At 74.2% G+C, this 56375-nt stretch carries 50 protein-coding genes (2 of these 50 running past the window's edge); 19 read left to right on the top strand and 31 right to left on the bottom strand.

Annotated elements, in window-relative coordinates; genetic code table 11:
* Nucleotides 1-940: the 3' portion of an MFS transporter gene (locus tag ABD080_RS02160; RefSeq protein ID WP_343903468.1), read on the top strand. 575 nt of this gene lie to the left of the window's left edge; 940 of the gene's 1515 nt are visible here — the last part of the coding sequence; its start codon lies beyond the left edge, outside the window; its stop codon occupies nt 938-940.
* Between the two features lie 3 nt (nt 941-943).
* On the opposite strand, the gene ABD080_RS02165 is transcribed toward ABD080_RS02160, so the two are convergent.
* Entirely contained in the window at nt 944-1519 is a 576-nt protein-coding gene (locus tag ABD080_RS02165) for a VOC family protein (protein WP_343903469.1), read from the bottom strand.
* Nucleotides 1520-1599: 80 nt separating this feature from the next.
* On the opposite strand from ABD080_RS02165, the gene ABD080_RS02170 reads away from it, so the two are divergent.
* Together ABD080_RS02170 and ABD080_RS02175 are read left to right on the top strand one after the other, a co-directional pair.
* Entirely contained in the window at nt 1600-2478 is an 879-nt protein-coding gene (locus ABD080_RS02170; RefSeq protein WP_343903470.1) for a maleylpyruvate isomerase N-terminal domain-containing protein, read from the top strand.
* A gap of 7 nt (nt 2479-2485) precedes the next feature.
* The gene (locus ABD080_RS02175; RefSeq protein ID WP_343903471.1) at nt 2486-3208 is read left to right on the top strand and encodes a GNAT family N-acetyltransferase; all 723 of its coding nucleotides are present in this window, start codon (nt 2486-2488) and stop codon (nt 3206-3208) included.
* Here the strand turns inward: ABD080_RS02175 and ABD080_RS02180 are convergent.
* From ABD080_RS02180 to ABD080_RS02195, 4 genes are all read right to left on the bottom strand, one after another.
* Complete coding sequence (locus tag ABD080_RS02180) at nt 3191-3673, bottom strand: DnaJ family domain-containing protein (RefSeq protein WP_343903472.1); 483 nt, start codon at nt 3671-3673, stop codon at nt 3191-3193. The genes ABD080_RS02175 and ABD080_RS02180 overlap by 18 nt on opposite strands.
* Nucleotides 3670-4140 carry a YdcF family protein gene (locus ABD080_RS02185; RefSeq protein WP_343903473.1) on the bottom strand — a complete coding sequence of 157 codons (471 nt, stop codon included), beginning with the start codon at nt 4138-4140 and terminating at the stop codon, nt 3670-3672. The genes ABD080_RS02180 and ABD080_RS02185 overlap by 4 nt, the downstream gene beginning before the upstream one ends.
* 154 nt (nt 4141-4294) lie before the next feature.
* Nucleotides 4295-4762 (bottom strand): SRPBCC family protein, encoded by a 468-nt coding sequence (locus ABD080_RS02190; RefSeq protein WP_343903474.1) that lies wholly within the window; start codon nt 4760-4762, stop codon nt 4295-4297.
* Nucleotides 4763-4766: 4 nt separating this feature from the next.
* Complete coding sequence (locus ABD080_RS02195; RefSeq protein WP_343903475.1) at nt 4767-5807, bottom strand: GNAT family N-acetyltransferase; 1041 nt, start codon at nt 5805-5807, stop codon at nt 4767-4769.
* 149 nt (nt 5808-5956) lie between these two features.
* Here ABD080_RS02195 and ABD080_RS02200 point away from each other — a divergent pair, with 149 nt between their 5' ends.
* Together ABD080_RS02200 and ABD080_RS02205 are read left to right on the top strand one after the other, a co-directional pair.
* Complete coding sequence (locus ABD080_RS02200) at nt 5957-7024, top strand: MerR family transcriptional regulator (protein WP_343903476.1); 1068 nt, start codon at nt 5957-5959, stop codon at nt 7022-7024.
* A 36-nt stretch (nt 7025-7060) separates the two neighbouring features.
* Nucleotides 7061-9175, top strand: a complete 2115-nt coding sequence (locus ABD080_RS02205) for an oxidoreductase (protein WP_343903477.1) — start codon at nt 7061-7063, stop codon at nt 9173-9175.
* Between the two features lie 4 nt (nt 9176-9179).
* Here ABD080_RS02205 and ABD080_RS02210 read toward each other — a convergent pair whose 3' ends face one another.
* Nucleotides 9180-11144, bottom strand: a complete 1965-nt coding sequence (locus ABD080_RS02210; RefSeq protein ID WP_343903479.1) for a penicillin-binding transpeptidase domain-containing protein — start codon at nt 11142-11144, stop codon at nt 9180-9182.
* Nucleotides 11145-11183: 39 nt separating this feature from the next.
* On the opposite strand from ABD080_RS02210, the gene ABD080_RS02215 reads away from it, so the two are divergent.
* From ABD080_RS02215 to ABD080_RS02245, 7 genes are all read left to right on the top strand, one after another.
* Nucleotides 11184-12098 carry a PfkB family carbohydrate kinase gene (locus ABD080_RS02215; protein WP_137768932.1) on the top strand — a complete coding sequence of 305 codons (915 nt, stop codon included), beginning with the start codon at nt 11184-11186 and terminating at the stop codon, nt 12096-12098.
* Nucleotides 12099-12166: 68 nt separating this feature from the next.
* Nucleotides 12167-12703, top strand: a complete 537-nt coding sequence (locus ABD080_RS02220) for a glutathione peroxidase (protein ID WP_137768933.1) — start codon at nt 12167-12169, stop codon at nt 12701-12703.
* A 107-nt stretch (nt 12704-12810) separates the two neighbouring features.
* Nucleotides 12811-13944, top strand: coding sequence for an SPFH domain-containing protein (locus tag ABD080_RS02225; RefSeq protein WP_264451073.1), 1134 nt, complete (start codon nt 12811-12813; stop codon nt 13942-13944).
* Between the two features lie 244 nt (nt 13945-14188).
* Nucleotides 14189-15292, top strand: a complete 1104-nt coding sequence (locus tag ABD080_RS02230; RefSeq protein ID WP_343903480.1) for a hypothetical protein — start codon at nt 14189-14191, stop codon at nt 15290-15292.
* Nucleotides 15293-15365: 73 nt separating this feature from the next.
* Entirely contained in the window at nt 15366-18062 is a 2697-nt protein-coding gene (locus tag ABD080_RS02235) for a RecB family exonuclease (RefSeq protein WP_343903481.1), read from the top strand.
* On the top strand, nt 18059-21310 hold the full coding sequence (locus tag ABD080_RS02240; RefSeq protein WP_343903482.1) for a UvrD-helicase domain-containing protein: 3252 nt from the start codon (nt 18059-18061) through the stop codon (nt 21308-21310). Before ABD080_RS02235 ends, ABD080_RS02240 begins: the two co-directional genes overlap by 4 nt.
* Nucleotides 21303-21959 carry a nucleoside/nucleotide kinase family protein gene (locus tag ABD080_RS02245; RefSeq protein WP_343903483.1) on the top strand — a complete coding sequence of 219 codons (657 nt, stop codon included), beginning with the start codon at nt 21303-21305 and terminating at the stop codon, nt 21957-21959. The genes ABD080_RS02240 and ABD080_RS02245 overlap by 8 nt, the downstream gene beginning before the upstream one ends.
* Nucleotides 21960-21965: 6 nt before the next feature.
* Here ABD080_RS02245 and ABD080_RS02250 read toward each other — a convergent pair whose 3' ends face one another.
* From ABD080_RS02250 to ABD080_RS02320, 15 genes are all read right to left on the bottom strand, one after another.
* Nucleotides 21966-23456, bottom strand: a complete 1491-nt coding sequence (locus ABD080_RS02250; RefSeq protein ID WP_343903484.1) for an HNH endonuclease signature motif containing protein — start codon at nt 23454-23456, stop codon at nt 21966-21968.
* 726 nt (nt 23457-24182) lie between these two features.
* Nucleotides 24183-24680 carry an FBP domain-containing protein gene (locus ABD080_RS02255; protein ID WP_137768940.1) on the bottom strand — a complete coding sequence of 166 codons (498 nt, stop codon included), beginning with the start codon at nt 24678-24680 and terminating at the stop codon, nt 24183-24185.
* Between the two features lie 264 nt (nt 24681-24944).
* Entirely contained in the window at nt 24945-25832 is an 888-nt protein-coding gene (locus tag ABD080_RS02260; RefSeq protein ID WP_343903485.1) for an aldo/keto reductase, read from the bottom strand.
* Between the two features lie 63 nt (nt 25833-25895).
* On the bottom strand, nt 25896-26612 hold the full coding sequence (locus ABD080_RS02265) for a class I SAM-dependent methyltransferase (protein ID WP_343903486.1): 717 nt from the start codon (nt 26610-26612) through the stop codon (nt 25896-25898).
* Nucleotides 26609-27400, bottom strand: coding sequence for an ABC transporter ATP-binding protein (locus ABD080_RS02270; protein WP_343903487.1), 792 nt, complete (start codon nt 27398-27400; stop codon nt 26609-26611). The genes ABD080_RS02265 and ABD080_RS02270 overlap by 4 nt, the downstream gene beginning before the upstream one ends.
* Nucleotides 27397-28398 carry an ABC transporter substrate-binding protein gene (locus ABD080_RS02275; RefSeq protein ID WP_343903488.1) on the bottom strand — a complete coding sequence of 334 codons (1002 nt, stop codon included), beginning with the start codon at nt 28396-28398 and terminating at the stop codon, nt 27397-27399. Before ABD080_RS02275 ends, ABD080_RS02270 begins: the two co-directional genes overlap by 4 nt.
* A 23-nt stretch (nt 28399-28421) precedes the next feature.
* Nucleotides 28422-29534, bottom strand: coding sequence for a FecCD family ABC transporter permease (locus tag ABD080_RS02280; protein WP_343903489.1), 1113 nt, complete (start codon nt 29532-29534; stop codon nt 28422-28424).
* A gap of 78 nt (nt 29535-29612) precedes the next feature.
* Nucleotides 29613-30020, bottom strand: a complete 408-nt coding sequence (locus ABD080_RS02285) for an ArsR/SmtB family transcription factor (protein ID WP_343903490.1) — start codon at nt 30018-30020, stop codon at nt 29613-29615.
* Nucleotides 30017-30751 (bottom strand): urease accessory protein UreD, encoded by a 735-nt coding sequence (locus ABD080_RS02290; RefSeq protein ID WP_343903491.1) that lies wholly within the window; start codon nt 30749-30751, stop codon nt 30017-30019. Before ABD080_RS02290 ends, ABD080_RS02285 begins: the two co-directional genes overlap by 4 nt.
* Entirely contained in the window at nt 30751-31491 is a 741-nt protein-coding gene (ureG, locus tag ABD080_RS02295) for an urease accessory protein UreG (protein ID WP_343903492.1), read from the bottom strand. The genes ABD080_RS02290 and ureG overlap by 1 nt, the downstream gene beginning before the upstream one ends.
* A complete protein-coding gene (locus tag ABD080_RS02300) occupies nt 31484-32194 on the bottom strand; it encodes an urease accessory protein UreF (RefSeq protein WP_343903493.1) in 711 nt (236 codons plus the stop codon). The genes ureG and ABD080_RS02300 overlap by 8 nt, the downstream gene beginning before the upstream one ends.
* Nucleotides 32194-33897, bottom strand: a complete 1704-nt coding sequence (locus ABD080_RS02305; protein WP_343903494.1) for an urease subunit alpha — start codon at nt 33895-33897, stop codon at nt 32194-32196. Before ABD080_RS02305 ends, ABD080_RS02300 begins: the two co-directional genes overlap by 1 nt.
* Nucleotides 33894-34253, bottom strand: a complete 360-nt coding sequence (locus tag ABD080_RS02310; protein WP_343903495.1) for an urease subunit beta — start codon at nt 34251-34253, stop codon at nt 33894-33896. The genes ABD080_RS02305 and ABD080_RS02310 overlap by 4 nt, the downstream gene beginning before the upstream one ends.
* Before the next feature lie 8 nt (nt 34254-34261).
* A complete protein-coding gene (locus ABD080_RS02315; protein WP_137768951.1) occupies nt 34262-34564 on the bottom strand; it encodes an urease subunit gamma in 303 nt (100 codons plus the stop codon).
* Between the two features lie 4 nt (nt 34565-34568).
* Nucleotides 34569-36248 (bottom strand): purine-cytosine permease family protein, encoded by a 1680-nt coding sequence (locus ABD080_RS02320; RefSeq protein ID WP_343903496.1) that lies wholly within the window; start codon nt 36246-36248, stop codon nt 34569-34571.
* A 172-nt stretch (nt 36249-36420) separates the two neighbouring features.
* Between ABD080_RS02320 and ABD080_RS02325 the strand changes: the two genes are divergently transcribed.
* Complete coding sequence (locus ABD080_RS02325; RefSeq protein ID WP_343903497.1) at nt 36421-37260, top strand: SUMF1/EgtB/PvdO family nonheme iron enzyme; 840 nt, start codon at nt 36421-36423, stop codon at nt 37258-37260.
* 151 nt (nt 37261-37411) lie between these two features.
* Here ABD080_RS02325 and ABD080_RS02330 read toward each other — a convergent pair whose 3' ends face one another.
* The 7 genes from ABD080_RS02330 to ABD080_RS02360 all read right to left on the bottom strand — a co-directional run bounded on the left by ABD080_RS02330 (nt 37412) and on the right by ABD080_RS02360 (nt 46382).
* Nucleotides 37412-39169 carry a glycoside hydrolase family 3 protein gene (locus tag ABD080_RS02330; RefSeq protein ID WP_343903498.1) on the bottom strand — a complete coding sequence of 586 codons (1758 nt, stop codon included), beginning with the start codon at nt 39167-39169 and terminating at the stop codon, nt 37412-37414.
* A gap of 43 nt (nt 39170-39212) precedes the next feature.
* Entirely contained in the window at nt 39213-40457 is a 1245-nt protein-coding gene (locus ABD080_RS02335) for an exo-beta-N-acetylmuramidase NamZ family protein (protein WP_343903499.1), read from the bottom strand.
* A gap of 316 nt (nt 40458-40773) precedes the next feature.
* Nucleotides 40774-41346, bottom strand: coding sequence for a TetR/AcrR family transcriptional regulator (locus ABD080_RS02340; protein ID WP_240811174.1), 573 nt, complete (start codon nt 41344-41346; stop codon nt 40774-40776).
* Nucleotides 41347-41519: 173 nt separating this feature from the next.
* Nucleotides 41520-42860 carry an MFS transporter gene (locus ABD080_RS02345; RefSeq protein WP_343903500.1) on the bottom strand — a complete coding sequence of 447 codons (1341 nt, stop codon included), beginning with the start codon at nt 42858-42860 and terminating at the stop codon, nt 41520-41522.
* Nucleotides 42861-43125: 265 nt separating this feature from the next.
* A complete protein-coding gene (locus ABD080_RS02350; protein WP_343903501.1) occupies nt 43126-44409 on the bottom strand; it encodes an alpha/beta fold hydrolase in 1284 nt (427 codons plus the stop codon).
* Between the two features lie 21 nt (nt 44410-44430).
* Nucleotides 44431-45525 (bottom strand): LacI family DNA-binding transcriptional regulator, encoded by a 1095-nt coding sequence (locus tag ABD080_RS02355; RefSeq protein ID WP_343903502.1) that lies wholly within the window; start codon nt 45523-45525, stop codon nt 44431-44433.
* Nucleotides 45526-45644: 119 nt separating this feature from the next.
* A complete protein-coding gene (locus tag ABD080_RS02360) occupies nt 45645-46382 on the bottom strand; it encodes a GAP family protein (RefSeq protein ID WP_343903503.1) in 738 nt (245 codons plus the stop codon).
* Between the two features lie 102 nt (nt 46383-46484).
* Here ABD080_RS02360 and ABD080_RS02365 point away from each other — a divergent pair, with 102 nt between their 5' ends.
* Complete coding sequence (locus ABD080_RS02365) at nt 46485-47717, top strand: sensor histidine kinase (RefSeq protein ID WP_343903504.1); 1233 nt, start codon at nt 46485-46487, stop codon at nt 47715-47717.
* Nucleotides 47714-48421 carry a response regulator gene (locus ABD080_RS02370; protein ID WP_343903505.1) on the top strand — a complete coding sequence of 236 codons (708 nt, stop codon included), beginning with the start codon at nt 47714-47716 and terminating at the stop codon, nt 48419-48421. Before ABD080_RS02365 ends, ABD080_RS02370 begins: the two co-directional genes overlap by 4 nt.
* A gap of 15 nt (nt 48422-48436) precedes the next feature.
* Here the strand turns inward: ABD080_RS02370 and ABD080_RS02375 are convergent, their stop codons facing one another.
* Entirely contained in the window at nt 48437-49558 is a 1122-nt protein-coding gene (locus ABD080_RS02375) for a methyltransferase (protein ID WP_343903506.1), read from the bottom strand.
* Between the two features lie 111 nt (nt 49559-49669).
* Here ABD080_RS02375 and ABD080_RS02380 point away from each other — a divergent pair, with 111 nt between their 5' ends.
* Nucleotides 49670-50152 (top strand): P-loop nucleotide/nucleoside kinase family protein, encoded by a 483-nt coding sequence (locus ABD080_RS02380; protein WP_343903507.1) that lies wholly within the window; start codon nt 49670-49672, stop codon nt 50150-50152.
* Nucleotides 50153-50173: 21 nt separating this feature from the next.
* On the opposite strand, the gene ABD080_RS02385 is transcribed toward ABD080_RS02380, so the two are convergent.
* Complete coding sequence (locus ABD080_RS02385) at nt 50174-51163, bottom strand: TerC family protein (protein ID WP_137768962.1); 990 nt, start codon at nt 51161-51163, stop codon at nt 50174-50176.
* Nucleotides 51164-51412: 249 nt separating this feature from the next.
* Nucleotides 51413-52906 carry an FGGY family carbohydrate kinase gene (locus ABD080_RS02390; protein WP_343903508.1) on the bottom strand — a complete coding sequence of 498 codons (1494 nt, stop codon included), beginning with the start codon at nt 52904-52906 and terminating at the stop codon, nt 51413-51415.
* Between the two features lie 175 nt (nt 52907-53081).
* Here ABD080_RS02390 and ABD080_RS02395 point away from each other — a divergent pair, with 175 nt between their 5' ends.
* From ABD080_RS02395 to ABD080_RS02405, 3 genes are all read left to right on the top strand, one after another.
* Nucleotides 53082-53732: a DUF6318 family protein gene (locus ABD080_RS02395; RefSeq protein WP_343903509.1), complete on the top strand. Its 651-nt coding sequence runs from the start codon at nt 53082-53084 to the stop codon at nt 53730-53732.
* Entirely contained in the window at nt 53683-54789 is a 1107-nt protein-coding gene (locus ABD080_RS02400) for a hypothetical protein (RefSeq protein ID WP_343903510.1), read from the top strand. Before ABD080_RS02395 ends, ABD080_RS02400 begins: the two co-directional genes overlap by 50 nt.
* A gap of 121 nt (nt 54790-54910) precedes the next feature.
* A protein-coding gene (locus ABD080_RS02405; RefSeq protein ID WP_343903511.1) for a family 78 glycoside hydrolase catalytic domain crosses the window boundary here: on the top strand, nt 54911-56375 show its 5' portion. Its footprint extends 710 nt past the window's final position; only the first 1465 of its 2175 coding nucleotides appear in the window; it begins with the start codon at nt 54911-54913; its stop codon lies beyond the right edge, outside the window.

Consider the following 56375-nt stretch of genomic DNA (forward strand, 5'->3'; position numbering starts at 1 on the left):
GCTCGTGCCCGAGTCCCGCGACCCGCGACCGGGCCCCGTGGATCCTGCCTCGATCGTGCTGGTCATGGCCACGATGATCCCGCTCGTGTGGGCGATCAAGACGTTCGCCCACGAGGGCGTGACGGTGGGCGTGGTGCTCGCTGCGGGCCTCGGCCTGCTGAGCGGTCTCGCCTTCGTGCGCCGCCAGCTGGTGCGCCGCGACCCGATGCTCGACGTGCGCCTGTTCGCGGTCCCCGCCTTCAGCGCCTCGATCGCCGCGAACCTGCTCAGCGTGTTCTCGCTCGTGGGGTTCCTGTACTTCGTCGCCCAGCACCTGCAGCTGGTCTCCGGCCGCTCCCCGGTGCAGGCCGGCCTGCTGCTCCTGCCCGGGCTCGTGCTCACCGTGCTCATGGGCCTGCTCGTGGTGCGCCTCGTGCAGCGGGTGCGGCCCGCCCACGCCATGGCGGTGGGCCTCGTGCTGAACGCCGTCGGCTACGCGGTGATCCTCACCGGCGGCCGCGCCGGATCCGACGCCGCCCTCGTCGCCGCGTTCATGATCCTCGGCGCGGGCGTGGGCATGGCGGAGACGATCTCCAACGACCTCATCCTCTCCGCGGTCCCCGCGCAGAAGGCCGGCGCGGCCTCGGCGATCTCGGAGACCGCCTACGAGACCGGCGCCGTGCTCGGCACCGCGGTGCTCGGCAGCATCCTCAACGCCGCCTACCGCGCCCACGTCGAGCTGCCGGAGGGCCTCACCGCCGCGCAGTCCGCCGCCGCCGGGGAGACCCTGGGCGGGGCGACCTCCGTCGCCACCCAGCTCCCCGCGGGCGTCGGCGAAGCGCTGCTCGACTCCGCCCGCCACGCCTTCGACTCGGGCGTGACGATCACGGCGAGCGTGGGCCTCGTGCTCATGCTCGCCGCGGCCGGGATCGTGCTGCTCGCGCTCCGCCCCCGGGCCTGAGCCTCAGCTCCCCGGCGCGGGGGCGGGCAGCAGGCACAGCACGTTGCCGGAGGGATCCTCGAAGACCCGCCACGGCAGCGTCGGATCCTCCGTCACCTCGCGGCCGCCGCGGCGCACCAGCTCCGCGGCGGCCGCCTCCGGCTCCTCCCCCGGCGCGAGCCGCATGTCGAGGTGCGCACGGTTCTTGAGCGGCCCCGCGGGCGCGGACTCCGGCACGAGCCGCAGCAGCGGGCCCTCGCCGGAGGGGTGGCGGAGCCCGTCGGCCTCCGGCTCCCAGGCCGAGAGCCAGGTCCAGAAGGCGAGGTCGCGGGGGACGTCCGCGCTCTCGAGGCGGATCTCCTCGAGCCGCTCCCGCCCCTGCTCCCCCGGGCCCAGCACGAGGTGCAGCCGCTCGGGCTCCTCCTCCGCCTCCGGCACGGCGATCATGCACAGGTCCAGGAAGGCCTCCCCGGGCAGGTGGATCCTGGTCTCGACACCCTCGGGCAGCGTGGTGAGCCGCTCGGTGCCCAGCCGCTCCTCCCATGCCGGCCCGGTGACGAGCGGCTCCACGGCGTCGATGACCACGTTCTCCAGATGCATGGCCCCAGTCTCGACGCCCCGCTCCGCCCTGTCGTCCCATTTCGGTTGTGGGGCCCTCCCTGTCGTGCTTGGCTCAGCCCATGACACCCTCACCGTCCCCCGCCGCCCTCCCCGATCCTCTCGCCCTCATCGACGCGGAGGCCGGCCGCTCCTCCTCGGTGCTCGCCGCGACCGACCCCGCCGCCCCCGTCCCCACCTGCCCGGACTGGACCGCCCTGGACCTGCTGTGGCACGTCACCGAGGTCCACGAGTTCTGGGCGTCCGTGCTCGCCACAGAGGCCCGCACCGACGAGGACGCCGAGAAGGCCGACGGCATGAAGGACCCCCGGCCCGAGGGCGAGGACGCCCGCGAGCACCTCGTCGATCGGCGCGCCCGGGCCACCGCCTCGCTGCTCGCCCAGCTCGAGAAGCGTCCCGACGACCAGGCCGCATGGTCGTGGTTCCCCGCCGATCAGAGCGTGGGCTTCACCCGGCGGATGCAGGTGCACGAGGCGACCATGCACCGCGTCGACGCCGAGCTCACGGCCGGCGCCGAGACCCTCTCCCCGATCTCGGAGGAGGTCGCGGCCGACGGTCTCGACCACGCCGTGGCGGTGATGTTCGCGGCGGGCCACGACTGGATCCCCGAGTGGGCGGAGCTCTCCCCGCTCGCCCTGCTGCGCCTGCTGCCCGAGGGTGGGGAGGCGCTGGACGTCGAGATCGCGCACTGGACCGGGACCCGTCCCCGCGACGGGCAGGAGTTCGACCAGCTCGTCGCGCGGCCGCTCCCGGAGGACGCCGACCCCGACGCCCTCCCCTTCGCGCAGGCGGAGGGCACCGCGCTCGCGATCTACCTGTGGCTGTGGGGCCGCTCGCCGGCCCTGGACCGCCTGCCCGGCGGCGCCCAGCAGGTGGACCTCTCCGGGGACGAGGACGCCGTGCCCCACGTCATCGACGTGCTCGCCCAGGGCATGGACTGAGGGGGCGATGTTCTCGCCCCTCGTCCACGCGCAGTGGATCCCGGAGGACTCCCGCGGCGCGGCGTCGGACCCGGTGGCGGTCACCGTCGACCCCACCCTCTCGGAGCGGAGGTCGGTGTCGCTGCTGCATCCCGAGGACGGCCCGTCGCTGCTCTCGCTCTCCCCCGCGCGATCGGACCAGCTCGGCCTCGAGAGCGGCGAGGACGTCGAGCCCCGGGAGCTCCGGACCCGGCTCGAGGGGCACGGGATCACCCTGAACGATCCGGACGTGCTGTTCTTCCTGCCCCTCGCGGAGCAGGCGGCGCTGTGCGCCGAGGGGCCCGATCCCCGCACCCGGGAGCTGACCACCGCGGACGCCCCGCTGTTCGAGGAGTTCACCCGCGCGGCCCCGGAGGACGATCTCGACGAGGCGTTCGTCGAGCTCGATCACTGGCTCGTCGTCGGCACCCTCGTGGAGGGGCGGCTCGCGAGCGCCTCGAGCATGTACCCCTGGGGCGAGACCCGCTTCGCGGACCTCGGCGTCATCACGCTGCCGGAGCAGCGGGGGCAGGGGCTGGGCCGTGCCACGGTGAGGGGCATCAGCGCGGCGGCCCTCGATCGCGGCTACGAGCCGCAGTACCGGTGCCAGCTCGAGAACACGTCCTCGATCGCCCTCGCGGAGTCCGCCGGGTTCCGGCGGCTAGGCACCTGGGAGATCATCGACGCGGAGAAGTCACGCCCCCTCGCCTGAGCTCCCGCCGAGCAGGCGGCGCCACCACGGTCGACGCCGTCCCGTGGGCTCTGCGACCGGCGCCGGATCCACCGGCTCCTCCCGCTCCGCGCGCAGCTCGCGCCAGCGCTCGACGGCGGCGTCGGCCGGCATCTCGGGGGCGAGCATGCGGGCCATCGGGCTCGCGGCGCGATCCTCGCGCACACGCCGCGTGAAGTCGTCCGCGTACTCGCGCACGGACTGCTCGTCGGGCAGCTCGCGGAGGGTCTCGTCCCGCTGCTCGTGCTCGCGGCGCAGCAGGACGACGACGGGCAGGAGCGCGTCGCGGTCGACGTCCTCCTCGTCGAGGCGCTGCTTGATCCACCAGTCCGGGTCGTGCGTGCTCGGCAGCTTCAGCGGCTTGCCGGCGCCGGGGAGGTCGTCGAAGTCGCCGCGGGCGATCGCCTGCTCGATCTCGCCCTGGACCCTGGCCTCCTCGCGGTTCATGCCCTCCAGGATCCCAGCATGCGTGCGCGGCGCAAGCCCTCGATGCCGATCACGGCCTCCGCGGGGCGCAGCCACCAGCCCTCGAGCGGGCGGGAGCGGTCCGCGGGGGCGAGGTGCGCGGCAAGGTCGGGGCGCAGGCGGCGCAGGAACTCCTGAGCGCGCAGCTCGTGCAGCGGGTCCGAGGCGAGGACGATGCGGTCCGCGCCTTCGAGGAAGGGCACGGACAGGCGCACGTTGTCCTCGGTGGAGCGGCTCTCGGTCTCGAGGGCGAGGGCGCCCCGGTAGCCGAGGGGTCCGCGCAGGTGCGCGGCCATGAGCTCGGCCTCGGGGACGGTGGAGCGCACGGCGCCGCCGCTGAGCAGGAGCAGCGAGGAGGCGGCGCGGGGGTGGCGGGAGCGGAGCCCCCGCTGGAGCCGGCGCCGGTTCACGCCGTTGAGCTCTCCGGGCGCGTTGCCGTATCCGAGCACGACGACGACCTCGCGCTGCGGCGCCGCCGGCCCGGGCGGTGCCGCGGCGCGGACGGCGCGGGTCGCCTGCAGGGCCGCGGCGCCGGAGAGCGCGAGCAGCCCCGCGGCGGTCGCGGCGGTGACGAGCAGCGCCCGCCGGAGACCGCTCAGCGGGTCACCGTCCCTCGACGAGGGCGGCGAGGCAGTCCACGGAGGCCTGCAGGTTCGCGCTCGTGGTGGCGCGGGCCTTGACGATCCGCGCCTCGTCCTCGAGCGCCGTCCAGTCGTAGGTGTGGGTGACGCGGGTGCGGCCGTCCCCGAGGTCCACGAGGTCCCAGCGCCACTCGTGGCCCGGGGTGGGCTCGCCCTCCGGGGAGGGCCTCCAGGCGATCGAGCGGCCCTCCTCGAAGACGGTCACGTGGTTCTCGCGCACGGCGCCCTTGGTGAGGGTCATGCGGAACACCTCGCCCGCCGCGCGGACCCGCTGGCCCTCCGCGGCGGAACCGAGGTTGTCGTTGCCGTCCCAGCGGGGCTGCTGGGCGGGATCGGCGATGAGCTCGAAGATCACCGCGGCGGGCGCGGCGACCTCGGCGGAAGCGGTGACGATGCGGGACTGCCCGTCGACGGGCGATGACGAGGTCATGGCCTCATCCTTCCACGCGCCCCTGATACCCGACCTCGCGGAAGGCGACCTCGTAGCCGAGCTGCTCGTTGATCGCGATCATCCACGGGTTCACGTGCGAGTTGAAGGTGATCAGGCGCCGCACGTGCGGGGCGCGCGCGGCGAGCTCGCGGTGCGTGGCGACCTTGAGTGCGAGACCCAGGCGGTGCCCGCGGTGATCGGGCATGACCAGCGTGTTCTCCTGCCAACCGAGCGTCGCCTCCTCCCCCTGCTTGAGGTTGATGACGGAGTTCCCGGCGATGGTGCCGTCCGGCGCGATCGCGACGGACTGGTACTGGAGGATGCCCTGCTCGGCGCGGCGCCGCTCCGACGTGCGGATCCGCTCGGGCGTGTACTCCGGCGCCTCGTACTCGAGGTCCTCGTCGGGGTCGTCGAGGTCGAGCTGGCGCAGCAGCGCCCCGTACGAGGCGAGGTGCTCCTCGGGCACCGGGTCCTCCCAGATCTCGATGCGGTAGCCGCCGAGCTTCTCCTCCGCCTGCGCCCGGAGCTCGTCGAGCATCCCCGCATCCAGCGGCAACGTGAGCGCACGGCACACGCCGATGTTCTTGCGCGACACCCCGAGCCGGGCGGCGATGCGGTTCGCGGGCAGGGACGGCTCGTCCGGGTCGCCGTCGGCCCCGATCTCGCCCCAGGCGTCGACGAGCGGTCGGCCGGACTCGCGGATCGCGGGCAGCAGCGCCTCCTCGACGAGGGCGGTGCCGATCCCCCGGCCGCGGAAGGCGGGGTGCACGGCGCAGCCCACGGAGATCATCTCGAGGTTGTCCTGGAGCGGCTCGAAGGTGGCGGCGCGGCCCACGAGCTGCTCACCGCCCTCGATCGTCTCCGCGATCGCGACCCAGCGGCGCGAGCGGTGGTAGGGGGTGTCCTCGAGGGTGCTGCGGCGCTGCGCGAGCGTGAAGGGCTGCACGCCGCCGAAGGCGTCGAGGTCCAGCGCCTCGTCGAGAGCGTTGAACTGGGCGAGCTCGGTGTCGGAGGCGGGGTCCAGGGGGCGGATCGTCACGTGCATGACGGCAGTCGACCACGGCCTGACCGGCGGCGTCGACGGATTTTCCGCGACCTGCTTGACTCTGCCCCGGGGGCAGTCCCGAGCGTCGTGCGTGCCGGGATCGCCCCGGTGCCCGAGGGATCGGGCGAGGACGACCGACAGGAGACGGCGTGGACCAGGAGCCCCTGCTGAGCATCGGCGAGCTGACCGCCGCGAGCGGGCTGAGCGCGAAGGCGCTGCGGCTGTACGACGAGTCCGGCCTCCTGCCCCCGCGGCGGGTGGACCCCTTCTCGGGGTACCGCTCCTACGGCGCCGACCAGGTGCCGCGGGCCCGCCGCATCGCCGCCCTGCGCGGTGTGGGCATGGGCCTGGCCCGGATCGGGGTGCTGCTGGACCTCGAGCCGGCGGCCGCCGCTTGGGAGCTGCGCTCCTGGTGGCGACAGGAGCAGGCCGACTCCCTCTCCCGCGCCGCCGCCGTCGGCCTCCTCGTCCGCGATCTCGGGGAGCTCCCCGAGGAGACCGCCATGACCGACCACCCCACCCTGATCGCCGCCTCCGCCCTGCACCGCGGGCGCGTGCGGCCCGCCCAGCAGGACGCCGTCCTGCACACCGAGCTCGGCCCCGGCATCCTGCTGCTCGCCGTGGCCGACGGCTTCGGCGCGGAGGACGCGCTCTCCGCCCGGATCCTCGCGGCGCTCGAGGTCGCGGTCGGCGACGCGCTCGCCGCCGGGGCGGATCCGACGTCGGCGCTCGAGGAGGCGTGGACGGCGGCCGAGACGCTCGTCCCCGCGGGCGGCGAGTCCGGCTCGACCCTCACGGCGGCCCTCCTCACGGGCGGCCGCCTGCACGTGGCCCATGTGGGCGACGGACGCGCGCTGCTCGTGCACGGCGACCGGGTCGACCCGGTGACCCAGGATCACACGCAGGTGCGCTCGCTCGTCGCCGCCGGGCGCCTCACCGCGGAGGAGGCCGAGGGCCACCCCCAGCGGGCGGTGCTCAACCGTGCCCTCGCCGCGGGCGCGCCCACCGCGCCCGACCTGCTCATCCGCCGCATCGAGCCCGGGGACCTGGTCGCGCTGCTCTCCGACGGCGTCCACGCGGTGCTCGACCCGGCGCGGCTCGCGAGCCTGCTGACCGGCGCCGATGCGCCGGAGTTCCTCGCCGCACGGATCGTCGAGGAGGCCCTCGGGGCGGGGGCGCCGGACAACCTCGCGCTGGCCCTTGCGCGCGTCGGCTGACACGAGGGGGCGGGCGGGCCTGCGACAATGCTCGGCATGGCCAGCCCGCACCCCTCTGCCGCAGCGTCGCGGTACCGGACCCTGCTCTCCCCGCTCGACCTCGGTCCCCTGACCCTGCGCAACAGGATCGTCATGGGGTCCATGCACACGGGGCTCGAGGATCATCCCGGGGACGCCGGCCGCCTCGCCGCCTTCCTCGGCGAGCGCGCCCGCGGCGGCGCGGGCCTCATCGTCACCGGCGGCTTCTCCCCCAACCGCTCGGGCCGTCTGAGCCTGGACGGCGCGCAGGCGAGCGAGCACCTGCTGCGCCGCCACCCCCGGATCACGCAGGAGGTCCACGAGGCCGACGGCCGCATCGTGCTGCAGCTCCTGCACGCGGGCCGCTACGCCGCCCAGCCGCTCGCGGCCTCCGCGACCGCAGGCCGCTCCCCGCTCTCCCCCTTCCGCTCGCGCCGCCTCACCCGCCGCGGCGTATCCCGCACGATCGAGCAGTTCGCGGCCTCCGCCCGGCGGGCCGTCGAGGCCGGCTACGACGGCGTCGAGATCATGGGCTCCGAGGGCTACCTGCTGAACCAGTTCCTCGCCCCGGCGACGAACCGCCGCCGGGACCGCTGGGGCCGCGGCGCGGAGGGCCGGCGGGCGCTGCCACTCGCGGTCGCCGCCGCGGTGCGCGAGGCGATCGGTCCCGATGCCCTGCTCACCTACCGCCTCTCGCTCGTGGACCTCGTGCCCGGCGGGCAGACCTGGGACGAGACGATCGTGCTGGCCCGCGGCCTGCAGGAGCGCGGCGTGGACGTGCTCTCGAGCGGGATCGGGTGGCACGAGGCGCGCGTGCCCACGATCGTCACCTCCGTGCCGCGCGGCGCCTTCGTGCCGCTCACCGCGCAGCTGCGGCGTGAGGTGGACCTGCCGGTCATCGCCTCGAACCGGCTGCACGACCCGGACCTCGCGGAGTCGGTGGTCGCCCGCGGCGACGCGGACCTCGTGTCGATGGCACGGCCGCTGCTCGCGGATCCGCACCTCCCTCGCAAGCTCGCCGAGGGCCGCTCGGGCCAGATCGTCGCGTGCATCGCGTGCAACCAGTCCTGCCTGGACAAGGTGTTCGACCACCAGCGGGCGAGCTGCCTGGTGAACCCCCGGGCCGCCCACGAGACGGAGCTCGTGCTCACCCCGGTGGTCCAGCGCCGCGCCCGGAGGGTCGCCGTCGTCGGCGCCGGTCCGGCCGGCCTCGAGGCGGCCCTCGCGGCCGCCGAGCGCGGGCACGTCGTCACCCTCTTCGAGGCCTCGCAGGAGATCGGCGGGCAGCTGCGGCTCGCCGCCCGCATCCCCGGCAAGGAGGACTACGCCCTCGCGCTGCGCTCGTGGCGGATGCGGCTCGCGTCGGCCGGGGTGGGGATACGCCTCGGCACCCGGCCCTCCGCGGAGGACCTCCAGGAGTTCCACGACGTCATCGTCGCGACGGGCGTGACGCCGCGGCTCGTGGACCTGCCCGGCTTCGCCCCGCAGGCCGAGGCGCCCGCGGCGGGACCGCAGGTCGTCACCTACCAGGACCTGCTCGAGGAGCGCGCGGTCGCCGGGGAGCGGGTCGCGATCATCGGCGCGGGCGGGATCGGCGTGGACGTCGCCGAGTACCTCACGAGTCCCATCCCCTCGGCGACGCTCGACGCCGCGACCTGGCGCGAGCACTGGGGCGTGCTGGACCCCTCGGCGCACCGCGGCGGGGTCGCCGCGCGTCGGACGCCGCCCGAGGCCCCGGCGGATCCGCCGACGGACGGCCGCCGCGCCCGCGAGGTGCACCTGCTGCAGCGCAAGGAGACGAAGATCGGCGCGGGCCTGGGCCGCACGACCGGCTGGGTGCACCGCGCCGAGCTGCGCCGCGCCGGCGTCGTCCAGCACACGGGCGTCGCCTACGAGCGGATCGACGAGCAGGGCCTGCACCTGCTCGAGGACGGCGAGGAGCGGGTGCTCGACGTGGACACGGTCGTGCTGTGCACGGGCCAGGAGAGCGTCACCGGTCTCGCCGCCGAGCTGCTCGAGGCGCGCAGCGGCCGCCTGCCGCGCGTGCACGTGATCGGCGGGGCCGACGTCGCCGCCGAGCTCGACGCGCAGCGGGCGATCCGTCAGGCCGTCGAGGTCGCCGCGGCGCTCTGAGCGCTCACTCGAGGCCCGCGGACTGCGCGGCCTCGAGCACCTGGCGCACGAGCGGCCCGGCGGTCGTCGCGCCGTAGCCGCCGTCCTCGACGAAGGCGCAGACCACGACGTCGCCCTGGGCGGCGACGACCCACGAGTGGAGCTTCGCCTCTCCGTTCTCGTCGGTCCACTCGGCGGTGCCGGTCTTGCCGATGACCTCGCCGCCCGAGAGGTCCCCGAGCTGGCTCGTGAGCGTGCCGTCGGTGACGGTCCGCGCGAGCATGGTGCTCATGTCGCTCGTCTCCTGCTCGGTGAGCGGGGTGGGGACGTCGGTCGTGGCGTCGTCGTCCATGAGGATGCGCGGGTGGACGGTGCTGCCGGAGCTGATGCTCGCGAGCGCGGTCGCCATGGCGAGCGGGGAGGCGAGCACCTTGCCCTGGCCGATGAGGTCCGCGGTGTGCTCGGAGCCGGTGTCCTCCGGGTCCACGGAGCCCATGAACGCGTCGAGGCCCTCGGGGGCGTCCTGGCCGATGCCGAGGGTGGTCGCGGCGTCGACGAGGGCGTCCTGGGAGACGTTCCCGGACTGCAGCACCATCGCCGTGTTGCACGAGTGGGCGATCGCCTCGGCGAGGCTCATCGAGCCCACCAGGGAGCTCTCGAAGGAGTCCGCGTTCTTGTAGGAGCGGCCGTCGACGCTCGCCGTGGCGGGGCAGTCGACCTGCGTGTCCGGGGTGTCGCCGGTGCGGAGCAGGGCGAGGGCGGTCGCCATCTTGAAGGTCGAGCCGGGGGCGTACTGCCCGACGAGGCCGACGGGGTAGGACTGTCCGCTCGGGCCGAGGCCCGTGGCGAGGACCTGCCCGGTCGAGGCGCTCATGGCGATGACGGCGCTCGGCGAGTCCTGTCCGGCGACGGCCGCGGTCGCCGCCTCCTGGAGGTCCGGATCCAGGGTGATCTGGACATCGGTGCCGTCGGTCGGCTCGCTCTCCTCGACGACCTCGCTCGAGCCGTTGACCCCGCGGGCGATGATCTGCAGCCCCTCGGTCCCGACGATCTGGTCGCGGCGGGCGGCCGTCACCCCACCGGAGGAGATGAGCTCGCCCTCGACGATCTCGCCGCCCGACTCCTCCGCGTCCGTCGCGGTCGCCTCGCGGAAGGTGCCGAGCACCCCGGGGGCATAGCTGCGGTCCGCGGCGAGCGGGAGCGTGCCCTCGACCGCGCTGTAGCCGGGGAGGGCGGCAGCCTTGTCGAGCGGGTACTGGCCCTTCGCGGAGGCACGGATCGTGAGCGCGGGGACGATGCTCGCCGTCTCCCCGGCGTCCTGCGCGTCCTTGACCTTCTGCTCGTAGGAGTCCGCGTCGATGCCGAGCAGGCCCGCGAGCTCCCGCGCGGTCCCGGCGGCGTCCTCGTTCCCGGCGATCCGGGACAGGTCGAGCCCCACGTCGATGACGTCCGTGGGCGCGACCAGGGCGTTCCCCTCCCGGTCGGTGACGGAGCCGGAGGTGCCGCGGGTGATCTCGACGTCGAGGGAGCCGGAGTCGTCGTCGAGCCCCGGGTACACGACGTTCGGGAGCATCGTCGCGGACCACGTGCCGTCGTCGCCGGAGAAGGTCGCCGTGGTCTCGTACGTCCAGGTGCCCATCGGCTTGGGCAGGTCCCAGGTCCAGGTGTACGTCGCGGTGCGGTCGCCGTCCTCCACCTCGCCGGCATCGGTGAGCGCGACGGTGGGCTCGACGCCGGTCGCGGCGACGACGGACGCGGTCACGTGCTCCCGGATCGCGGCCGCCTCCCCGGCGGTGCTCCCGGTGAGCGGGACCCCGGAGAAGTCCCCGCTGTCCAGCGCCTCCGCGAAGGCCTCCGCCTCCGCCCGGCCGCCGTCCGCCCGGGCCCGCCACACAAGCAGCCCGCCCACGACGAGGGCGATCACCGCGAGGGCGGCGACGCCGACGATCCAGGGAGCACGAGGGCGGGAGCGGCGAGCTGAGGTGGCCATGCCTCCATCGTCCACCATCCCCGCCCCTAGACTCGCCCCATGCCCCGCGTGCTCCACACCTCCCAGGCGCTCGTCGACATGGTGGTCGAGGTGCCCTCGCTGCCCGTGCGCGGCGACAACGTCAACGCCCGCTCGGAGGAGCGCTACGCAGGAGGGGCCGCGACGATCCTCGTGGCCGCCGCGCGCACCGGGGCGGAGGCCGTGCACGGCGGCGCCCACGGCACCGGCCCCAACGGCGACCTCATCCGCGAGGTGCTCACCGAGGCGGGGGTGACGCTCGCGGACTCCCCGCGGGGGGACGACGACTCCGGCTACTGCGTGGTGCTCGTCGAGCCCACCGCGGAGCGCTCCTTCGTCACCGTCTACGGGGCGGAGCGGCAGGTCACCGCCGAGTCCTTCGCGAGGCTCGACCCGCGGCCCGGGGACCTGCTGTGCATCTCCGGCTACTCGCTGTTCGAGCCCACGCGCGATCCGCTGCTCGCGCTCCTGGAGTCCCTGCCCGAGGGGGTCGAGGTGGTGCTGGACCCGGGCGAGCCCTTCGCCTCCTTCCCCATGGAGCTGCAGGACCGGGTGCTCGCGCGCACCACCGTGTGGACCTCGAACGCGGCGGAGGCCCGGGCGATCACGGGCCTCGACGACCTCGAGGACACCCCGGAGGCGCTGCGGCGCCGGATCGGTCCGGGCACCGTCGTCGTGGTGCGGGACGGCGACCGCGGCTGCACGGTCTTCCACCACGGCCGGGGCACGTTCATCCCCGCCTTCCCGCAGAAGGCGGTGGACACCAACGGCGCCGGGGACACGCACACCGGCACGATGCTCGCCGAGCGCGCGCTCGGCGCGGACTGGGAGTCCGCGGCGACCCGGGCGAACGCGGCGGCGGCGATCGCGGTGACCCGCTGGGGGCCGCAGTCCGCCCCCACCCGGGCCGAGGTCGACGCCTTCCTGGACGACTGACCACCCCGCCGGGCGTCCCGCGCCCCTAGGATGGGTGGTCGCGACCACAGCAGGCAGGAGGCCCGTCGATGACGAAGCTCGACGCATCGGACGCTTCCGCACCCCTCCCCGGCGGGGACCGCACCCTCCACGACTTCTCCGCCCGAACGATCCGCGGGGACGTGCAGGACCTCTCCGACTACGAGGGCCAGGTGCTGCTCGTCGTCAACACCGCGACCCAGTGCACCTTCACGCCCCAGCTCGAGGGCCTGCAGTCCCTCCAGCGCCAGTTCGGCGACCGCGGCTTCACGGTGCTCGGCTTCCCGTCGGACCAGTTCCATCAGGACCCGGGGACCGACGAGGACACCGAGCAGGTGTGCACCTCGAGCTACGAGACGACCTTCCCGCTGTTCGCGAAGACCGACGTCAACGGGCCGGGCGCCCCGGAGATGTGGGCCTGGCTGCGCGCTCAGAAGGCCGGCGTGCTGGGCGGCCGCATCGCCTGGAACTTCACCAAGTTCCTCGTGGGCGCCGACGGTCACGTGCTGCGCCGCTACGCCCCGCCGGTGCCGCCGGCGCGGATCGCGCGCCGCATCGAGGTGGAGCTGCAGCGGCTCGGCCGCTGACGCGGACTCCCACCGTTCCCCGGATCCCCTCCCTTCGTCGGCCCCCTGGAACAGGGACCATTCGGTAGCGTGGCTCACATCGACCACCTCCTGGAAAGGGGAACCCCATGGAAGGCGTCGTCGCCGTCCTCATCGTCCTCGTCGTCGTCGTCGTGGTGCTTGCGATCCTCGGAGCGCTGCTCTTCGGCGGGTTGCGCACCTCGATCATGTTCACCGTGCACACGCAGGAGAACGTCATCGTCGAGCGCTTCGGCAAGTTCCGTCGTGTCGCGCGACCGGGCCTGAACTTCAAGGCCCCGTTCGTGGACAGCACCACCCGGCCGATCTCCCTGCGCATCCAGCAGCTCGAGGTGAACATCGAGTCCAAGACCAAGGACAACGTGTTCGTCACCGTGCCGGTGGCCGTGCAGTACGTGATCAAGGAGGAGCAGGTCGTCGACGCGTACTACCGCCTCTCCAACCCGGAGAACCAGATCCGCTCCTACGTGTTCGACACGGTGCGCTCGGCGCTGTCCGGCCTCGAGCTCGACGAGGCCTTCGAGTCCAAGGACGACATCGCCCGCAGCGTCGAGAACACGCTCTCGGTGCGCATGCAGGAGTTCGGCTTCAACATCGTCAACACGCTCGTCCAGGACATCTCCCCCGACGCCCGCGTGCGCGACTCGATGAACTCGATCAACGCCGCCCAGCGCGACCGCGTGGCCGCGCAGTCCCTCGCGGAGGCGGACAAGATCAAGCGCGTCACCCAGGCGGAGGCCGAGGCCGAGTCCAAGCGCCTGCAGGGTGAGGGCGTCGCCGCCCAGCGCAAGGCGATCGCGCTCGGCATCGCGGAGCAGTACGAGATGCTGCGCAAGGTGGGCATCGAGTCCTCCGCGGAGCAGCTGCTGCTCATGACCCAGTACTTCGACACCATGCAGGACGTGGCCCGCAACGGCCGCTCGAACGTGCTGTACCTGCCCTCGAACCCGGGCGCCGTGGGCTCCATGGGCGACGAGATCCGCTCCGCCATGCTGCAGGCGCAGGCCGCGCACCAGGCGAACGAGGACGGCGAGCAGGCGGAGGCCCAGCAGCGCCGCACCGCGGACGCCCAGCGCGCCGAGCGCCAGCGCCGCATCAGCGCCCAGCAGGCCCGCGACGCGCAGGCCGAGGCCGAGCGCCGTGCCCAGCAGGCCGCGCAGCAGGCGGCCGACGGGCAGGTCCCGCCGTGGGCCCGCCCGGGCAGCGCGGACCCGCAGGGCTGATCCGACCGTCAGCGCCCCGCCCCGCCCCCACATCGTCCTGGTCTGCGTGGGCCAGATGCGCGGTGACGCCTGGGGCGGGGCGGGTGCGCACTGGGCGGGCACGACCTCGCCGCCCGGCCCGAGCACGCGGAGGAGCACGCTCGACTCATAGCGGATCCGGGGGCCCGTCGGCCCCGACGGAGGTCGGGTCCGCTCCCACCCCCGGACGGACGCCTGGCGCGGCCCGCCGACGTGGAATGGGTCCATGACCTCCTCCGACGCAGACACCTCCCCCTCCCCCGCGCCCGCACCAGCACCAGCACCCGAGGACGGCTACGCCGTCGAGAAGCGGGTCGCGCGCACCGTCGCCGCGACCCTGGGCTGGTGGGCGCACGGCGCCGTGCGGCTGCTGCTCGCGCTCGTGCTGCTCTACTACGGCGGCACGAAGCTCGTGCTGGGCCAGTTCGGGCTCTCCGACCCGGGGGACGCGCTCATCAGCCAGGGCGAGATGAGCCCCATGGGCCTGCTGTGGCGGATGGTCGCGTTCTCCCCGCTGTTCCAGCTCCTCGCGGGGGTCGCGGAGTGCGGGGCGGGGCTCGCGCTGCTGTGGCGCCGCTCGGTACCCTTCGGCGCGGTGGTCGGGGCAGGGTCGATGGCGCTCGTGCTCGTCCTGAACCTGGGCTACGACGTCATGGTGAAGACACCCTCGCTGATCTACCTGGTGATGTCGGTCGTGGTGCTCATCCCGTGGATGCCGCGCCTGTTCAGCGCGTTCTTCCGGCGCGGGGAGATCCCGCGGGGCCCGCTGCCCACGCTGATCCCGTGGCGCCCGGTCGCCCGGGTCACGGACGTGCTCGGTCCGATCGCCGCCGTGGCGATCGCGGCGCTCGTGATCTGGGGGTCGACCCAGCTGTACCCGCCGCGCAGCAGCGACGACTCCGTGCCCGCGGGCGTGTGGGCCGTCCAGGAGGACACCGCGCAGCCCGCCGCGCAGCTCGGTGAGGACCGTCGCTGGGCGCGCATCGCCTTCGGCGACACGGTCTACGGCGAGGACTCCCCCGTGCAGCTCCGCCTCGCGGACGGCACGCTCCTCACCGGCACCTACCGTCGCGGCGGTGAGGGCACGGTCGAGCTCGCGCTCCAGGACCTGCGGGAGGAGGGGCAGCCGGTGAGGGAGTACCTCGACGTCCTGCCCCAGGAGCTGACGCTCACGATCGAGGAGCAGCCCGGCGGCACCCTGCACGTCACGGGCGACGGGGTGGACGGCGGGGACGTGGACCTCGTGCTCGCCCCGGACCCCTCCGGATCCACGCTGTACGAGCGCGGCTTCAGCTGGTCGGTCCGGCCCGACGACCCGTTCAACCGCTGAGCGTCGGCCTCCTCCCCTACTGTGGGTCCCGCGGCAGGTCACGCCGCACGGAGACGGCGGAGGAGCAGGTGGGATGCGGATCGAGTTCGGCTGGTCCCTGGACGGCACGGCCTGGGCGGACGGCACGGGCGCCCGGGGCGCGGCGCGGATGGGACCGCGGTCCCTCGTGCAGCTGCTGCAGAACCGTCTGGGCCTGACCCGCCCGGCGGTGGAGCCGGCGGTGCGGGTCGCGCAGTACGTGCGGCTCGTCGAGGAGCATCTCGCCTCCCTGCCCGATCCCTCGGCCTTCTGGCCCGCGCGCTCCTTCGCGGTGGACCCGTGGAGCACGGGGCGGCAGCTGCTGCGCTGGCGCGACGAGGCGGTCGCGACGGGGTGGCGGCCGTCGGGCGTCGAGGGCCCTCTCCCGGAGCGGCTCGCGGCGCTGCGCGATCTCGAGCAGACGGTCGTCGTCGGCACGGCCGGCACCCTCGCCCCCTCCCCCGCCGATGATCTCGCCGAGCTGATCGCCCTGCTCGAGGGGGACGCGGCGACCTGGCCGCTCGGCATCGAGGAGGTGGCGCTGCACGAGCCGGCGGAGCGACTTCCGGGCCGATGGCCGCACCTGTTCTCCCTGCTCACCGCTGCCGGCGTGGACTGCCCGGTGCTGCCCGCCCCGGAGGCGGGCGCGCCCGCGCTCACGGTCGTCGAGGCGCTCGACGAGTGGTCCGCGGCCGACGTCGCCGCGCGGTACCTCGCCGCCCCGGCCGCCCCGGAGGACGGCCCGCTCACGGTGCTCGCCGCCCGCGGCACCGACGTGCTCGACCGGGCCCTGCACCGGCGCGGCCTGCCCGCGGTCGGCCACGTGGAGCCGTCCACGGACCGCGCCCACCACCAGGTGCTGGGCCTCTTCCTCGACGTCGCGACGGCCCCGGTCGACGTCCACCAGCTCGCGGCGCTGCTGGACCTGCGGGTGCTGCCGGGCGCGGACGGCGACGCCGAGCCCGTGGGCCTCGTGCCCGCGGCCGCGCGCCGCCGGCTGCTGCGGGCGCTGGGCCGGGAGCCCGGCGTGGGCGGTCCCGCCTGGCGGGAGGCGCTCGGGCAGATCGCCGCCGACGGCCCCGCCCCGGCGGTCGAGGCCGCGCGGGCCGTGGACCGCATGGTCACGGATCCGCTGCCCGCGGAGGGTCTGCGCCCGGACCTGCTCTCCTCGCGCCTGGACTGGCTCGTGGAGCGGCTGCGGGCGGTGGCCCGAGGTGAGGGTGAGCTGCTCGCGACGCTCACCCAGGTGCGCACCCTCCAGCAGGTGCTCGGCATGCTCGACCCGTCGGTCCCGCTCGCCCGGCGCACGCTGCAGCAGGTCATCGACTCCTGCGGCGGTTCCGGGCCGTCCCCCCGCGCCGTGCGCGAGGTCGCCGACTGGGCCGTGACCACCCGTCCGGCACAGCTGCGCGCCGCGGGCGGGACGGTGCTGTGGTGGGGGCCGTCGGCCGAGGAGCTGCCGGCGGCGGAGCGCTGGGACACGGCAGAGGCGGCCGCGCTCGAGGCGGGCGGCGGGCGGGTGCTCGATCCCGCCGCCGTCGCCTCCCTGCAGGTCGATGCCGCCCTCGCGGGGCTGCGCGGCGCCCGGCGCGTGATCGCGGTGCTGCCCGGGCCGTTCGCGGAGGAGGCGCCCGGGCCGAGCGGCCTGCTCGCCCACCTCGAGGCGGCCGCCGGGGCGGAGCGTCTCTCCCCCGAGTCCCTGATCGACGGGGACACCTGGACCCTCGCCGGTCGCACGCTCCCCGTCACCGCGCCCGTCGAGGAGCACGGCGAGCCGGTGCCCCCGCTCGAGCGCCGCATCGCCCCCGCCCCGCACCTGCTGCCCGAGCGGCTGTCCTACACGCAGGCCGCGTCGCTGCTCGCCTGCCCGCAGCACTGGGCGCTCGAGTACGCGCTCGACGTGCGCCCCGCCGAGGTCGCCGCGCTGCCCACGGGTGCCCGCATGATCGGCACGCTCGTCCACGCCGTCGTCGAGACGCTCGTGCACGAGCACGCCCACCCGACCCCCGAGCAGATCGGGGCGACCTTCGACGCGCTCGTCCCGCAGCTCGCCTCCGAGCTCGACCTCCCGGGCCGCGCCGCCGAGCGCTCCGAGGTGCGCGAGCGGGCCGTCCGCTCCCTCGGGGCGCTGTTCCGCGGTCTCGCCGACGCGGGCCTGCGGATCACCGGCACCGAGTCCCGCTTCTCGCTGCCGCTCACGCTCCCGCTCGCCGTCGGCCCTCACACGGTGACCTTCCGCGGCAGCCGCGACGTGGACGCCGTGGACGCGCAGGGCCGGCCGAGCGTCCTGGACCTCAAGTGGTCCCGCAGCCGCACCCGCTACGGGGACCTCTTCGACACCGGCGAGGCGATCCAGCTCGCCGCCTACGCGTGGACGGTCGCCCAGGAGCAGTCGCTCACGGAGCCCGCGGGCGTCGGCTACTTCCTGCTGCGCAGCGGCGAGTTCGTCTCCGCCGATCCGGCGCTCGACCCGCGCCGCCGCACGCCGATGGACGTCGAGGACGCCTGGTCACGCATGCTCGCCGGCATCACGACGGTGCTCGACGAGGTCGCCTCCGGCACCGTGCGCGCGGGCTGCCGTGCGCTGATCGAGGAGGCCGGTCTCGGCGCGGGCGCGACCTGGGCGCAGCACGCGAAGGCGGTCACGGCCGCCCGGACGACGGCGCGAGCGGCGGGCGGGCTGCTCGTCGAGGACCACTGCGCGGGCAGCGAGTACGCGCAGCTCTGCGGACTGACGGGAGACCGACGATGAGCACCCCTGGCCCCTCCTTCACCCTGATCAACGCCTCGGCGGGCTCCGGGAAGACCCACACGCTCACCCACGAGATCGCGCGCCGGATCGAGGAGGGGCTGGACCCCTCACAGCTCATCGCGACGACCTTCACGAAGCGCGCCGCGGCGGAGCTGCGCGACCGTGTGCGGCGCACGCTGCTCGAGCGCGGCCAGCTCGACGCCGCGCGCGGCATCGACAGCGCCCTCATCAGCACCGTCAACGCGGTCTCCGGGGAGCTGCTGCGAGAGTTCGCCCTCGACGCCGGCATCTCGCCCGACGTGCAGGTGCTCGACGAGGACCGGCAGCGGGCCGCCTTCCGCGCCGCGATCGACGAGACCGCCGCCCAGGCCGGGGCCCGGGCGAGCGACCTGCTCGCGCGCACCGAGCACGACGGGGAGGAGGACCCTGAGCTGCCCTTCGCCGCCTCCCCCTCGTGGCGGGCGCACGTGCGGGACCTCGCCTCCCGCGCCCGCACGAACCTCATCGACGCGCAGGCGCTGCGGGACGGCGTCGAGGCCTCCTGGCAGGACTACCGGGAGGCGGCCCTCCCGACGGCTACGCTCGAGGACCGCCGCCCCGCGTGGACCGCGCAGCTCGACACCGCGCTGACCGACCTGCGCGCGCAGGCGGCCGGCGACGACAAGGGCGCGGCGACCGTGCGCAAGCACCTCGACACCCTCGAGGCGATGCGCCGGGACCTGCGGGACCCGGCGCGGGCTCCCTGGTCGCGCTGGGCGAAGCTCGCCGCCGTCGGCTCCGGCAAGGCCGGCGACCCCGCGGCGAAGGGCTACGTCTACAGCAAGGACGTGGACCTCGCCCTGCTGGGCACGGCGACGATGATCGATGAGGAGCTGCTCGCGAACCCCGTGCTCCAGGCGGACGTGCGGGCCGTGATCGCGCTGGTCATGGAGACCGCCGCGGAGTCCCTCGAGGCGTACCGCGACCACAAGGACGCCCTGGGCCTCATCGACTTCGTGGACCAGGAGGTGCGCACCCTCGCGCTCGTGCGGGAGTCCCCGCGGGCCCGCGAGGCGATCCGCTCGCGGTTCCGCCTGCTCGCGGTCGACGAGTTCCAGGACACCTCCCCCGTGCAGCTCGCCCTGTTCCTCGCGCTGAGCGAGCTCGTCGAGGACAAGATCTGGGTGGGCGACCCCAAGCAGGCGATCTACGGCTTCCGCGACGCGGACCCTGCCCTCATGACCGGGATCATCGCGGAGATCGAAAGCGGCCGCACGGACCTCGGCGCGGCGACCGTGCGGGACCTCGAGCACTCGTGGCGCTCGCAGGCGCCCGTGCTGGACCTCGTGAACGCCGTGTTCCCGCAGGTCTTCCCGGACCTCCCCCGGCATCGCGTGGTCATGGACGCGGCGCCGGAGGCCGCGCGCCGCCGCGCCGCCGCGGGCCGCCCTCCGGGCCGGCTCGAGGCATGGCTGCCCGAGGTGCCGCGGAAGCTCACCTACCCCCAGCATGCGACGGCCGTGGCCGACGGCGTGCTCGACCTGCTCGCCGAGCCCGGCGTCTCCCCCGGCGACGTCGCCGTGCTCGTGCGCTCGAACCAGCGCGCCGCCGAGGTCGCGGAGGCGCTCGCGGCGCGCGGCGTGCCCGCCTCCGGCGAGGGCGCCCCGATCCTCGCCGCGCGCGAGGGCCGTCTGGTGCGGGCGGCGCTCGCGGTGACCCTCGACCTCGCCGACACGCTCGCCCTCACCGAGCTCGTGGACCTGCTCCCGGACCATGCCGCGCACGACGGATGGTTCGCGGAGCTCGCCGCCGCACCGGACCGCGAGGGGCGGCGCACCGTCTTCTCCCGCTGGTGGCAGGACCCGGTGCTCGCGGGGCTGCGCGACCTGCGGGAGGACTGCATCTCCCTGACGCCGGTGGAGATGATCACCGCCGTCGTCGACGCGCTCGACCTGCCGGGGCGGATCCGGTCGTGGTCCGCGCCCGATCAGCGGCTGCGCACGCTCGATGCGCTGCGCGCCGTCGCCGTGCAGTACGCGGACCGGGCCCGTGCGGACTCCGCCCCGATCACCCTCACCGGCCTGCGGATCGCGCTCGACGCCGCGGACGCCGGCCCGGACCTCTCGAGCATCCCGGACACCGTGTGGGTGGGGACGATCCACGGCGCGAAGGGCCTCGAGTGGTCGCGCGTGGTGGTCATGCTCGACCACGCGCCGAGCGACCGCTCCCGCCACGACGGCGGCTTCGTCGTCCCGGCGCCGCAGCTGCAGGTCACCGCCCCGCTCGACGGCCGCTCCCCGCGCTACTGGCCGGGCGTGCTGCCCCGGTACGCGCAGCTGCAGGAGGGGCTCTCCGCCTCGGAGCATGGACGGCGCCGGGCCCGGACGGAGCAGGAGGAGTCCGGGCGCCTGCAGTACGTGGCGCTCACGCGCTCGGCCGACGTCACCGTGCTGAGCGGCGCCGGCCACGCCCCGGTGCTCGATGCGCTGGTCCCCGGGCACGAGGGCGCCGGACCGCTCCTGAGCTGGGAGGCGGGCGGCGAGACGATCAGCGTGCGCGGCGCGGGCGACCTGCCGGCGACGATCCGCACGCCGGCGGGCGTGCTCGCCGAGGACGCCCCCACCTACCGGGCACGGCGCAGCACGCTCGCGGCGACGGACGTACCGCTGCGGCCGGAGCCGGGACACCGGGCCCGGGCCGGCGCCCGCTTCCAGGCCTCCGGGGTCGCCTCCGGCACGGGCACCGTCCACGCGCCCCGCAGCATCGGCCGCCGGCTCGTCGAGGGCGGCGGGGAGCGCTGGGAGCGCGTGGGCGAGGCGGTCCACGCCTACCTCGCCCTGCCCCTCGCCCACCTCGACGCGGCGCAGAAGCAGGCCGCGGCGGGACGGCTCGTGGAGCGCTGGGCCGTGGCCCGGGCGATCTCCCCGGACCTTCTCGTCGAGGCGGGAGAGGCGTGGGCGGGGTTCCTCGCGGCGGAGTTCCCGGGCGCACGGGAGCTGACGGAGCAGCCGATCTCCTGGTGGAACGAGGACTCGCAGGTCATGGAGGGGTGGATCGACACGCTGCTCGAGCTGCCGGGCGGCGGCATCGTGCTCGTGGACCACAAGTCCTATCCGGGCGACGACCCGGTGGGGCACGTGGAGCGGCACTACCTGGGGCAGTTGGCGACGTACTCGCGGGCGCTCGCAGCGGCCGGGGCGGAGCCCTCGCGGATCCTCCTCCATCTGCCGCTGCGTGGTGAGGTGCTCGAGGTGGACGTCGATGCCTGAGCCGGTCGTGCTGGAGGGGCAGGAGGCCGTGCTCCGCGCCGCGCTGACGCTGCTCGACGAGGCGCGCCGCGCCGGGGGCCGGCGGCTGCTCGGGGTCGCCGGGGCGCCCGGGGCGGGGAAGTCGACGCTCACGGAGCTGCTCGCGCGGGAACTGCCGGAGGGCTCGTGCACCGTGGTCCCGATGGACGGCTTCCATCTCGCGGACGTCGCCCTCGACGCGCTGGGCCGGCGTGACCGCAAGGGCGCGCCGGACACCTTCGACGCGGGCGGCTATGCGGCGCTGCTGCAGCGGATCCGGGCCCAGATGCCCGGTGATGATGTGGTGTGGGCGCCCATGTTCGAGCGGGATCTCGAGCAGCCGCTCGCCGGTGCGATCGCGGTGGAGGCCGAGGTGCCGCTCGTCATCACGGAGGGCAACTACCTGTTGCTCGACGAGGGGCCGTTCGCCGGGGTGCGGGCGCTGCTGGATGGGTGCTGGTTCGTGGAGACCCCGGAGGATCTGCGGCATGAGCGGCTGATCGCCCGGCATGAGCGCTTCGGGAAGCCGCCGGCCGCGGCGCGGGATTGGGCGCTCGGGCCGGACGAGGCGAACGCCCGCCTCGTCACCGCGACCGGGCACCGTGCGGACGCGCGGGTGCGGCTGGGCTGAACAGGTTCAGAAGGGCGGGGCGTGGTCCGGGTCCCCGTCGCCCGGTGGCGCGTCGGTCCCCGGGTCGGCTCCCGTTCCTGCTGCCGCCGCTGCGGCCTCCGCCTCCGCCCGGGCACGGGCTCGCTCCTCCGCGGCCCGACGGCGCTGGACGTAGTCGTCCCAGTAGCGGGAGTAGCTCTCCGCGAGGGATTGCGTGACGAGGTCCCGGTTGGTGGTGACCTCGGTGGCGGTGAGGCCACCGATATTCCATCGTGTACGTTTGCCGCCCCCCGATCTCTCGGGGTCGATATACCTCTCGGTTTTCGCGTCATGATGAGACCAGCACAATCCGTGGAGATTATGCGGCGATGTGGGCCCGCCATTCTCGGGACGAAGATGATCGAATTCCTCGATATGGTCGACCTCGCCGTTCTCCGCGATGTGCCGCTCGCAGCCGGGCACGGCGCAGACGGGGTCGATGAGCAGCACGTGCTCGCGCATCGCGGCGGTGGGCCGGTAGGTGGTCGACGCGACGGGGAGGAACTCCCCGGTGATCGGATCGGTGAGGACCCGCTGGAACGAGGGTGCCCGTGCCGCGAGCTCGCGGGCCATGCCGGCGGGGATCGGGATGGTGCCTTCGAGCGTCGCAGGTGCGTCGCTCCGGCCCAACAGGGACAGCACGGGGACGACGAGGTTCAACCGCACCCCCGCCGCAGGGACCGGCACACCCTGGGTGTCGATCTCGCCTCGCGTGAGCAGCAGATAGCGGATCGCCCCGAGCGGGAGCCGCTTCCCGGTGCGGGCGGCCTGGCCGTGGAGGTCCCAGGGGATCTCCACGCCGGTCTCGCCGGCGGCGATGCGGGCGAGCGCGCGGCGCTGCTGATCCTGGACCGCGTGGGCGGCGGCGTCGAGCCGCTTGGCGAGGTCGAGGATCTCCGGGGCGGGGCCGGTCACGGTGAGCGTGGCGGTGCCGTCGTCGACGTGGGAGTGGTCGAGGCTGACGTCGCGTGTCTCCTCCGCGGTGGCACCGAGCGCGGCGACCTCGTCCACCCAGGTCACGAGGAGGCGCACGAGCGTGCGGAAGCGGTCCGGGGAGAGCGTCGCGAGCTCCCAGCCGGCGACCTCGGCATCCACCCGGTGGCGCTGAGCAGAGGAGAGACGCTCGACCGCGCGGAGCAGATCGTCGAACCACCTCGTGGGGAGGTCACCGGTGGCGACCTTCTCGAGCGAGAGTGGCAGATCGGTGACGCCCATATGGGCGCGGCGGAGCTGGTAGGTCGCCTGGCCGAGCCGGGCGCGCAGCGCGACCCCGGCGGCGAGGGCGAGGTAGTCCCCCTCGTCACCCGCCTTCTCGTCCCACAGCAGGGCGACGTCCTTCATCTCCTCGACGTAGAGCATGGCGGCGGCGCCGCGGCGCCGCCGATGGATGCGTCGCAGCGCCTCCGCGCGGACGGCATCCTCCGAGAGGTCGGCGCGGATGGCGACGTTCTCCTCGGTCACCTCGCTGCGGCCGCGCACGGCGCGGCAGAGGGCGCGCGGCTTCGGTGGGAGGACGGGAGTCGAGGCGCCCGCCGCGACCGAGGCAGTGACTGAGGCAGAGGCAGAGGCAGAGGCGTCCGCATCGGCGGGGATGTCGACAGCGTGAGGATCGAGAGACGCGGCAGGGTCTGCGACGCTCTCCAGGCCGGGCAGGGGAAGGGGCGCGGGCACCCCGCCATCGATCACCGACATCGCTCGCCTCCCCTCGTCATCACTGCACCGGAATGACTGATCGGCGGCGGATCGGCGAGCAGATAAATCCCCGCCACCATCCACCAGCGACACCCCCGACGCCACTCCTTCATTCTACGCCCTCCCTCCCCCAAAACCAGCACCTACCGCCGGCCCGTGGAAATTGTGGATAACTCGGCGTGGGGAGGGACGATCAATTCTGGGCGGAGGGGCGGCGGGGGCGGCGACAAGCGACGGCGGGCGGCAGCGGGTCGCGCGCGAACAGCAGGCGACGGGAGGCCAGTGGCGGGTGGCAGGAGGCGAGCGGCGGGAGGCGGCGGGCGGCGCCGCTGCCCGCGGCTCGACCACGACGCACGAGCGCCCGGCGCGGAACCCGTGGCGGGTCCCGGCCGGGCGCTCGAGGCCGGCGATGTCAGCGGTGCCGGGGGTTAGGCGACGCCGGCTGTCAGGGCAGTGCCGGACGGCACGCTCGGGAGCCTGCCCACCGGCCCCACCCGTCGGCCGATCGGCCGATCAGCCGTTCGCGACGGCCCGCACGAAGGCGGCGGACCGCTCGCGCAGGCCGGCGATCTTCTGCTCCTGGTGGTAGGCGAGCAGCGCCGGGTCCTCCGTGCGCAGCTCGAAGGAGCTCGGCGCGCGGCGCACGTTGCGGGAGCAGCGGAAGTCCGCGCAGACCGACGTGCCGACGCTGTTGCCGCGCCGGCCGGAGGCGCCGCCGAGCGGGGCGACGAAGCTCGCGGCATGCACGCCGTCGACGATGTCCTCGCACCAGGCGCAGAGCATCTTCTTCGTGGGGGCGTTCTCCGCGCCGCGCAGCATCAGGGTCGCGACCTGGCCGTCCAGCTCGAGGGACACGTAGTGGAGGCGGGGGCGCTTGGCGTCCTGCCACCCCAGGTAGTCGAGCCGCTCGAAGTCGAGGGCGTCGAGGTCGGGCAGGGTGGCGCGCTTCGCGTCGCCCTTCGAGGCGTTCACGAAGGAGTCGCGGATCAGGGCGTCGGTGAGGGTCAGCATGAGGGGTCCTCTCGGAGGGCATGCCTCGCAGGCCGCTTCCGGGCGGCCGGGAATTGGGCATGCAGGAGCATCAGGGTGGGGTCGACGGCGGCGCGCTCGGGGCGCGCCATGCTACGACGAGCAGGCCCGTCGGGCCGCCTCGCTCCCTGCTGGCACGGAATGCATGCCGACTCCTCTCCGGTCACGGACGCCCGCCAGGGTACGCCCGCACCCGGGGACCGGCAACGGAAATGCCCTGCCGGTCACGTCGCCCGCGCGGGCCCCTCAGCCGAGGATCGTCCCGAGGTCCTCCCGCTCGGCCTCGGTGAGCTCGAGCGTCATCGCGGCGGCGGAGTCGACGATCGACTCGGGCCGGCCCGCGCCGGGGATCGGGATCACGTGGTCGCCGAGCGAGAGCTCCCAGGCGATGACGACCTGCTGCGGGCTCACACCGTGCGCCTCGGCGACCCGCGCGACCTGCGGGAACCGCTCCCCCACGCCGCTCGCGCCGCCACCGATCCCGCCCAGCGGCGACCACGGCACGAAGGCCGCGCCGTGCTGGCCGCAGTGGCGCAGCTCCTCGATGCTCGTGTGGAAGTAGGAGGGCGAGAACTGGTTCTGGACCGCGGCGAGACCGCCCTCGCCGAGCACCTCGAGCGCCACGTCGATCTCCTCGACGTTCGCGTTGGACACGCCGATCTCGCGGATCAGCCCCTCCTGCTGGAGCGTCGCGAGGGCCTCGACGCCCTCGGCGTAGCGGATCGAGCGGTCCGGGCGGTGCCAGTAGTAGAGGTCGATCGCGTCGACCCGGAGGTTCGTCAGCGAGGTCTCCACGGCCCGGCGGAGGTAGTCGAGGGAGCCGTCGCGGCCCCAGGACTCGCCCTCGGAGCGGGTGATGCCGCCCTTCGTCGCGACGGTGAGGGCGGAGCGGTCGCCGTCCCAGGCCGCGAGGGCCTCGGCGACGAGCTGCTCGTTGTGGCCCATCGTGTCCCAGCTGGGGGCGTAGATGTCCGCCGTGTCGATGAGGGTCACGCCGGCCTCGAGGGCCGCGTGGACCGTGCGGATCGCCTGGTCGCGGGGCACCGCGGGGGTGCGGGCGAAGGACAGCGGCATGGCGCCGAGGCCGATCGCGGAGACGGTGAGGGAGCCGATGCGGCGGGTGGGGGCAGTCATGCGGGAAAGCCTATGCCGGAGGGCCGACGGGCGTCAGCCCTTCGCTGCTCCGCTCTTCACTGCTCAGCCCTTCACTGCGCGATACCGCATCTGCATTTGCGGTCGATGGCCCGGGGAGACGCCGTTGCGCCGGTCGAGCTCGAGCACCGCGGGCAGCGGATCCGCCATGACCTCGGTGAAGCCGGCGGCGCGGAAGGCGGCCATCACCTGCTCGGGGTCCCCCGGGGCGAGGGCGAGCTCGGGGAGGGCCCCGCCTGCGTAGGCGCTGCGGAAGTCCTCCCGGCGAGCGCCCTCGAGACCGTCGCCGACGTCGGCCCCGTCGGGGAACCAGGCGGAGTCCACCGCGACGACGATCCCGCCCGGGCGCAGCAGGCGGTGCCAGGCGGCGAGGGCGGCGGGCGCGTCGCGCAGGGTCCACAGCACGTAGCGGGAGACGATCGCGTCGAGGCTCCCCGCGGGCAGCGGCGGGTCCACGGCGTCGCCGGGCAGGAAGCGCACGGGCGAGCCCTTCGCGCGGGCCGCCTCGAGCATGCCGGGGGCGAGGTCGATCCCGATCACGCGGTGGCCGAGCCCGGCGATCGTGATCGCGGCATTGCCGCTGCCGGTGCCGACGTCGAGCACCTCGAGCGGGGCGCCGCCCGGTTCCGCGCGCAGCCCCTCCGCCCAGACGGTGCGCCACACCTCCTCGGCGCCCTCGGCGCGGGCGCGGGCCGTCTGCTGGGCGTCGTACTCCCCCGCCCAGCGGGACCAGTAGGCGGTGATCGGGTCCTGGATGCTCATCGGGTCCCCTCGGCGGGTCGCGGGTGGTGGAAGAGGAACTGGACGGTGCCGTCGGCGGCGGCGAGCGGCTCGGCGCCCACGGCGTAGACCTGCTCGAGCTGCGGGCCCTGCAGGACGGCCGACGGCGGCCCGCTCGCGAGCACGCGTCCCTCGTGGAGGAGGGCGACGCGGTCGCAGTAGCGGGCGGCGAGGTTGAGGTCGTGGAGGACGACGATCGTCGCGAGCCCGAGGCCGCGCACCACGTGCAGGACCTCGTGCTGGTAGCCGACGTCGAGGTGGTTGGTGGGCTCGTCGAGCAGCAGCACCTCGGGCTCCTGGGCGAGGGCGCGGGCGATGAGCACCCGCTGCCGCTCGCCGCCGGAGAGCTGCGCGACCTCGCGGCCCGCGAGGTGCAGGGCGCCCACACGCTCGAGGGCGCGGGCGGCTACCTCCCGGCCGCGGCCGGCGCCCCGATGGGGTGTCCGGCCGAGGAGCACGAGGTCCGCGACGGTCATCGGCAGCTCCCCCGCGCTCTCCTGGACCACGATCGCGAGCCGCCGCGCCCGCTCCCGGCCGCTGATCCGGGAGAGCGGCCGCCCGCCCAGCAGCACCTCCCCGCGCTCCGGCCGGAGCGCCGCGGTGAGCAGGCGCAGCAGGGTCGTCTTGCCGCTCCCGTTGGGGCCGACGAGGCCGAGGACCTCCCCGGGGCCGACGGCCAGATCCACCCCGCGCAGCACGGGGTGCTCGCCGAAGGAGCGATGCACACCGCGCGCCTCGAGCAACGGCGGTGCGGTGGAGGATGCGCTCACGAGGCGCCCCCGTCGAGCCAGTCGCCGAGCCGCTCGGCGCCGTCGACGACGAGCGGGGTCGCGGGCTCGGTGAGGTTGAACAGCTGCGCGAGCACCCGCCCCTCGCGCACGGCGCGCAGGGAGCCGAGGGCGGCGGTGCCCGTGACCTCGGCGATCACGTCGGAGCCGTCGCCCTCGCCCTGGTAGAGGATCACGAGGTGGTCCGGGTCCGCGTCGATGAGCGCCTCGGTGCTCGCCTCGAAGACCCGCTCCGCCGTGCCCGCGAAGACGTTCTCGAGGCCCACGGCCTCGAGCTGCGGGGAGGCCATGGAGGCGGCGCCGTAGGCGTACAGCGGCCCGCCGCCCACGGTCGGGTAGAGCACCGCGCAGGTGCCGCCGCGACGTGCGGCGGCCGTCTCACGCACCGCGTCGAGGCGGGAGGCGAGGGTCGCGATGAGCTCCTCCCCCGCGTCCTTCCGGTCGAGGACCTCGGCATGGAGGCGGATCTCGGCGTCGAGATCGTCCCAGCTCGCGGCGGGGGCGGCGCCGCAGTAGACGGTCTGGACGAGCACCTGCGCGCCCGCGGAGGCGAGGCCCTCGCGGGTCACGCCGTCGGGGAGGCCCAGCACGAGGTCCGGAGACTGCGCGATGACGCTCTCCTGATTGATCTGGAGATGGCCGGCGCCGTCGATGTCGTCGGAGAGCACGGGGATCGCGTCGACCCGCTGCGCGAGGTCCCCGTGGATCGTCTCGGGGTAGGAGGCGGGCGGGAACACGCCGGCCTTCGCGATCACGCGGTCGAGCACGCCGAGGCCGTTGAGCACGGTGACCGGGGCGGTCTCGAGCAGCACGATCCGCGTGGGGGCGGCGGGCAGGGTCACGGAGGAGCTGCAGTTCTCGAGGGTGAGCGGGTAGGCGGTCCCGCCCTCGCCGTTCGCGGCGGCGGCGGTCCCCGAGGCAGGGGACGGCGCCGACGTGCAGGCGGCCAGACCCCAGGCCGCGAACGGGGCAAGGGGCACCAGGAATGCCGTACGGCGGCGCATCACGATGCCACCCCTCGGAGGCGGCGCACGAGCACGACGAGGAAGGGGGCGCCCACGAGCGCCGTGATCACCCCGATCGGCAGCTCGCGCGGGGCGAGGACGACGCGGGCGAGGGCGTCCGCCCAGAGCAGGAACAGCGCGCCGAGGAACGCGGCGGCGGGGACGACGCGGCGGTGCGGGCCGCCCACGAGGCGCCGGGCGAGGTGCGGGACCACGAGCCCCACGAAGCCGATCGCGCCGGCGGCGGCGACCGCGGCTCCCGTGCACAGGGAGACGACGACGAGCAGGGCGACGCGGGCGCGGTCCGGGCGGACCCCGAGCGACCAGGCCGTCTCGTCCCCCGCGGCGAGCGCGTCGAGCACGGGGCCCGCGGCCGTGAGGATCAGCAGCCCCGCGACGGCGGCGAGCACGGCGAGGCCGAGGAACAGGTCCCAGTGGCCCAGCGCGAGCGAGCCGAGCATCCAGAACATGACGGAGCGGGAGCCCTCGGCGGTGTCCGCCGTGAAGACGAGCAGGTTCGTGATCGCGGTGAGCACGTAGCCGACGGCGACCCCGGCCAGCAGCAGCCGCAGGGAGGTGACCGCGCCGTGGGAGCGGGCGAGGACGAGCACGAGCAGGGCGGCGGCGAGGGCGCCCGCGAAGGCGAGTGCGGGCTGGGCGGCGGCGCCGAGGCCGGCCCCCGCGCCGAGCAGCACCGCGGCCGCGGCGCCGGTCGAGGCGCCGCCGGAGATGCCGAGCACGTAGGGATCGGCGAGCAGGTTCCGCACCATGGCCTGCAGGGCCGCGCCGCACAGGGCGAGGCACGCGCCGACGGCCGCGCCGAGCACCACGCGCGGGGCGCGCACGCCCCAGATGATCGCGTCCTCCGCGAGGGTGGCCTGCGGGTCGACGGGCAGCCCGAGGTGCGCGGCGATGATCGCGGCGGCGCGCAGGGGCGGCACGAGCACGGGGCCGATGCCCGCGCACACGAGGACGCTCACGGCCGTGGCGACGCCGAGGCCGAGGATCCAGGCGGCGGCGCGGCGGTCCCGGGCGCGGGTGCCGAGCGGGTCCCGCGCCCCCGGGAGGATCGAGGAGGCGGCAGGCGCGGGTGGCGCCTCGAGTCGTGTCATGGTTGTGGATCCTTGCAAGTATCGGGACGGACTGCGACGGGTTGCCACGCCTTGGCACCCGGGGGTGCAGTGACGGGGTCAGGTGCTGCGGTGCTCCACGCCGGGCAGGTGCTCGGAGCCGATCTCGTGGAGGATGCGATGGCCCAGCGGATCGGCGAGGTGGTAGCGCACCTCCCGGCCCTGGCGCTCGGTGCGCAGCCAGCCCGCCTCGCGGAGCAGGGCGAGGGCGTGGGAGGTCGTCGAGTCGTGCGCGTCGGTCACGCGGGCGATGTCCGAGCTGCGGATCCCCGGGTGCGCGTGCACGGCGAAGAGGATCCGCAGGCGACGGGGATCGGCGAGCACCGAGAGGCGCTCGGCGAGACGGTCGAGGTCCTGCCCGCCCTCGAGCAGTGCGGCGGTCGCGCGCACCGGGTGCTCACCCTCGAGGGTCGCGGGGCCGACGGGAGCGTGCTCGTGCGCATGGTGATGCGCGTGCTCGTGGGTCATGCCCCGCCCTCCCCGGCGCCCACCGCGGGCGCCCAGGCCTCCATCATCGCCGCCACTCCGGTCGCGTGCGCGCTCGCGCCGAGCGCCCGGCCGATCGCCCCCGGCTGCTCGAGGTGCAGGACGCGGGGTCCGACGGGGTCGGCGGGGTCGACGGGCGCCTCCGGCGGGCGGCGGCCGAGCAGCAGGGCCGTGTCGAGCACCCGGTGGCCGCCCAGCACACCCGGTCGCGGGGACGCGCCGTCCAGATCGAGGTGCTCGATCAGCAGCGGGGCGCCGCGCGTGCTTCGGGCCTCGAGGGCCGTCGCGAGGCGGCCGCCCCGCTCCCCCGTGCGGCCCAGCACGAGGGTCTCGCGCAGCAGCAGCGCGGCGCCCTCACCGAGGGTGATCGCGGTGCGCCGACGGACGTCGGCCCCGTCGGTCACGACGAAGGGGTGCGCGCGCCAGATCAGCCGTGCGCCCACCCCGAGGCGGATGCGCACGTCGAAGCGGCTGGGCGCACCCGTGCTCTCGTAGGCGACGGTGCCGCCCACGTCCTCGATGCCGAGCGTGCAGCCGTCCCCCACCTCGACGTCCACGGCGACCTCGTCCCCGCCCAGCAGCGTCGCCCCGCTCGCGACGAGCGCCACCTGGGCGGACGTCCCGCCGCGGGAGACGAGGCGCGGCTGCAGCAGGCCCGGGGCGAGGTGCAGGCGCACCGGCCCCGCGGCCCGCTCGACGGCGATCCGGGTCATCAGGCGTGGGAGTGCTCGTGCGGGTGCTCGTGGTCGTGGTCGTGCGTGTGCTCCTCGCCGTCGGCGTGGAAGTGCGGCGCCATCGGGCCCGGGTCCTGCGGCTCGTGGGTGCCCCCGCGGTGCGCGGCGAGCATCGACAGCACCCAGGCGCGCAGCTCCTGGACCGAGGCCTCGTCGCTGCGGGAGAGGGCGAGCACGGGGCGGCCCTCGCGGGCCTCGAGGGCGTCGGCGACCATCTGCTCGACGTCGACCCCCACGTAGGGGGCGAGGTCGATCTTGTTGACGACGAGCAGGTCCGCGCGGCCGATGCCGGGGCCGCCCTTGCGGGCCACGTCGCCGCCGCCCGCGACGTCGAGCACAAAAAGCTGCGCGTCCACGAGCGCCGGGGAGAAGGTCGCGGTGAGGTTGTCGCCGCCGGACTCGACGAGCACCACGTCGAGCGGGTCGAAGTCCGCCTCGAGCTGCTCGACGGCCGCGAGGTTCGCGGTGACGTCGTCCCGGATCGCGGTGTGCGGGCAGGCGCCGGTCTCGACCGCGCGGATCCGCTCCGGGTCGAGCACGCCGGCGGAGCGCAGGAAGCGGGCGTCCTCGTCGGTGTAGATGTCGTTGGTGATGACGCCCAGGCGCAGCTCGCCGGCGAGGGCGCGGCACACGGTCGCGATGAGCGAGCTCTTGCCGGTGCCGACGGGACCGGCGACGCCGAGCCGCAGCGAGCGGGTGGGGGTGACGGGATCAGGCACGGAACAGCCTCCTGGGCAGTGCGGACTGGGCCTCTGCCCAGTCCTCGGTCTGGGGTGCGCCGGCGCTCGGGAGGAGCGCCGGGTCCTGCAGCGCCGCGAGCGGGCCGACGAGCGGCTCCATCGCGGCGCAGGCCTCGAGCACGAGCGCGGCGCCCGCACGGGGGTCGCCGGGCTCGAGCTTGAGGAGGGCGGCGACGACGGTCTGCGCGTCGTCGTAGGCGACGAGCCGCACGAGCTCCGGAGCGGGCAGCCCGGCGGCCGCGGCGACGAGGCCGAGCACGACGGGGCGGGGCCGCGGGGGCGCTCCCGCAGCGACGGGAGGGATCGCGCCGGGCCAGAGGACGTCGGCCAGGCGGCGCAGCCCGTCGCCGAGCACGCGCGTGATCTCCCGCTGGGCGCGGCCGGGCGTGCGGGCCGCCCACTCCGCCTCGAGGGCGGCGAGCGCGGGCGCGAGCTCCTCCGGGGCGCAGGTGAGGGCGAGGTGGCGGGCGAGCACGGCGGTGCCCGCCTCGACCCGGGTCACCGTCACCTGGCGGGACGCGAGGTAGGCGCCCACCTCGTCCCGGCGCAGCCCGTCGCGCAGCGCCGCCTCGAGGGCGTTCGAGGAGACGTGCGCGCCCGCAGGCAGGCGGGAGTCCGCGAGCAGCATCGCGATCGTCGCGGGCGCAGCAGCCGGCACCGGAGCGAGGGAAGGGGCAGGCATCAGAACATCTGGTACAGCTGCGCGAGCGGCAGGGAGCTCGCCGGGGCCGGCACGACCCGCTCGCCGTCGATGCTGATCTCGAAGGTGTCCGGCCGTACGTCGATGCGGGGCAGGGCCGTGTTGTTCACGAGATCCGCCTTCGTCACCTCGCGCGTGGAGGCGACGGGCAGCAGCTCGCGGGTGAGGCCCAGGCGCTCGCGCAGGCCGTCCTCCACCGCGGCGGGCGCCGCGAACGAGACGGAGAGGTGCCCGCCGATCGCGTCGCCGAAGGCGGGGCGCTGCAGCACCGGCTGCGGCGTGGGGATCGAGGCGTTCGGGTCGCCGAGGCCCGCCCACGCGATCATGCCGCCCTTGATCACCAGGTCCGGCCGCACGCCGAAGAAGCGCGGGTCCCAGAGCACGAGATCCGCGAGCTTCCCCGGCTCGACGGAGCCGATGTGCGCGTCCACGCCGTGCGCGATCGCGGGGTTGATCGTGTACTTCGCGACGTAGCGGCGGGCGCGCTCGTTGTCCGCCGGGAGGCCGCCGCCGAGCGCCCCCACCCGGTGCTTCATGACGTGGGCGACCTGCCAGGTGCGGGTGATGACCTCTCCGATCCGGCCCATGGCCTGCGCGTCGGAGGAGGTGATCGAGAGGGCGCCCATGTCGTGGAGCAGATCCTCCGCGGCGATCGTCGTCGCCCGGATGCGGGACTCGGCGAAGGCGAGGTCCTCGGGGACGGAGGGCTTGAGGTGATGGCACACCATGAGCATGTCCAGGTGCTCGGCGACCGTGTTCACCGTGTGCGGGAGCGTCGGGTTCGTCGAGCCGGGCAGCACGTGCGGCAGCGAGGCGATCTCGAGGATGTCCGGGGCATGGCCGCCGCCCGCGCCCTCGATGTGGAAGGCATGGATCGTGCGGCCGCCGATCGCGCGGATCGTCGACTCCACGAACCCCGACTCGTTCAGCGAGTCCGAGTGCAGCGCCACCTGCAGGCCGTGCTCCTCCGCGGCGCGCAGGGAGGCGTCGATCGCCGCGGGCGTCGCTCCCCAGTCCTCGTGGACCTTGTAGCCGGCGGCCCCGGCGAGCGCCTGCTCCGCGAGGCCCTCGGCGGAGACGGTGTTGCCCTTGCCGAGCAGCAGCACGTTCACGGGGAGCTGGTCGAGGGCCAGGTGCATGCGGCCCAGGTGCCAGGCGCCCGGGGTGACCGTGGTGGCGCGGGAGCCCTCCGAGGGGCCCGTGCCGCCGCCGCCGATCGTCGTGATGCCGGTCGCGAGCGCCTCGTGGATCTGGGACGGCGAGAGCAGGTGCACGTGCGTGTCGAAGGCGCCCGCGGTGAGGATCCGGCCCTCGCCGGCGATGACGTCGGTCGAGGGGCCGATGTGCAGGGACGGGTGGATCCCGTCCTGCACGTCCGGGTTCCCCGCCTTGCCGAGCGCGACGATCCGTCCGTCGCGGAGGCCGACGTCCGCCCGCACCACACCCCAGTGGTCGAGCACGATCGCGTTGGTGATGACGGTGTCCAGGGCGCCCTCGGCGCGGGTGGTCGTGCCCTGGGCCATGGACTCGCGGATCGACTTGCCGCCGCCGAACACGGCCTCCTCGCCGCCGACGGTGCGGTCCTCCTCGATCTCGATCCAGAGGTCCGTGTCCCCGAGCCGCACCTGGTCGCCGGTGGTGGGGCCGTAGAGGGCGGCGTAGCGCTCCGCGTCGATGCGGCTCATCGGCGCTCCTCCTGACCGTCGGCCCCGCCGTCACGGATCTGGATGCCGGGCACGTGGCCGCGGCCGCCGAGGCGCACGATCGCCACCTGCCGGGAGGCGCCGGGCTCGAGGCGCAGCGAGGTGCCCGCGGGCACGTCGAGGCGGAAGCCGCGCGCGGCCTCGCGGTCCATGGCCACGGCGTCGTTGACGTCCGCGAGGTGGAGGTGGGAGCCGATCTGGACGGGCCGGTCCCCCGTGTTCTCCAGGACGATCTCGCGGACGTCCGACGGGTCCGCGCGACGGTTCAGCTCGCGCGTGCCGGGCCGCACCCGGATCGCGCCCGGGCCCGTCGGCCCGACGAGTTCGCTCTCGCTCATGGCGCCCCTCAGGCGATCGGGTGGTGGAGGGTGACGAGCTTGCGGCCGTCGGGGAAGGTCGCCTCGACCTGGACGTCCGCGAGCATCTCCGCGACGCCGTCCATGACCTGGTCGCGGGAGAGCACCTCGCGGCCGGAGACCATGAGCTCCTCCACCGCCGCGCCCTCGCGGGCCCGTTCGATCACCCAGGTCGACAGCAGCGCCACCGCCTCGGGGTGGTTCAGCAGCACGCCGCGGGCGAGGCGGTCGCGCGCGACCATCCCCGCCGTCGCCAGCAGCAGCTTCTCGGAATCGGCGGGGGTGAAGCGCACGGACTCACTCCTTCGGCAGGACGTGCTCGCCGGTGCGGTCCGTCGTGAGGGCGAGCGAGCTGAGGTAGAGCTTCTCACCTTCGGGGCCGGGCACGGCGGAAGCGATCATGTCCGGGCGCTCGAAGTCGAGGCCGGTGACGGCGCAGGTGAGCGTCTCGCCGGAGGGGTTGCCGTCGGCGTCGAACATCGGCAGGTCGATGCCGTCGTCCGTGCGGCGCAGGTAGAAGCGGCCCCGGGTCGCGATCGCCATGAGCGGCGTGGCGACCACGGCGATGCCCACCGCGAAGAGCGGGGAGAAGGGCTGGACCGCGGCGCCGAAGGCCCCGAAGAAGATCGCGATCGAGATGCCGCCGGAGAGCACGAGGGACACGATGCCCACCGGGTTCCAGTCGTAGAGCATGCCGCGACGGAACTCCGGCACCTTCGGGGACAGGCGCAGCACGTGCTTGTTCAGGACGATGTCCGCCGCGACGACGCAGATCCAGCTCATGGCGAGGTTCGCGTAGAAGGACAGGATGCCGTTGAGGAAGTCGAACATGTTCGCCTCCATGAGCACGAGCGCGATCGCGAGGTTCACGCCGAGGAACACGAGGCGGCCCGGGTAGCGCTTGGTGAGCCGCGTGAAGGAGTTCGTCCAGGCGAGCGAGCCGGAGTAGGCGTTGGTGACGTTGATCTTCACCTGCGAGATGACCACGAGCACCACGGCGAGGGTCATCGCGAGCCAGGCCGGCATGAGCTGCTCGTAGGTCGCGAGGAACTGCTGGACCGGCTCGTTGGCGAACTCGCGCGCACCGGGCACGTTCGCCACGAGGTAGACGGCGAGGAACATGCCGAGGATCTGCTTGGTCGCGCCGAAGAGCACCCAGCCCGGACCGCCCAGGATCGTCGCCGCCCACCACGAGCGGCGGTTCTGCGCGGTGCGGGGCGGCATGAAGCGCAGGTAGTCGATCTGCTCGGCGATCTGCGCGATGAGCGAGAGGCACACGCCCGCGGCGAGCATCGCGGACGCGAAGTTCACGCCCTCACCGGACTCGCCGGTCCAGGTCAGGAAGGTCTGCACGGAGTCCGGGTGGGAGATGACGAGGTAGGCGACGGGGATGACCATGAGGATCAGCCACACCGGGGTGGTCGCGACCTGGAGCTTCGCGAGCACCTTCATGCCGTAGATGACCAGCGGGTAGATCAGCAGCGTCGAGATCAGGTAGCCGATCCAGCGGGGGATCCCGAGGCCCAGGTAGAGGCCCTGCGCCATGATCGAGCCCTCGAGCGCGAAGAAGATGAAGGTGAACGACGCGAAGATGACGTTCGTGATCACCGAGCCGTAGTAGCCGAAGCCGCTGCCGCGGGTGATGAGGTCGAGGTCGAGGTTGTAGCGGGCCGCGTAGTAGGCGAGCGGGAAGCCGCTGAGGAAGATGATGAGCGCGGCGACGAGGATGCCGAGCAGTCCGTTGACCGTGCCGTGGGTGAGGCCGATGTTCGCGCCGATGGAGAAGTCCGCGAGGTAGGCGATGCCGCCCAGCGCGCTCGTCGCGACGACGGCGGGCCTCCAGCGCCGGTAGGAGCGCGGGGCGAAGCGGAGGGTGTAGTCCTCGAGGCTCTCCGCGGTCGCGGCGGAGGCGTCCGCCGTGGCGGAGGAGGCGGAGGGTGTGCTCTGCGGGGACGGGGCCCGGGTGTCGAGACTCATGACGGCTCCTCACGGGGTGGACGGAGGGCAGACCTCCGCCGGGGACCCCTGGAACGTAGGGAGGAGCGGGGTCCTGGCCCCCCGCCCAGGAGCGCCGTGACCTGTTCGTGACCAACGGTCTCGCCCCTGCGAGACCCCCGGGAGGTTTCTCGGAGCGACCTACCGTGAGGTCATGACGCTCGCCGCCCCTCCCCTGATCCTGCCCGTGGGGCAGGTCAGCTCCCGCGGCCTCGCCGCCGTGCCCGTGGACCCCCAGCAGCTCGAGGGGCTCCGGGTCGACGAGGCCTGCGTGAGCGTCGCCGAGTTCGCGACCTTCGCCCGGGAGACCGGCTACGTGAGCGTCGCGGAGCGGGCCGGCGCCTCCGCCGTCTTCTCCGGGCTGCTGCGCCCCGACCTGCGCCGCGCCTCCCCCACCGTGCCCGGCGCCCCGTGGTGGCGGCTCGTCGAGGGCGCGGACTGGGCGCACCCGGAGGGCCCCGGGTCCGACGTCGCCGCCGGGACGCACGCCGACGCCGGCCGCAGCGACCGCGCGGATCATCCCGTCGTCCACCTCGCCGCGGCGGACGCCGAGGCCTTCGCCGCCTGGTGCGGGATGCGCCTGCCCACTGAGGAGGAGTGGGAGCGCGCCGCACGCGGCGGCCTCGAGGGGACCCGCTACCCCTGGGGCGACGAGCTCGTGCCCGACGGGGAGCACATGGCGAACCTGTGGCAGGGCTCCTTCCCGCTGCGGGACACCGCGGAGGACGGCTACCGCGGCACCGCTCCCGTGCGCTCCTTCCCGCCGAACGACCTGGGACTGTACGAGGTGACCGGCAACGTCTGGGAGTGGTGCGCAGCGGATGCCGCGACGGGGGCGCGCGCGGTGCGCGGGGGCTCCTACCTGGGCCGGGAGGACTCCGAGACCGGATGCGGGATCGCCGCGCGGGCCACCCGGGAGGCCTCCGCGACCCGCGGGGACACGGGCATGCGGCTCGTCACCGACGGGGCCCTGCCGTGGACCCCCGCTCGATGAGCCGGGGCCGCAGCGGCGTCGTCGCGCCACCCTCGGCAGCGCTGGGCGAGAACCCGCCGCGGCACGGGCGGGTGCGCGCCACCGCCGCACCGGGCAGGTCCCCCGACCCGCCCGGCGCGATGGTCCCCCCACCCGCTCCTCGCGGGACCGGTCAGCCCAGACCGGCCCCGTACGCGAAGGCCTCCCCCGTGCCGTCCGCCGTCGGGATCGCGACGGGGAGGCGACCCGCCGGGCTCACCCGGCCGACGACGATCCCCGCGAGCGCGCGCAGGGAGCACCGGGCATCGGAGTACAGGGCGATCGAGGTGTCCACCTCCCCCACGTGCACCACGTCGTAGGGGTTCCGCAGGGCGGCGTGGAGCACCGGCGTACCGGTCGCCGCGGCCTCCTTCACGGCCGTGACCTGCGCGGCCGGCGTGACGAAGGAGCTCGAGGAGGTCAGCGCCACGGCGAGGTCCGCCCCGGCGGCGTCGGCCGCGGCGCCGCGGGAGGCCTCGAGCCCCCGGTCCTCGAGCGCGGCGACGAGGGCGTCCTGCACGGCCGCGCTGCCCGCGCCGAGCACGACGACGCGCGCGCCGCGACGCAGCGGGAGCGCCGAGCCCTCCACGAGCAGGGTCGCGGCGTCCCCGGCGATCCTCTCCGCGGCGCGCAGCGCGTCGCGGCCGCCGAGCTTCCGCTCCGCCCGCCCCGGGTCCACCTCGGGGGCGCCGTCGAGCAGACCGCGCCGGGCCTTCTGGCGCAGGATGCGGCGCACGGAGTCGTCCAGACGCTCCGCGGTGATCTCCCCCGACTCGACCGCGGCGCGCACCCCGCCGATCGCGACGGCGAGATCCGGCGGCATGAGCATCTGGTCCGCACCCGCGAGGATCGCCTCGACGGGCACGCGGTCGTCGCCGAACATCGTCCGCACGCCCTCCATGGCGAGGGAGTCGGTGACGATGACGCCCTCGAAGCCGATCTCCTCGCGCAGCACGCCCGTGAGGATCGGATGGGAGAGGGTCGCGGGGACACCGGAGTCGTCGAGCGCGGGGACCACGATGTGCGCGGTCATGATCGCGTCGACGCCGTCCTCGACCGCGCGGCGGAAGGGCGGGAGGTCGATCTCGTCGAGCTCCTCGCGGCTGTGGTCGATGACGGGCAGGCCCACGTGCGAGTCGGTCGCGGTGTCGCCGTGGCCGGGGAAGTGCTTCACGGTCGCGGAGATGCCGCGCTTCTGCGCCTCGCGCAGCTGGGCGCTCGCGAGATCCGCGACGAGCCCCGGATCCGCGCCCACGGAGCGCACGCCGATCACGGGGTTCTGCGCGTTGACGTTGACGTCGCAGAGGGGGGCGTAGTTCTGGGTGAAGCCGACGGCGGCGAGCTCGTCGGCCGTGATGCGGGCGGCCCTGCGGGCGTGCACCTCGGAGCGGCTCGCGCCGAGCGCCATCGCGCCGGGCAGGGCGGTCGCGGGGGCGGGCAGGCGCTTGACCACGCCGCGCTCCTCGTCGATGCCGATCATGAGCGGCACCTCCCCGGCCTCCGCCGCGGCGCGCTGCGCCCCGGCGGTCCACCCCGCGGCCGCCTCGATCGAGTCGACGTTCCCGGACCACGCGAAGGCGATGAGCCCGCCGACGTGGTGGGTGGAGATGATCTCCGCCGTGGTGGCGACGCCCGCGCTCGTCGTGTTCTCCTCGCGCGCCTCGTCCACCGTCGCGCCGTAGCCGACGGCGATGAAGAGCTGGCCGATCTTCTGCTCGGTGCTCATCGCGGCGAGCCGCTCCTCGACCTGGGTGTCGAGGTCGCCTCCGTGGTGGCCGCCCTTCGCGGGCGCGGCGACGGCGGGCGCGACGGAGGCGAGGGGCACGGCGGCGGCGCCGAGCACGGCCGCGGCGCCGAGGCCGCGACGGGTGAGCTGAGGGGAGCTGGTCATGGAAACTCCTGGGGTGGGGAGGGAGATGCGGGGACAGGGCTGCTCAGTAGAGGCGGTGACGGCGGGAGGCGCGCTCGAAGGAGCGCACGTCCTCGCGCCAGGCGCGGACGATCGACTCCGGGTCCTCGCCCGCGTCGAGCATCAGCCGGGTGCGGGTGGTGCCGGAGAGCTTGTCGATCCAGCAGACGTCCGCCTCGGTGCGGCACTTCTCGCCCTCGCGCCAGTCGACCTCCTCGACCTCGCGCAGCAGGGCGGAGAGCACGTGGATGCCGGTGCGCACCGGCTCGTAGGCCACCTCGTCCACGAGGTGGATCTGCACGCCGCCGCAGAACTCGCCGGCGTGCTTCGAGGTCGTCGGCGTCGCGAACATGGGCCGGAAGCGCACCCCCGGGAGCTCCGCCGCGTCGAGCGCGGCGATCACCGCGTCCACGAGCTCCTCGGTGAGGAACGGCGCGCCGAACCAGAGGAAGGGGGTCGTCGTGCCGCGGCCCTCGGAGACGTTGATCGCCTCGATGAGGCCGGTGCCGGCGTAGACGATCGCCGTCTCCCGGGTGGGCACGTTCGGCGAGGGCAGCACCCAGGGCAGCCGCGCCGCCGCGGCGGCGGGATCCACCGGGTCGTAGCCGGTCATGGGGACCACGTCGAGCTGCACGGCGCCGTCCAGGAACTCCTGCGCGAAGTAGGTGGCGAGCTCGCCGACGGTGAGACCGTGGCGCTGCGGGATCTCCTTCAGCCCCACGAAGCTCGAGAGGGCGGGGTCCAGCAGGAAGCCCTCGACGTCGGTGCCGAGCGGGTTCGGCCGGTCCAGCACCACCACCCGCTTGTCGTTCTCGCCGGCGGCCTCGAGCAGGTAGTAGAGGGTCCAGATGTAGGTGTAGAAGCGGGCGCCGATGTCCTGGATGTCGAAGACGAGCACGTCGAGATCGGCGAGCATCTCCGGTGTGGGCTTCTGCGTGGCGCCGTAGAGGGAGCGCACGGGCAGGCCTGTGCGCTCGTCGACGTAGTCCTCGACGCTGCCGCCGGCGGGCTCGGCCCCGCGCACGCCGTGCTCGGGGCCGAAGAGCGCGACAAGCTCGAAGCCACCCTCATCCTGCGCGTCCACGAGCAGGTCGATCGTGGAGGTGAGCGTGGAGTCCGTGCCGGTGGGGTTCGTGACCAGGCCGACCTTCGCGCCCTTCAGCAGAGAGAGCTGATCGCTCTCGAGGAGGTTCTCGACGCCGAGCCGGAACCGGCGCTTGCCCTTCCCCTTCGCGGGCGCGGCGGCGGCCGCTCCTGCGGTCGCGAGCACGGCGCCGGCCGGGAGCGCAGAGAGGCTTGTGAGGACCCGGCGACGACCGGGGCGGGACGCGGTGGATGCGGAACTTTCTTCCATACTGCGTGATGCCACGGGGACTCCTGGAGAACCTCGGGGAACGGGAACCCCGACGGCCGTCTCGCCTGCCCAACCACCGGGAACCCTGCATGACCGGCGCCATCGCCGATCATGTGCGGGATGGATGGTCACGCTAGCAAGCGCGGCGCCGACGGACAAGGGTCACCGTGACACCGCAGGCGCGCGCCGCGTTCCGGCCGCTGGCCGTCGCTGTGGAAGTTCCTTCCGGACGTCAGGCGCTCGGGGTGGTGCCCCAGGTCGCCTTGAGGTCGTCCACGTACTGCCGGAGGATCGCGACCATGTCGACGGAGTCGTCGAGCAGCCACTGCACCTGGAGACCGTCCATCAGCGCGACCATCTGACGCGCGATCGTGCCGACGGGGGCGTCGGCACGTACACGGCCGAGCTCCTGGTCCCGGATCAGGCACGCGGAGAGGGAGGCGAGCACGTCCCGGAAGTGGCCCGCCATCCAGGGGTGCGCGGGGTGGTCCTCGGTGACGGCCTCCCCCACCATCGTCGTGTAGAGGAGAACGAGCTGGTGCCTCGTGGAGTTCACGGCGGCAACGTCGACCAGCTGGTCGAAGCACGTCCACGCTTCGTCGTCGAGCCGCAGGCCGCCCTCGTTGTCCATGACGTCGCGGTAGGCGAGCACGGCGCCGAGGAGCGCCTTCTTCGAGGGGAAGTGGTGGGCGAGGCCCGAGGGGGAGATCCCTGCGGCCTCCGCGACCTGGGACATGGAGGTCGCCGCGAAGCCCTGGCGCGCGATCAGATCGACGGCGGCGCGCAGCGCGCTCTCCCTGATCACGGCGGAGTCCTGGCCCCGGGGACGACCGGGGCGACGGCGGGCGGTCCTGCCTCGTTGCGGGACAGCAGTCATGGGAGACCCTTCGGCACGGGAGGGATCGCCATCGACCCCCCGGGGACGCCGGTGCCGGAGCGGCGAGGCCGCTCCGGCACCGGTTCATTGGTACGGGCTCACTATTTCACGGAGCGGATGAACATCGTGAGCACGGCGCCGATCACGGAGGCGATCAATGCGGCGACCAAGAGCGCGGTGAAGTTCGTGCCGTTGCCCAGGTTCGCGAGCAGGAAGCCGCCGAAGGCAGGAGCGAGAGACTGCGGCAGGGCGTTGGCGATGTTGAAGACGCCGAGATCCTTGCCGACCTCCTCGCGATTCGGGAGCACCTCGAGCACGAGCGCGAGGTCCACCGCGCCGTAGACACCGTAGGCGAGACCCATGATCGCCTCGACCACGTAGAAGGCAGAGACGGTATCGGCATGCAGGAGCATGTACGTGCCGATGCCGAACACGAGGATCGAGACGGCCACGAGGGACTTGCGTCGACCGATCTTGTCCGAGAGCCAACCGCCACCAAGGCTCGCCACCATCGCGGCGACCGTGTAGATCGTGACGCCGGTGGCCACGGCGGTCGTGGCCGAGCCGGCCTCGAGCCCCAGATGGTTCGTCATGTACTGCAGACGGAACGTCGTGAACATATAGCTGGCCAGGATGATCATGAACCGACCACCCCAGGCGAGGGCGAAGTCCGGGTAGCGGATCGGGTTGCGCCAGAAGGTGGTGATCAGCTGCACGAGGTTGAAGGGATGCCGGTTCTGCGTGAGCACCGGTTCCGGGAGCATGAAGGCGTAGACCGCGACCATCACGAGGCCGAGCAGCGCCGGCACCATGAACAGCATGACCATGTTGTCCTTGAACACGGGGACCATCCACGTCGCCACCATGACGGCGACGTTCGCGGCGATGTTCACGAAGCCCGAGACCTTGCCGTACTGCCGCTTGGGCAGCTGATCCGAGAGAGACGCGGTGAAGGCCGCGAAGGCCATGTTCGCCGTGGCCTGGGCGAGGAACCAGCCGATCGCCATGAGCAGCGCGCCCGGAGCGACGGCGATCAGCAGGAGGCTCAGCGTCATGCCGAGGATGCCGGCGATGATCCAGGGACGGCGACGACCGAAGCGGCCCGTGGTGCGGTCGGAGATGCGCCCGCCGACGGCATTGAAGATGACGGCGGCGAGTGCGCCCGGTGCGATCGCGAAGGCGGTGATCGTCGCCTGCTGGGCGGGATCATCGGTGAGGGTCTGCGCCTTGTAGGCGATGGAGACCGTCGCCGGTCCCATGAGCCCGACGAAGATGCCCATCTGCCCCAGCACGATGCCGAGCACGAACCACCAGGGCTTGACCTTGTCGGGCTCGATGCCGAGGTGCGGGATCGGGAGCTTCGGACCGATGCGGTTGGGGCTGCCCTGGAGGTCGATCGTCGGATCAGGGGCGAACCCGATGCCGGGGTCATGAGAGGTCACGAGAGGACTCCTTCGTCACGTGGCGCACATGCGTCGTTGCAAGCCGCTCACTGCGACCTGGAGGAGATTATTAGTGCCGCATCACTAATTTGTCGATCCCGAACCGACCAGTGGTTGGTTTTCTGTCGCAGGGCTCCCGACGAACCCTCCATGACCTGCGACGGCGCAGTGCGGAGTGACGGAGCTCACGGCGCCCCGAGCGGTCGACGAGACACGGCGCCGCCCCGGGAGGGGCGACGCCGTGCGGCGGCGGGAGGGGCCCGAGTCAGGCGGCGCGGCGTCCTGCCGCGAGGTCGAGGAGATGGTCGAGCACGCCCTCGCCGCTCGCGCGCAGGCCGTTGTGCTCGAACTCGCTGGTCACCCAGGTGCGCATCCGCGGCAGCAGGGCCGCCGTCGCGAGCGAGAGATCGCGCGGCACGTAGGCGTCCTCGAAGTAGACGGCCGCGGCGGCCGGGACCTCGGCCGCGCGCAGGGCCTGCTCGTCGTACAGCCGCGGCCACGCGTGCGCGGCGAGGATCTCGGCCGCCTCCGCGAAGGGCGCGAGCTCGGGATCCTCGGTGATCGCCTCGTGGTGCATGTGCTCCCCCGCGAGCAGCGTCGGGTCCTCCCGCACCGGCGCGGGCATGGTGCGCTCCGCCGTCCACGCGGTCGCGGTGCCGTCGGCCCAGCAGGACTCGTGGATCACGGCGTACAGCGGGTTCCGCCCGCCGAAGGGCAGCGCCGCGGCGAGGTCGTGCGCGAAGGCCGGCGAGTCCGGGTCCAGGTCCAGCAGCAGGTGCAGCCTCTCCTGGCCGGAGGAGGCGCCCAGCAGGTGCCCGAGCCGGCGCAGCCGCTCCACGCCCACGGTCCCGTCGGGGATCCGCAGGGTGCCCGCGGCGGCGCGGTCCGCGAGCGCGCGGAAGCGGTCCCGGTCCCCCGGGAAGCGGTCCCAGTAGCGCTCGGAGCGCACCGCCATGCCCTCCCAGGTGAGGCGGTAGGCGGCCTCCATGTCCGGGCCCACGCTCGGCAGCCCGCCCGTGAACAGCGCCGTCTCCACGGAGCTCGCGTGCGCGCTCAGGTAGCGCAGCGCCGTGAAACCGCCGAAGGACTGCCCGAGCAGGCTCCAGCGCTCCGCGCCCAGGTGCTCGCGCAGCAGCTCCGCGTCCCGGGCGATCGCGTCGGCCCGGAAGTGGGTGAGGTACTCCGCCTGCTGCTGCGGGCTCGCCTCGCGCAGGGTCGCGGCGCCGTCGGCCGCCCCCTCCGGCAGCGGCGCGTCGAGGCCCACCGGGGTGGAGCGGCCGGTGCCGCGCTGGTCCAGCATCACCACGCGGAACTCGCGCAGCGCGCGAGGCAGCCAGGGCGGGGTCGAGGCGTCGAGCGGGCGCGGGGCCTCCGAGCCGGGGCCGCCCTGGAGGTAGACGAGGTAGGGCAGGTCCTCCCCGCTGGGGGCGGTGACGATGCGGGCGAAGAGCTCGATGCGCGGCGAGGCCGGGTCCGCATGGTCCAGCGGGACGGGGAGGGTGAGGTCGGTCAGGTGGAGTCCGGGCAGGGACCAGGTGGTGGCGCTCATGGCCTCAGCCTAGGCCGCAGGTCAGGAGGGGACCGCGGCGTCGGCGTCCCCGTCGGCGATGCCGGCGCCGTCGCGGCTGGTGCTCCCGGGGAAGAGCTCCCACTCGAAGGTGTGGAGGGTCCCCGGGCGGTCCGTGCGGTCGCGGGCGCGGTCCACGACGACCTCCGCGATTCGGGAGAAGACGTCCTGGACGCCGAAGTAGCTGATCGCGCCGAAGTACAGCGACTCCTCCGGCACGTCCCCGATCGAGATGATCTCGAGGTCCTCGGGGGTGCGCAGGCCGACCCTGTCCGCCGCGCGCTGCAGGGCGATCGCCTGGTAGCCGGTGTAGCAGATCACCGCCGCGGGCCGGTCCGGGCCGGCGAGCCAGTCGAGCGCGGAGAGGTACGTGGCGCGGTCGCCCGCCTCCGTGGTGCGCACGAGCCGCTCGGGCGGCCCGTCGCCGTGCTCGCGCGCCGCGTCGAGGAAGGAGCCCAGGCGCGGTCGGGGCGGCTCGTCCCCCACCGGCACCGGGTGCGGCGCGAGCAGGTGCACCACCGGGTGCCGGGACCGCAGGAGGGCATAGGCCTCCCGCATCGCCGCGAAGGGGGTCGAGGCGATGACGTCGAACCCCTCCGGCTCCATCTGCGCGGTGAAGGCGACGATGCCGGTCTGCGTCCCCGCCGCGAGGCGGCGCGTGAGCGAGGGGCCGTCCGGCGTGAGGTCGATGCTCGTGATGAGCGCGGCGTCCGCGGAGGCGCCCTGGAGGTACTCGAACCAGCGCTCGTCCGCGAGGACGAGGGTGGAGAGGTCGTGCGGGAGCGCGGTGGCCCGCACCTGCCGGGTGAGGCTCACGCCCCACGGGTCCCCGAGGGCGCTCAGCGCGAGCACGATCCCGCCGCCGCGGCCCGTGCGCATCGCCTGCGCGTGGCGGTTGGGGACGTAGCCGAGCTCCTCCGCGGCGGCGCGCACCCGCTCCTTCGTGCGCGGGGAGCCGGCGGAGCGCAGTCCCCCGCGCCCGGACAGCACGAACGACGCCGTGGCGATCGAGACCCCCGCCCGTCGGGCGACATCCGCCAAGGTGGTCGTGCGGCCGCGCCCCCGCGCCGATCGTCCGGAGCCTGTCCCCGTGCTCATGCTCGCCCACCCCCGGCGTCGCCCCCGAAGCCGCCGCAGCCGGCGCCCACCCTCGATGCTAACGGCGCCCCACGCTCCTGCCCCGGGCCTTCTCCGCATCGTGACCTCCGATGCTGGGATCACCGGGCGAGGGCCCCGATGATCGGACCCACCGTCTGCAGCAGCAGGATCACGCCGATGATGCCGAGCGCCCAGGAGAGCGCGCTCGCGGAGCTGCCCACCGCCCACGTGTGCACGCGGTCCAGGGTGCGATCCGCGCGGGAGCCGAGCAGCAGGCGGATCCCGCACAGCACGAGCGCCGGCACGATCATCAGCAGGCAGTACCCGGTGAGCACGAGGGCGCCCACGCCGAGGCCCACCTCCTGCTCCGCGAGGATCCCCATCGCCGCGAGGTACGGGAGCATCGACGCGGCCTCGATCGTCCCCGCGAGCAGGGCGAGGCCCACAAGCGCCCGCGGGCTGCCGAGCGCGCGCCCAGCCCGCTCGGTCCACCTCCGGGCCGAGGCCTCCGGGTCCCCGCCGCGGCGGCGCACAGCCTTGGGGTCCGTGCGGAAGGACGCCCACATCAGCGCCGCGCCGACCACGGCGATCAGCACCGTGCCCACGGTCCCCGCGAGCAGGCCGCGCAGCGCCTGGGCGAGCGGGAGCAGACCCGCGAGCAGGGCCACGCCGAGCACGAGGTAGAAGACGCCGATGACGCCGAGGTAGAGCAGGGTCCCGCGCACCACGCGCCGAGCACCGCCGGTCCCGGAGACCAGCAGGATCAGCGGGACGACGAGCGTGCCGATCGACGTGCCGTCCAGCAGCGCGAGCCCCACGAGGGCCAGCGGGGTGAGCGTCTCCGAGGTGAGGTCCATGCCCCGATGCTCGCGCGGGCCGGGGCGGACGGTCCTCCTCCGAAGGTGCCGATGAGCGCCGTGGCCCTGCTCACGACGGCCCCGCGACCGTAGGCTTGACACGTGCCCTCCTCCCCCGACGCGGATCGCGACCCGGTCCCGGCACCGCGCGCGCCGCTCGACGTGCGCGCGGCGGCCGGCTACACCGTCGCCGTGCTCGCGCTCGCGGCGATGGGCCTGGTCAACCAGCCGTTCCTGCGGCCCGACGATCCCTGGTCGCTCGGCGTCTCGCTGCCGCTCATGCTCGTCGCGGCCGCGAGCACCCTGTGGCGGCGGCGTGCGCCGGCGGTGACGCTCGCCGTGGGCGCGCCGCTCGTGGTCGCCGAGCTCCTGGGCGGCGGGCAGATGTCCGCGTACGTGCTGCTCTTCGAGGCGCTGTGGTGCCCCGTCGTCCACGGCCGGCTGCGCCTCGCCCACCTCACGACGCTCGCCGCGGCCGCCGTGGGCGGGGTGCTGATCCTCGCGGCGGGGCTGCTCGTGCGGGACCTCGAGGCGCTGCTGGGGGTCGCGATCGTGCTCTCCATGGTGGTGCTCGTGCCGCTGCTGTGGGGGTGGGAGGTGCGCCATCACCGCGATGCGCGCGCCACCGCGGAGTCCGTCGCCTCCCTCGAGCGCGAGCTCGCCGCCGAGCGCGCCTCCCTCGCCGTGGAGTCCGAGCGCCGTCGCATCGCCCACGACCTGCACGACGTCATCGCCGGTCACCTCAGCGCCGTCTCCCTGCACACCTCCCTGGCCGCGGACCTCCCGGACGCGGCCTCGCGCGAGCGCTCGCTGCGCACCGCCCGGGACTCCTCCCGCGCGGCCCTGCGGGACCTGCGCTCGATGATCGGCGTGCTCACCGCGGAGGAGGGCGCCGCCCCCACCGCGACCCTCTCCTGGGGCTCCCTCGGCGAGCGCCTGCGCGGCGGGCTGCCCGGGGCAGAGGTCCGGATCGACCCGGCGCTCGACGCCGCCGCACCGGGGGCCCCTGCCGGGCCCGGGTCCTCGGGGATCGAGCCCGCCGCGCAGGCCGCGCTGCTGCGGATCGGCGCGGAGGCGGTCACGAACGCGGTGCGGCACGGGGCCGCACCGGCCTCCCTCACCGTCACCCTCGACGGGGAGGACCTCCTGCTCGCCCTCGACAACGCGATCCCGCCGGGAGCGCCCCCGCCCCGGGCCGATGGCGTGGGCCGCGGCGCGATCACCGCGCGCGCCGGGGCCGTGGGCGGCGAGGCCCACAGCGCGCCGGACCCGTCGGCCCCCACCCGCTGGAGCGTCCGCGCCCGGCTCCCCGCGACCGGAAGGATCCCCGCATGAGCACCGTCCCCCCGCCCGATCCCCGCCCTGTGCCCGATGCGGCCGGCCCGATCCGCGTCGTCGTCGCGGAGGACCATCCGGCCGTGCGCTCCGGCCTCGTCGCGCTGCTCTCGAGCGCCCCGGGCATCACGGTCGTGGCGGAGGCGGCCGACGGTCCCGCCGCCCTCGCGGCCGCCCGCGCGCAGCGGCCCGACGTGGTGCTCACCGACGTGCGGATGCCGGGCGCGACGGGCATCGAGGTGACCCCGCAGCTGCGGGAGACCGGGGCGAGCGTGCTGGTGATCTCCGGGTTCGACCTCGACGAGTTCGTGCTCGGCGCGCTCGCCGCCGGGGCCGATGGCTACCTCGTGAAGTCGGAGGAGCCCGCCGCGATCCTCGCCGCCGTGCGCGCCGTGCACCGGGGCGACGCGGTGCTCTCCCCCGCCGCGACCCGCGCCGTCGTCGCCGCGCTGCGCGAGCCGGCCGCGGGCCCCGCGCAGGCCGCCGTCGGCGCCCCCGCGCTCGCAGGACCGCCGCCGCAGTTCACGCCGCGCGAGGAGGAGGTGCTCGGGGCCGTCGCCCGCGGGCTCAGCAACCAGCAGATCGCCGACGAGCTGTTCGTCGAGATCACGACGGTGAAGTCCCACCTCACCCACGCGATGCGGAAGCTGGGCCTCGACTCGCGGGTGCAGGCGGCGCTGTGGTGGCACCGGCACCGCGGCTGAGCATGGGCCCGCGGATCAGGCGGCGGGGCGGAGCCTCCACAGCGAGGTGACCTCGCGCGAGCGGGCGGCGTGCAGCGGGTCCAGCTCGTCCTGCGAGCGCGGGTGCCGCGGCGCCGTCTCCTCCCGGCCCACGACCTGCAGACCCGATGCCTCGATCCTCCGCTCGAGCTCGCCGCGGCTACGCAGGTGCAGGTGCTCGGCGAGGTCGGAGAGCACGAGCCAGCCCTCGCCGCCGGGGCTCAGGTGGTCGCCGAGCCCGGAGAGGAAGCGCCCCAGCATCGCGGAGTCGGCGTCGTAGATGCCCAGCTCGAGCGGGGAGGTCGGCTCCCCCGGCAGCCACGGCGGGTTGCAGACCACGAGATCCGCCCGCCCCTCGGGGAAGAGATCCGCCTCGAGCACCTCGACCCGGTCCGTGAGCTCGAGGTGCTCGACGTTCTCCTTTGCGCACTCCACGGCGCGCGGGTTGATGTCCGTCGCGACCACGCGGGCGGCGCCCCGGCGGGCGAGCACCGCGGCGAGCACGCCGGTCCCGGTGCCGAGGTCGAAGGCGGTCAGGTCCCCCTCCCGCGGCAGCGGGGCGCGGGCCACGAGGTCCACGTACTCCGAGCGGGAGGGGGAGAACACGCCGTGCCGGGGGTGCACGCGGGCGCCCAGCGCGGGGACCGGCACGCCCTGCACGTGCCACTGCCAGGCGCTCAGCACCCCCTGCAGCTCGTTGAGCGCGACGAGGCTCGGCTCGCCGAGGTCCCCGTAGGCCTCGCGGCAGGCCTCCGCGGTGTCCGGGGCGCGGCGCAGGTCCAGGCGCAGCTCCTCGTCCAGGAGCACCACGAGCCCGGAGAGCACGAGCGAGCGCTGCGCCCGGTCCTCGCGGTGGGCGCGGAACCGGCTCGCGAGGTCGATGTGCGCGGGGACCGTGCCGTGGTCCATGCGCCGGCCCACGGCCTTCAGCATCTGCCGGGCACCGGGGAAGTCACCCCGCCACAGCAGCCCCTCCCCCGCGCGTAGCCGGCGCAGGGCCGCGTTCGCGGTGATCGCGTCGTCCACGACGGTGAGGCGCTTCGGGGCGGGCGCACCGTTCTCGGAGTGCCAGCGCGCGGTGCGCTCCGTGCCGTGCTCGGTCCAGCGGACCATCGTCATCGAGAGCTCCTGGGAATCTGCGAGGGCGGCCCCGACGGGGAGCGTCCTCGCGACGGGACCGTCCCATCGGGACACCCAGTGTCCCAGGTCCCCGGCTCCTATCCTGGCCCGATGAGCCATGTGGTGCTGATGTGCGGCGCGGCGGGCGCCGGGAAGTCCACCGCGGCCCGGGACCTCGAGGCCCGCGGCATGCTGCGGCTGTCCGTGGACGTGGAGGCCTGGGGGCGGGGACTGCGCCGCATGCCGCTGCCCGATGACGTGAGCCAGGAGATCGTCGCGGACCTGCAGCGACGTCTGCTCGAGGCGGTCGCGGCGGGGCGCGACGTGGTCGTGGACCTCTCCTTCTGGTCGCGGGCGATGCGGGAGGAGTGGCGGGAGCTGCTCGCCCCCACCGGCGCCACGGTCGAGATCCTCCACGTCGTCACCGACCGCGGCACGGCGCTCGCCCGGCTCCGCGAGCGCGCGGGCGCCCATGCGGACGACTTCGCGCTCCCGCCCGGCCTCGCCGAGCAGTACCACGAGAACTTCGAGCCGCCCGGGCCGGACGAGGGTCCCGTGACCGTGCTGCGCACCGACGGCCCGCCGGCCGCCTGACCTCGGGCGGGCGGCGGCGGGTCAGGGCGCGTCGGCCGTGACCTCCTCCGGTCGCTTCCGCGTGGCCCGCAGGCTCGCGACCGTCGCGACCGCGATCGTGGCGCCGATGAACAGCAGCGAGAACCAGATCGGGATCTCCGGCACCCACAGCAGCGGCTCGCCGCCGTTGACGAAGGGCAGCTCGTTGACGTGCAGGGCGTGGAACACGAGCTTCACGCCGATGAACGCGAGGATCACGGCGAGGCCCTGGGCGAGGTAGACCAGGCGCTGCAGCAGCCCGCCGAGCAGGAAGTACAGCTGGCGCAGGCCCATGAGCGCGAAGGCGTTCGCGGTGAAGACGATGTAGGCCTGGTCGGTGAGGCCGTAGATCGCGGGGATCGAGTCGACCGCGAAGACCAGGTCGATGAAGCCGATCGCGATGATCGCGAGCAGCATCGGGGTCGCGAAGCGCCGGCCGTCCTTGCGGACGCTCAGGCGGTCGCCGTGGTACTCGTCCGTGACGGGCAGGACCCGCTTGACCAGGCGCATGAAGCGGCCGTCGGCCGGATCCCCGTCGTGGTCACCGAAGGCCTGCCGCCAGGCGAGGACGAGCAGCAGCGCGCCGAAGAGGTAGAAGATCCACGAGAAGTTGCTGATGAGGGTCGCACCCACGGCGATGAACGCGCCGCGCATGACCAGCGCGATGACGATGCCGATCATCAGCACCTTCTGCTGATAGATGCGGGGCACGGCGAAGCCGGTCATGAGGATGAGGAAGACGAAGAGGTTGTCGACGCTGAGCGCCTTCTCCGTGAGGTAGCCGGCGAAGTACTCGCCGCCGAACTGCCAGCCGGAGACGAGGCCGATGCCCACGCCGAACAGCAGCGCGAGGCCGATGTAGAACGCGGACCAGCGGGCCGATTCGCCGATGCTGGGCTCATGGGGCGTGCGCACGTGCACGAGGAACTCGAACGCGAAGAACGCGACGGTGACGGCGATCGTGATCGCCCAGACGAGAGGAGTGATCTCCACAGGGGCCTCCAGGGACCGGGGGTCGAAGGACGGGTGCCAAAGTCTCCTTCGCCCCGAGATCCCGGGGCCGACGGCCCGGGCCCGCAGGAGCAGGCCGTACTGACGAGCGCGCCGAGGTGAAGTACTCCCTCTGCGGAAGCGAAGATAGCGACCGAGTCTGGGGAGCGGCTGAACGAGGCCCCCCACGTGGACCCTGCCGCGGGGACGCCACGCAGGGTCTGCGCATGCCGGGACGGCTGGTCGCCGTCGTCACGCTCGGGCGGCGAGCTCCCCGATCCGCGCGGCCGCGTCGTACAGGGCCCGGTGCGCGGGCCGCAGCGCCGCGAAGGCCTGCACCGCGGCCGGATCCGGGGCGGTGAGCTCGCCCTTGCGCTCCGCGAGCGGGGCGATGGCGTGGCCCAGACCCAGCGCCTCGGCGCCCGCGATCGCGGTGCCCAGCAGCGTCGCGTCGGCCCCGGGGGCGAAGAGCGAGCGGACGGTGCGGCCGGTGACGTCGGCGAGGATCCGCCGCCACGGGGCGGAGGCCGCTCCCCCGCCGACGACCGTGAGCTCCTCGCCCGCCCTCGCGGGGTCCAGCGCGTGGGACAGCGCGAGGGCGACGCCCTCGAGCGTGCCCGCGTAGAGCTCCGCGGGCCCGGTGCCGGCATGGAGGCCCAGCACGGCGCCGCGCAGGGCGTCGTCCCGCACCGGGAACCGCTCCCCGCCGAGGGACGGCAGGACCAGCAGGCCCGTCGGCCCGCGGCCGCGGTTCCGCTCGCGCTCGGCGAGGAGCGCGTCGGCGGCCTGCGCGTCCATGCCGCCCAGGTACGCGTCCCGCGCCCAGGCGGCGGCCGCTCCCCCGGCGAGCACGGCGGAGATCAGCAGCTCGTCCTCCCCCAGGGCGAGGCGGTGCGAGGCCGGGTTGAACGGCGCGGGGTCCGGGCCGGTGCCGCGCGGGCGGATGCTCGCGATCCAGCCGCTCGTGCCGAGCGACGCGTGGTCCTTGCCCGGAGCGGTCCCGGTGACGCCGAGGGCCGCGGCGCCCGCATCCCCCGGGGCGAGCACGATCGGCACGCCCACCTCGAGACCGAGCAGGTCACGGGCTCGGGCATCGGTGCGACCCACCATTTGGCCGTGGCCGCGTGTGAGGCGCGGCAGCAGTGCCGGGTCCAGGCCCGCCGCGCGCGCCACGCCGGGATGCCAGTCCCTCGTCGTCGCATCGAGCAGGCCCGTGGTCGACGCGGTCGTCAGGTCGCACCAGAGGCCCGCGCCGAGGCGAGCAGCGAGGTGGCCGGCAGGGCCGAAGGTCAGCCCGTGCGCGCGGGCGGTGGCCTCCGGTTCCGTGCGGGCGAGGCGGCGGAACATCGCCGCGCAGCTGCTGGGGTCCTGACGATTCCCGGTGGCGGCGTCCCAGTCCGTGCCCTCCGCGGCGAGGGCGGTGCGGAGCTGCTGGGAGTCTGGGGCGGCGCGCTGGTCCGTGTAAAGCACCGCAGGGCGCAGGGCACCGTGCCCGCCCTCGAGGACGAGGTCCTGCATCTGACCCGTGAGGCACAGGGCTGCGACCTCGATGCCGGCGGTGGTGGCCTGCCCGATCGCGGTGCGGGCCGCACGGAGCCAGTCCTCCGGCTCCTGCTCCTCGCCACCGCCCGGCAAGGACGTGGTGGCGTAGGCCGCGCTGCCCACGGCAAGGGTGCGCCCGCCCAGGTCGATCAGCGCCGCCTTCACAGAGGAGGTGCCGAGGTCGAGGCAGAGCAGGCCGATCATGAGGCCAGAGTAAGCAGGTCAGGTGAGGGTTCGGAGCGACGTCCCAGGGCCGGGGCAGCGGACGCGCCGGGTAACGAACCTGGGCGCGGCTGTCCACAATCCCGCCGAGTCCGTGGCGCCGCGTGGGCCCGTCTGCTTGGGTGGGCGGAATCTGCTGCACGTCGAAAGGCCCCGCATGACCCGCCGCCTCCTCACCGCCTCCGCGGCCGCCGCGCTCGTCCTCGGGCTCGCCGCCTGCGGCGACGACACCGGCGGCACCATCACGGACCCGCCCTCCACCATCGCCACCGGCGCCAGCGACGACGGCGGCACCTCCGACGGGGGCGGGGCCGGCGGCAGCACAGGTGAAGCCTCCGACGACGGCGGCACCACCAAGGCCGCGCCTGACATCCCCGCCCCGGACCCGGCCGACTATCCGGGGATGGATGAGCACACGGACGAGGGCGCGGAACAGGCTTTTAAGTTTTATATCGACTCAGTCTTTTGGGGATTCGAGACAGGAGATAGTGCCGCCATCAAAGAGATGACTGCTGCCGACTGCAATTCCTGTACTGGGGTAATCGACCAGATTGACGATCATGGAAAAGCGGGAGAATACTGGAGTCACGTAAGCCTCGAGGCAGGGGAGCTTCGCTCGGAACCCTATGAAGACTTCGAGATCTCAGTGATCTATTCTTTCGTCGCCTCGGCCCACACTGAGCCCGACCTCGATTCCGACGACACCGAAGATGTGCCGAAAGCACTTTACGGAACGGCCGGAGCCCTAAACTGGCAGGATGACCACTGGGAGCTCGGGGATGTTTCGATCACGAACGAAGATGCGTAGTGTTCGGCGCCGCCGGACGCTAACTGCGCTATTCCTGGCGGCGGCGACGGCGATATTCTGGGTGGGCGCTACTCCCTGTGCATTCGCCAAGGGTATAGCTGCCGATTCGGACGGCGAAGGTCTTAAAGTTGCCTCACGAGCGGCCACCGATCTCCTGAAGCGAGTCCAGGGAGTGACATCTGAGAATGTGCCCGGAGTGGGCCCGAAGGACCTACCGCCGTTCTACTTCACCTCAAAGGCTGTGGAGGGTGGCGGCGGCTACAACTGCACGGACCTCGCCGGCGGCGGACAGAACTGCTCCGTGCCCACTGGCCAGTGCCAGGGTGGAACGAACTACTCGACCGCGTCGGGCGATTTCGTCGCAGACCCCGCACGCGCAAACCAGGGCACCTCCGGCGCCGACATGGTGACGGTCGCTCGCGAAAGAGTCGAGAGAGCGACAGGCAACCGCCAGTTCCTTGGCTACGGCTGCCAGGAACGCGGCCAGGCCGGCTCGAACACGGCACAACCGGCCGCGGCCCCCATCGTCATCACGGTGACCCGCGAGGACTTTGCGAAGCTGCCCGTCGAGCCTGCGGTGGCTCACGCCGGTCCGAGCGACGGCTGGCTGCCCGCCGGCATGCCCAACGTGCTGCACGCGGAGTCCGAGCCCCAGGTTCTCGACGCCACCCTCCTCGACACCCCGGTCTCAGTCCGCGCCACCGCGCAGAGCTATCACTGGGACCTCGGTGACGGGAACACGATCGACACCGAGAAGCCGGGCAAGCCCTACCCCTCGGAGGAGATCAGCTCCACCTACGCCTACGAGGGCTGGTACGACGTCACGCTCACCACCACTTTTACCGGAGAGTTCTCCGTCAACGGCGGCGAGTGGCAGACCATCGACGGCACGATCGAGGTCGAGTCCGAGCCGATCGAGGTGTACTCCAAGTCCCTAGAGTCCCGACTCGTCGACGGCGACAAGGCGCCCGACGAGAACGAGGACCCGTGGAAGCCTGAGCGGTCCTCCGCGACCGACGGTCCGCAGGACCCTGAGGCCACGCACCGGAAACTCTGACGCCACGGCCCCGCAGGGGCAGGACCTGGCACTCCCCGACAACACGTCGACCGAGCCACATAGGCTCGCTCCAGCAGCACGCCTGATGACGAGCCCGCCGGCGACGAAGGAGCACGCGAGCATGAGCACCCCGGACCTCTGGCGCCACAGCCCGGCGATCTGGACGGCCCCTGTCGCCGAGGGCGGCTCCGAACCGGACTGGGCGTTCCTGCGCTGCGAGGTGCACGTGGACCGCCCGGTGGCGGAGGGGACGCTGCACCTGGCGGCGTCCTCCCCGGAGCCGGGCCGGCAGTTCGTGGCCCGGGCCAGCATGAACGGCGCTGAGCTGGGTCAGGGCCCGGTCCGCGCGATCGCCGACGAGCGCCGGTACTCGAGCTGGGACGCGTCGCCGCTCCTCATCGAGGGCGCCAACGCGATCGGCGTCGTCGCGTGGACACCGGAGGATCGCCGGATCCAGGTGGCGCTGCGGATCCGGTACCGCGACGGCTCGGAGGAGGTCGCGGCGCCGTCGGCCCCGTGGACGGGCCTCGCCGGGGACCGGGCGTACCGTCCGTCGGGCAGCATCGGCACGCACTACTTCGTCGCGCCGCAGGAGCACTTGGTGGGCCGCGACTACCCGTGGGGCTTCGACCAGCCCGGCTTCGACGACAGTGCCTGGGCCCCGGCGGCCACCAAGGAACCCTTCACGACGCTCGCGCCGGACCCCACGGCGACGGTCACGACCTTCGAGGCCGCACCGGTGGACGTCGCCGCCGTCGGCCCGGGGACACTGCGCTTCGACTTCGGCGGGACGTACGTGGGCGGACTGTCCCTGCCGGGCCTCGGCAGGCCCGCGCAGCTGACGCTCCGCTTCGGCGAGCTGCTCGACGAGCACGGCCGAGTGCGCGCGCACATGGCGACCGGCAACTATTACGAGGACCGCTGGGAGCTCGACGGGCACGAGCCGCACCTCCGCACCTGGGGACTGCGGGTGTTCCGGTACCTCGAGATCGACGGTCTCCCGCCCGAGGCGGCGGAGTCGGTGCGGGCGCTCGGGCACGTGTACCCGCTCGGCGAGCGCACCCGGTTCCGCACCGACGATCCGCGACTGCAGCAGGTGCTGGACCTGTGCGAGCACACGATGGTGCAGACCAACGGCCCGCTGCTCGTGGACTCGTGGAGCCGCGAGCGGGAGCCCTACGAGGCGGATGCCTATCTGCAGGCGAAGGCGAACGCGGCGCTCAGCGCGGAGCAGGAGCTCGCCGGCTACTCGCTGGACTACCTGCTGCAGCGGCGCACCTGGCCTACCGAGTGGCCGTTCTACCTGGTGCTCCTCGCCGCGGAGCACGCCGAGCGAGGCGGTGACCTCGACGCCCTCGCCGCCCGGCGCGACCAGCTCGCCGCCCTGCTGCCCACGGACTGGATCGACCCGGCGACGGGCCTGATCCGCAAGCTCCACGGCAGCGACGGGTCCGCCAGCGTGGCCGACCACGACATCGTGGACTGGCCGCCGTCGGAGCGGGACGGCTACCTGTTCGGCCCCGTGAACACGGCCGTCAACGCCGTCGCGCACGGGGCGTTCTCGGCCATGGCGCGGATCGACGAGC

The organism is Brachybacterium rhamnosum (genome assembly GCF_039526185.1).
Lineage (GTDB): Bacteria > Actinomycetota > Actinomycetes > Actinomycetales > Dermabacteraceae > Brachybacterium > Brachybacterium rhamnosum.

What these genes read in the sequence shown, in the direction of transcription:
- ABD080_RS02165 (WP_343903469.1), bottom strand. Translation starts at nt 1,519, where the DNA reads ATGCATCTGGAGAACGTGGTCATCGACGCCGTGGAGCCGCTCGTCACC.
- ABD080_RS02170 (WP_343903470.1), top strand. Translation starts at nt 1,600, where the DNA reads ATGACACCCTCACCGTCCCCCGCCGCCCTCCCCGATCCTCTCGCCCTC.
- ABD080_RS02175 (WP_343903471.1), top strand. Translation starts at nt 2,486, where the DNA reads ATGTTCTCGCCCCTCGTCCACGCGCAGTGGATCCCGGAGGACTCCCGC.
- ABD080_RS02180 (WP_343903472.1), bottom strand. Translation starts at nt 3,673, where the DNA reads ATGAACCGCGAGGAGGCCAGGGTCCAGGGCGAGATCGAGCAGGCGATC.
- ABD080_RS02190 (WP_343903474.1), bottom strand. Translation starts at nt 4,762, where the DNA reads ATGACCTCGTCATCGCCCGTCGACGGGCAGTCCCGCATCGTCACCGCT.
- ABD080_RS02195 (WP_343903475.1), bottom strand. Translation starts at nt 5,807, where the DNA reads ATGCACGTGACGATCCGCCCCCTGGACCCCGCCTCCGACACCGAGCTC.
- ABD080_RS02205 (WP_343903477.1), top strand. Translation starts at nt 7,061, where the DNA reads ATGGCCAGCCCGCACCCCTCTGCCGCAGCGTCGCGGTACCGGACCCTG.
- ABD080_RS02210 (WP_343903479.1), bottom strand. Translation starts at nt 11,144, where the DNA reads ATGGCCACCTCAGCTCGCCGCTCCCGCCCTCGTGCTCCCTGGATCGTC.
- ABD080_RS02215 (WP_137768932.1), top strand. Translation starts at nt 11,184, where the DNA reads ATGCCCCGCGTGCTCCACACCTCCCAGGCGCTCGTCGACATGGTGGTC.
- ABD080_RS02220 (WP_137768933.1), top strand. Translation starts at nt 12,167, where the DNA reads ATGACGAAGCTCGACGCATCGGACGCTTCCGCACCCCTCCCCGGCGGG.
- ABD080_RS02225 (WP_264451073.1), top strand. Translation starts at nt 12,811, where the DNA reads ATGGAAGGCGTCGTCGCCGTCCTCATCGTCCTCGTCGTCGTCGTCGTG.
- ABD080_RS02230 (WP_343903480.1), top strand. Translation starts at nt 14,189, where the DNA reads ATGACCTCCTCCGACGCAGACACCTCCCCCTCCCCCGCGCCCGCACCA.
- ABD080_RS02235 (WP_343903481.1), top strand. Translation starts at nt 15,366, where the DNA reads ATGCGGATCGAGTTCGGCTGGTCCCTGGACGGCACGGCCTGGGCGGAC.
- ABD080_RS02240 (WP_343903482.1), top strand. Translation starts at nt 18,059, where the DNA reads ATGAGCACCCCTGGCCCCTCCTTCACCCTGATCAACGCCTCGGCGGGC.
- ABD080_RS02245 (WP_343903483.1), top strand. Translation starts at nt 21,303, where the DNA reads ATGCCTGAGCCGGTCGTGCTGGAGGGGCAGGAGGCCGTGCTCCGCGCC.
- ABD080_RS02255 (WP_137768940.1), bottom strand. Translation starts at nt 24,680, where the DNA reads ATGCTGACCCTCACCGACGCCCTGATCCGCGACTCCTTCGTGAACGCC.
- ABD080_RS02260 (WP_343903485.1), bottom strand. Translation starts at nt 25,832, where the DNA reads ATGACTGCCCCCACCCGCCGCATCGGCTCCCTCACCGTCTCCGCGATC.
- ABD080_RS02265 (WP_343903486.1), bottom strand. Translation starts at nt 26,612, where the DNA reads ATGAGCATCCAGGACCCGATCACCGCCTACTGGTCCCGCTGGGCGGGG.
- ABD080_RS02280 (WP_343903489.1), bottom strand. Translation starts at nt 29,534, where the DNA reads ATGACACGACTCGAGGCGCCACCCGCGCCTGCCGCCTCCTCGATCCTC.
- ABD080_RS02285 (WP_343903490.1), bottom strand. Translation starts at nt 30,020, where the DNA reads ATGACCCACGAGCACGCGCATCACCATGCGCACGAGCACGCTCCCGTC.
- ABD080_RS02290 (WP_343903491.1), bottom strand. Translation starts at nt 30,751, where the DNA reads ATGACCCGGATCGCCGTCGAGCGGGCCGCGGGGCCGGTGCGCCTGCAC.
- ABD080_RS02300 (WP_343903493.1), bottom strand. Translation starts at nt 32,194, where the DNA reads ATGCCTGCCCCTTCCCTCGCTCCGGTGCCGGCTGCTGCGCCCGCGACG.
- ABD080_RS02305 (WP_343903494.1), bottom strand. Translation starts at nt 33,897, where the DNA reads ATGAGCCGCATCGACGCGGAGCGCTACGCCGCCCTCTACGGCCCCACC.
- ABD080_RS02310 (WP_343903495.1), bottom strand. Translation starts at nt 34,253, where the DNA reads ATGAGCGAGAGCGAACTCGTCGGGCCGACGGGCCCGGGCGCGATCCGG.
- ABD080_RS02320 (WP_343903496.1), bottom strand. Translation starts at nt 36,248, where the DNA reads ATGAGTCTCGACACCCGGGCCCCGTCCCCGCAGAGCACACCCTCCGCC.
- ABD080_RS02325 (WP_343903497.1), top strand. Translation starts at nt 36,421, where the DNA reads ATGACGCTCGCCGCCCCTCCCCTGATCCTGCCCGTGGGGCAGGTCAGC.
- ABD080_RS02330 (WP_343903498.1), bottom strand. Translation starts at nt 39,169, where the DNA reads ATGACCAGCTCCCCTCAGCTCACCCGTCGCGGCCTCGGCGCCGCGGCC.
- ABD080_RS02350 (WP_343903501.1), bottom strand. Translation starts at nt 44,409, where the DNA reads ATGAGCGCCACCACCTGGTCCCTGCCCGGACTCCACCTGACCGACCTC.
- ABD080_RS02355 (WP_343903502.1), bottom strand. Translation starts at nt 45,525, where the DNA reads ATGAGCACGGGGACAGGCTCCGGACGATCGGCGCGGGGGCGCGGCCGC.
- ABD080_RS02360 (WP_343903503.1), bottom strand. Translation starts at nt 46,382, where the DNA reads ATGGACCTCACCTCGGAGACGCTCACCCCGCTGGCCCTCGTGGGGCTC.
- ABD080_RS02370 (WP_343903505.1), top strand. Translation starts at nt 47,714, where the DNA reads ATGAGCACCGTCCCCCCGCCCGATCCCCGCCCTGTGCCCGATGCGGCC.
- ABD080_RS02375 (WP_343903506.1), bottom strand. Translation starts at nt 49,558, where the DNA reads ATGACGATGGTCCGCTGGACCGAGCACGGCACGGAGCGCACCGCGCGC.
- ABD080_RS02380 (WP_343903507.1), top strand. Translation starts at nt 49,670, where the DNA reads ATGAGCCATGTGGTGCTGATGTGCGGCGCGGCGGGCGCCGGGAAGTCC.
- ABD080_RS02390 (WP_343903508.1), bottom strand. Translation starts at nt 52,906, where the DNA reads ATGATCGGCCTGCTCTGCCTCGACCTCGGCACCTCCTCTGTGAAGGCG.
- ABD080_RS02395 (WP_343903509.1), top strand. Translation starts at nt 53,082, where the DNA reads ATGACCCGCCGCCTCCTCACCGCCTCCGCGGCCGCCGCGCTCGTCCTC.
- ABD080_RS02400 (WP_343903510.1), top strand. Translation starts at nt 53,683, where the DNA reads ATGACCACTGGGAGCTCGGGGATGTTTCGATCACGAACGAAGATGCGT.